The sequence below is a fragment of the Roseovarius sp. THAF9 genome (assembly GCF_009363715.1).
Lineage (GTDB): Bacteria > Pseudomonadota > Alphaproteobacteria > Rhodobacterales > Rhodobacteraceae > Roseovarius.
The window spans coordinates 56,223-111,575 of record NZ_CP045404.1; the positions used below are offsets into that span (position 1 = coordinate 56,223).

Here is a 55,353-nt window from a genome sequence, read left to right on the forward strand (position 1 = left end):
GTGGGGTCGAGTGCGGCGCTGTCGGGCGCGGTTTGCGCAAGGCCGCCAAAGCCCAGCAAGCCAAGGGCATGGCCGCCCAGGGCGCCGCCGAGAACACCGGCGAAAGAGTTGATCATGAGGCCGAGATTGAAGCGGGGAACAAGGCCGCCGGCGACGTTGCCGCCGATGGCGCCGGCAATGAGGCTGAGCAGTAGATCCATGCCTTTGGTCTTCCCCTTCCAGGCTGCGCGGGTGGCGCGACACGGGCAAGATAGTAGCAAATGGCGCGTCAGCCGCGGAGGGCGAAAACCAAAGGCGTCACATACCGTGGCGCAAAAGCCGCTGCTTCTGGCGGTTCCAGTCGCGCTTGGCCTCGGTCTGGCGCTTGTCGGTGTTCTTCTTGCCCTTGGCGATGCCGATCTTGATCTTGGCGATACCGCGGTCGTTGAAATACATCACCAGCGGCACGAGGGTCATCCCCTTGCGCTGGGTCTCGTTCCAAAGGCGCGCCATTTCCTTGCGGGAAACCAAGAGCTTGCGGCGGCGACGGTCCTCGTGGCCGAAAGGCACGGCCTGTTCGTAGGGGGCGATGTAGCTGTTGACCAGCCACAGCTCGCCATCCTCGACCGCGGCGTAACTTTCGGCGATGTTGGAAGTCTTCTGGCGCAGGGATTTGACCTCGGAGCCTTCGAGCACCATTCCGCATTCGAGATCGTCCTCGATGGCATAGTCGTGCCGCGCCTTGCGGTTCTCGGCGACGACCTTGTAGTTCGGGTTGATCTTGGGTTTCACCATGTCGGGCCTGCCTTGGGAACGTGCAAGAAACGAAGATAGCCCCTGCAGGTCCACCTTCCAACCCCTTGTGGCCGAATCGAAAAGTTAACACTGGGAAGAAGTCGAAAACCGCGTCGGTATCGCGTCGGTATGTCCGACTGTATCGCGTTGGTGCACGGACGCGAACCCCTTTCGTAAAGACGCCGCGCGTTGCGCGCCGTGCCGGTGCGGTTGACAGAGGGCCGCCCGCGCTTATCCTGACGTCCGAGCCAGGGGCGCCTTCGGGCTGAGATGCACCCTTTGAACCTGAACCAGATCATGCTGGCGGAGGAAGGCGGGACCGGAGCCGGTCGGACCCAGCCTTTCGTCGCCTCGAAAGGAGCCGGATGACCCTCGAGACAAGGAACACAGCCAAGGGCCGGATTGCCAACATCCTGTCGGTCGCGGGCTCGGACCCGTCGGGTGGGGCGGGCGTGCAGGCCGATCTCAAGGCGATCTCGGCGAACGGAGCCTACGGCATGGCGGTGCTGACGGCGTTGACGGCGCAGAACACCCAAGGCGTGCAGGGCGTGCACATGGTGCCGCCGGACTTCGTGGCGGATCAGATCCGGGTGGTGGCCGAGGATGTGCGGATCGACGCGGTGAAGATCGGAATGATCGCCACGGCAGAGATCGCGCGGGCGGTGGCGGACGCCTTGCCGGACGTGCCGGTGGTGCTGGACCCGGTGATGGTGGCCAAGGGGGGCGCGTCGCTTTTGGCCGAGGACGCGGTGGTGGCGCTGCGCGAAGCGCTGGTGCCGAAGGCGGCGGTGATCACGCCGAACGTGCCGGAGGCGGCGGCGTTGCTGGGCTGCGACGAGGCGGTGACGCGGGAGGCGATGGCCGAACAGGCGGAGGCGTTGCGGGCGCTGGGCTGTGGCGCGGTGCTGCTGAAAGGCGGGCACCTTGAGGGCGAGAGCAGCCCGGACGTGCTGGCTGATGCGGGTGGCGTGCATTGGTTCGAGGGCGCGCGGGTGGCGACGCGGAACACCCACGGCACGGGATGCACCCTGTCGGCGGCGCTGGCGGCCCGGATCGGGCGGGGAGACCCTTTGCCCGAGGCGGTGGCCGAGGCCAAGGCCTATGTCGCGCGGGCGATTGCCGGGGCCGGAGCGCTGGATGTCGGGTCGGGCCATGGGCCGACGCATCATTTTGCGGGGATATGGGCGTGACGTTCGTATCAGAGCGCACCCCGCCCCGGACCTGATCCGGGACCTCTGACCCGATGGAAACAAGATTGCCTTTGGCGGATCCGGATCGGCCGGTTCCCGCTCTCGGGAATCGCGGCGGGACGTGGTAGGCTCTGGCAACCCAAGCGGAGCCCCGTGCCATGCCTTCTCCCAGCGTCAGCCTTCTTGTCGGGACCACCAAGGGTGCCTTTATCCTGTCCGCAGGCGCGGGCCGCGACAGTTGGGACGTGACCGGCCCGCATTGCGACGGTTGGTGCATCAACCACATGGCGGGCGATCCCGACACCGGCACGATCTGGGCCGGGGGTGGCGGTGCGTTTTTCGGGGCAGGCGTGTGGCGGTCAGAGGATCGGGGCCGGTCCTGGACGCTGGAGCGCCTGACGCGCGGGCAGATGGATGACTGGGCGGCGCACGATCCGGGCTTTGCCGAGATGATCGGCTGGACCGACGCGCCGCTGCCGTTCGACGACGCCTTTGAACAGGTCTGGTCGCTGGGGTTCGCGCACGGGACGCTGTATGCCGGGACGAAGCCCGCGACCCTTCTGAAGAGTACCGATCATGGCCGGACATGGGCCCAGGTGGATGCGCTGACCGCGCATCCGTCGGCGAAGGACTGGAACCCCGGGGCGGCGGGACTGGTCCTGCACACGATCGTGTTCGACCCCGGCGCGCCCGAAAAGCAATGGATCGGGATTTCCGCCGCCGGGGTCTTTGCCACCGAGGACGGCGGGGCGACTTGGGAGCGGCGCAACCGGCTGTCCAATGCCGAGGCCTGCGGCGCGCATGACCATCCCGCCGCCCCGAGCGGCGGTGAGACCGGGCATTGCGTGCATAACATCATGCGCGCCCCGGGCGACGCGGACCTGCTCTATCAGCAGAACCATCACGGCGTCTGGCGGTCCTCTGATGGCGGGCGGTCGTGGGACGACATCACGCCGGGTCTGCCGTCGACCTTCGGCTTTCCGATCCGGGTACATCCGCGCGATCCGCGCACGATCTGGACGCTGCCGCTGAATGGCGACATGGCGGGGCGGTATCCGCCCGACGCGGCCTGCGCCGTCTGGCGGTCGCGCGACGGGGGCGAGACGTGGGAGGCGCTGCGCGAGGGGCTGCCGCAAAAGAACTGTTTCTTCACCGTGCTGCGGCAGGCCATGGCGGGGGATACGCTGGATACGCCGGGGCTGTATTTCGGAACCAATTCGGGGTCTGTCTTTGCCAGCCTTGACGAGGGCGACAGCTGGCGCGAGATTGCGCGGCACATGCCCACCATCCTGTCGGTCGAGGCGTTCGCGCCTGCCGACTGAGCGCGCAGTACGGGAATTGAACAGTCGTTCATTTTCCTTTATGCACGCCGCGACCCCTTGCACGACTTCGGGAGACAGCCGATGCCCCAGCGCCCCGCCTTTGCCAAATGGCTTGACGACACCAACGACGTGACCGCCACCTTCCTGGCCGCCGGGCGTATTCCCGGGCTGGTCAACCTTGGCGGTGGCCTGCCGGGGACCGAGATCTGGCCGGTCGAGGACATGACGAAGCTGGCGACGTCCGCCGTGGCCGATCATGCGGATGAGACGCTGGCCTATGCCCCTGTCGCGGGCCTGCCCAAGCTGCGCGACCTGATCGCGGCACGGTATTCCGAAGGGGACCTGACGCTGACGCGCGACAACGTGCTGATCACAGCGGGCGGGGCGCAGGCGCTGAACCTCATTGGCACGGTGTTGCTGGAGGAGGGCAGCACCGTTGCGTCGCAGACGCCGGCCTATCTGGGGGCGTTGGACAACTGGCGGCCGCGCCAGCCGGTCTATCGCCCGATGCGGCTGGAGGCGAATGACCTTGACCCGGTGGCGGCGATGACCGGCGCGCAGTTTGCCTATACCGTGCCGAATTTCTCGAACCCGACGGGCAAGCTGGTGAATGCGGCGACGCGTCGGCGGCTGGTGGATGCGGCGCACGCGACCGGCACGTGGCTGATCGAGGATGATCCTTACGGCACGCTTTATTATGACGACGCGCCGATGCCGCGGATGCTGACGCTGTCGGCCGAGGAGGCCGGGGCGCCATATGACGGGCCGGTGATCTATCTTGGCACGGTGTCCAAGGAGCTGGCGCCGGGTTTGCGGATCGGCTGGATCATCGCGGCGCCCGAGATGATCGAAGTGCTGAAAGCCGCCAAGCAGAGCGCCGACATGTGCACCAGCGGCCTGTGCCAGCAGATCACCCATGACGCGTTCGCCACCGGGCTGGCCGATGACATGCTGCCGGGTATCCTCGACCTTTACCGCACGCGGCGCGATGCGCTGTGTGCGGCGATGGACGAACATCTGCCCGACCTGTTCACATGGGAGCGGCCCACGGGGGGCATGTTCGTCTGGGCCACGGCGAAGGACCCCGCGCTGGATACCAACCGGCTGATGGAGGTGGGGCTGGAGCATGGGGTGTGCATCTCGCCGTCGTCGGTGTTCGACCCGGAGGGGCGCGACCACAGTTCGATCCGCATCAACTTTACCTACAATACCGAGGACAAGCTGGCGACCGGCATCGAGCGGCTGGCCACCGCCACCCGCGCCGCGCTTGCGGAGACCTGACCCTTTTGCTCTAACGGGCGGCAACATGACTACCCGGAGGCCGCCATGGTCGACATCGCAACCCGTGTCTGGAACCACAAGTGGAAGATCGACCCGATCGTCCGGTCGCTGATCGATACCGATTTCTACAAGCTGCTGATGTGCCAGTCGGTGTTTCGCAACCGTCCGCACACCTCCGTCACCTTCTCGCTGATCAACCGCAGCAAGGATATCCGACTGGCCGAACTGGTGGACGAGGGCGAACTGCGCGAACAGCTGGACCACATCCGCTCGCTGTCGCTGTCGCGCGGCGAGTCGACATGGATGCGGGGCAACACGTTCTATGGCAAGCGGCAGATGTTCACGCCCGAATTCATGGATTGGTTCGAGAAGCTGCGTTTGCCGCCCTACCACCTGGAAAAACGGGACGGGCAGTACGAGCTTACGTTCGAGGGCACCTGGCCGCAGGTCATGCTGTGGGAGATCCCGGCGCTGGCGGTGTTGATGGAACTTCGTTCGCGCGCGGTGCTGCACGACATGGCCCGGTTCGAGCTTCAGGTGCTTTATGCCCGCGCCATGACCCGCCTGTGGGAAAAGACCGAGGTGCTGCGCGACACGCCGGGCCTGCGCATCGCCGATTTCGGCACGCGGCGGCGGCATTCGTTCCTGTGGCAGGACTGGTGCGTGCAGGCGATGACCGAACGGCTGGGCGAGAATTTCGTCGGCACCTCGAACTGCCTGATCGCCAAGAACCGCGACCTGGAGGCGATCGGCACCAACGCTCATGAAATGCCGATGGTCTATGCCGCGCTGGCCGAGAATGACGCGGAGCTGGCCCGGGCGCCTTACGAGGTCCTGTCCGACTGGCACGACGAACACGACGGCAACCTGCGGATCATCCTGCCCGACACATACGGTACCGAAGGGTTTCTGGACAAAGCGCCCGACTGGCTTGCCGGGTGGACGGGCATCCGCGTGGACAGCGGTGACCCCGCCCGCGGCGCCGAGACCGCCATCCAGTGGTGGAAGGACCGTGGCGAGGATCCGACGCAGAAGCTGGTCATCTTTTCCGACGGGCTGGACGAGGAGAGGATCCTCGCGCTGCACAAGCAATTCGCGGGCCGCGTGCGCGTCTCCTTCGGCTGGGGCACGCTGCTGACCAACGACTTCCGCGGCCTTACGCCCGGCGACGCGCTCGCGCCCTTCTCGCTCGTCTGCAAGGCGGTGGCCGCCAACGGCCGCCCCACCGTCAAGCTGTCGGACAACCCCCGCAAGGCCATGGGGCCCGAAGACCAGATCGACCGCTACAAGCGGGTGTTCGGGGTGGGGGACCAGGAGGAGATGGAGGTGGTGGTTTGACCACCGCCATGCTCACCGGCATCCGCATCATCGAGTTCGAGGGCCTTGGTCCCGCGCCTTTTGCGGCCATGATGCTGGCCGATCTGGGTGCGGAGGTGACGGCTGTCCAGCGCCCCGGTTCTGCCAATCCCACGATGGGCGAGCACAACATGCTCGACCGGGGCAAGCGGGCCGTGGTGCTGGACCTCAAGGACCCCGGCGACATGGCGGCGGCGAAGGCGCTGGTGAATGAAGCCGATGCGCTGATCGAAGGGTTGCGGCCCGGGGTGATGGAGCGGCTTGGACTGGGGCCGGAAGCGTTTGCGGAGAGTAACCCGACACTTGTGTATGGACGGATGACGGGCTGGGGGCAGGACGGGCCGCGGGCGCATCTGGCGGGGCATGATTATAATTACATCGCCACGGCGGGGGCGCTTTACTATGCTTCGACCCCGGGCGATGTGCCACTGACGCCGCCGACGATCGTGGGAGATATCGGGGGCGGGGCGCTGTACCTTGTGGCCGGTATTCTGAGCGGTCTGCTGAACGCGCAGCGAACAGGACAGGGCACGGTGGTGGATGCTGCGATCACCGACGGGTCGGCGCATATGATGGCGCTGTTCATGGCGATGGCGGGCGGTGGGAACCTGTCGCAGACGCGCGGTGAGAGCCTGCTGGATGCGCCGCCCTGGGGGCGGACATACGTTTGTGCCGACGGGCGGTACCTGTCGGTGCAATGCCTTGAGCCGCAGTTCTATGCGCTATTTCTGGATCTTCTTGGGCTGGATGACGATCCACTCTTCGGGGCGCAGTACGATCGGGCACAGTGGCCGGAGCAGACGGCGCGGCTGGCGGCGTTGTTTGCGGCGCAGCCGGTTGGTCATTGGGCCGCACTGTTCGAGGGGTCGGACGCCTGTGTCGCGCCTGTGCTGAGCCCGTGGGAGGCGGCGGAGGATCCGCATATCGCCGCGCGCGCGATCTGGCACGCGGGCGAGGGCGGGTTGCAACCGGCTCCGGCGCCGCGGTTTGATGGGCAGCCGCTGGCGCCGAACCCGGTACCGGCGCGGGGGCAGGATACCGAAGCCGTGCTGGACGGTCTGCGGGCGCGCGGGCTGATCTGACGGCGCCGGACATACGCATTCGTATGGTATTCCGAGCTTGATCCAGGGGGCTTGCCGCGCGAGGTCCCGGGTCAGGCCCGGGACGGGGCGTGCGGTCTCATCCGCCGTGGACTTGCTTGCTGTCGTCTGGCGCCTCGTCGCGCTCGAACATGCCGTAGTCGCGGATGACCGACACGACGCGCAGGCGGTAATCGTCGAACATGATCTCGCGGCCTGCGCGCTGGGCGCCGCGGTGGGCCTCAAGCCGGCGCCATTCGTCCAGAGCGGCCTCGTCGCGCCAAAAGCTGAGGGACAGCAGCTTTTCCGGGTTCACCAGGCTTTGAAAGCGTTCCACCGAGATGAAGCCGTCGATGCCTTCCGCAAGCGGTTTCATCTTGGCGGCCATGTCGAGATAGGCGTCTTTTTGATCCGGGTGCGGCATGACCTCGAAGATGACGGCGATCATTTGGTGTCTCCTTGCTGCGGTGTCGAGACACATTTCAGGAAGGTGCGGTCCTCGCGCAAGAGGAACTTCTCGGATTGTGCGAAGGCGTAATTATCGCGACCCAATGGATCTGCGGCGAGGCAGGCGCGGTAGGCTTCGTATTCAGCCAGGCTGGGGATGTTGTAGATGCCGAAGGCCAGCGTAGAGGAGCCTTCGTGCGGGGCGAAATAGCCGATGAGGTCGGCGCCACAGCGCGGGATGGCGGTGCCCCAGTTGCGCGCGTAATGAGCGAACTGGGCGTGTTTCGTGGGATCGATGTGGTAGCGGATGATGCAGGTCAGCATGGGTGTCTCCTTTGGGATCGCCCCTGTTGTAGCGGATGGACGGGGCGTAATGGTTCGGCTAGTGTCGAACTATGAAGGACGGTCCTGATATTTCCCGCGTTGCCGCGCTGATCGGAGATCCGGCGCGGGCCAACATGCTGACCGCGCTGATCAGCGGGATGGCTTTGACCGCGAGCGAGCTGGCGGCGGAGGCGGGGGTGACGTTGCAGACGGCCTCGGCGCATCTGTCGAAGCTCGAGGCGGGCGGGCTGATCTCGCTGCGGCGCGAAGGGCGGCACAAGTATTTCCGGCTGGCCGGTGACGAGGTGGCGCATGTGCTGGAGGCGCTGATGGGGCTGGCCGCGGGGACCGGCGCGTTGCGGACGCGGCCCGGGCCACGAGACCCTGAGATGCGCAAGGCGCGGGTCTGTTACAACCATCTGGCCGGAGACATGGGAACGCAGATGTATGATGCGCTGCTGGCGCGGGGGGTTCTGTGGCAGAGTGGCGAGGCGCTTGAACTGACGGACGCGGGACGAGGTTTCGTGACAGGGTTCGGGATCGACCTGGACGGGTTGCCGAAATCACGGGCGCCGCTGTGCCGCGATTGCCTGGACTGGTCGGAGCGACGCTCGCATCTGGCGGGGCAACTTGGACGGGCGATGTTGAGCCGGATCGAGGCATTGGGCTGGGCCACCCGTGTGAAAGGAACGCGGGTGGTGCGTTTTTCGCCGGACGGCGCGGCGGCGTTTGCGGAGGTGTTTGGCGGGGGCCTGCACCATCGGTGAGGGGCGCGTGGGTTTTCACCCACCCTACCCGCTCGGACCGGTTGCGCGTAGGTGCGGATGAGGCCGTGCCGGTCGGGTTCTGGGGTGCCTCCGGCGGGAGTATTTGGGGAACAGTGAAAGCCGTGGGCATCGGTCCAGATTGCGGAGCCGATGAGGCCAGTGTAGAGTTTTCTGATGGCCATATCGGTGGAAAGCTTTTTCCTGTCGCCCGAGGCGGAGGGGACGTTGCAGGCGCAGATCCAGCAGATGATCGCGCAGGGCATCCTGTCGGGGCGGTTCCGCAAGGGCGAGAAGCTGCCCTCTTCGCGCAGGATGGCCGAGCATCTGGGGGTGAGCCGGATCACGGTGACGCTGGCCTATACCGAGTTGCAGGCCAACGACTATCTGGAGAGCCGGGACCGCTCGGGGTATTTCGTGTCGCAGAACGCGCCTGAGCCGCCTGCGTTCACGCCCAGTGCGGCGAAGGGCGACGTGATCGACTGGGGGCGGGCGATCGGGCGGCGGTACACGGGCGGAGCGACGCCGGAAAAGCCGAGGGATTGGTCGGAGTATCCTTATCCATTCATTTTCGGGCAGACCGATCCGAGCCTGTTCGATCACGCGAGCTGGCGCCATTGTGCGCTGCGCGCGCTGGGGCAGAAAGAGTTCCAGGCGCTGGCGGCGGATGCCTATGACCAGGACGATCCGAAGCTGATCGAGTTCATTGCGCGGCACACCCTGCCGCGGCGGGGGATTTTGGCAGAGCCGGGGGAGATCCTGCTGACGATGGGGGCGCAGAATGCGCTTTGGCTGACGGCACAGGTGCTGTTGACACAGCGGCGGACGGCGGCGGTGGAGGAGCCTTGTTACCACGCGCTGCGTGATATCCTGACCCAGTCGCGCTGTCACATGGCGCCGGTGCCGGTGGATCGTGACGGGCTGCGGCCGCAGGATTTGCCGGAGCGGGCGGACGTGATTTTCACCACGCCGAGCCACCAGGCGCCGACCAATGCGACGATGCCGCTGGACCGGCGGCAGGACCTGCTGGCCCGCGCGCGGGAGATGGAGGCGCTGATCGTCGAGGACGATTACGAGTTCGAGATCAGCTTTCTGCGCGCCCCGCTGCCGTCGCTGAAATCGCTCGATACGGATGGGCGGGTGATTTACGTCGGCAGCTTTTCCAAGTCGATCTTTCCGGGGCTGCGGCTGGGGTATCTTGTCGGGCCGCAGGCGTTCATCCGCGAGGCGCGGGCGCTGCGGGCCAGCGTGCTGCGGCATCCGCCGGGGCATGTTCAGCGGACCACGGCCTATTTTCTGAGCCTGGGGCATTACGACAGCCTGATCCGGCGGATCGGCAAGGCTTATGCGCGGCGGCGGCAGGTGATGGAAGCGGCCCTGGAAGATCACGGGCTGGGCGTGGAAGGGCGCGGGGCGTTCGGCGGAAGCTCGATCTGGATGCGGGCGGCGGAGGGGGTGGATACCGAGGATCTTGCGCGCCGGTTGCAAGCCCGGGGCGTTCTGATCGAGCCGGGACGGCCGTTTTTCGAGGCCGCGCGGGCGCCGCGCAACTTCTATCGATTGGCCTATTCCTCGATTCCCTCGGAGCGGATCGCGGACGGGATCGGGATACTGGCAAATGAGCTGAGGTCTTAAGGCCAGTTGGGTCCATGGCGCAGAACCGCACGAACGCCTTGTTCAAAAGGTTGAAAAGAGGTTTGGCCAGATATGGTGTGGTTCCATATTACAAATTTCTGAGACCAAAAGTCTCAATAAAAATGACCTCTGGCTATAGTATGCAGCAGGATCTGGCCCTAGAATGGGGCTGACTGCGAGGGTAGCTTCCCTTCAAACCGCGCCGGGGGAGGACCGGCCTTTTCCATTGTTCAGGAGCACTGTCATGAAGATGACCACCGAAGAAGCCTTTGTCAAAACGCTGCAACGCCACGGAATCCAGCATGCGTTCGGGATCATCGGGTCTGCGATGATGCCGATTTCGGACCTCTTTCCGAAGGCCGGGATCACGTTCTGGGACTGTGCGCACGAAGGCAGCGCGGGGATGATGGCCGATGGCTATACCCGGGCGACCGGCAAGATGAGCATGATGATCGCGCAGAATGGGCCGGGCATCACCAACTTCGTCACCGCCGTGAAGACCGCCTACTGGAACCACACGCCGCTGCTGTTGGTGACGCCGCAGGCGGCGAACAAGACGATTGGCCAGGGCGGGTTCCAGGAAGTCGAGCAGATGAAGCTGTTCGAAGATATGGTGGCCTATCAGGAAGAGGTGCGCGACCCGACGCGCGTGGCCGAGGTGCTGGCGCGGGTGATTTCCCAAGCCAAGCGCCTGTGCGGGCCGGCGCAGATCAACATCCCGCGCGATTTCTGGACGCAGGTAGTGGATATCGAGATTCCCAGTGCGATCGAGTTCGAGGTGAGCCCGGGTGGCAGCAACTCGGTGGCCGAGGCGGCCGCGCTGCTGAGCGAGGCCAAGAACCCGGTGATCCTGAACGGTGCGGGCGTCGTCTTGTCGAAAGGCGGGATCGCGGCGTCGATGGAACTGGCCGAGCGGCTGACCGCGCCGGTCTGCGTGGGCTATCAGCACAACGATGCCTTCCCCGGTTCGCACCCGCTGTTCGCCGGACCGCTCGGGTATAACGGCAGCAAGGCGGGGATGGAGCTGATCAAGGACGCAGACGTGGTGCTGTGCCTTGGGACGCGGTTGAACCCGTTTTCGACCCTGCCGGGCTATGGCATGGAATACTGGCCTGCCGACGCCAAGATCATCCAGGTGGATATCAACCCCAACCGGATCGGCCTGACCAAGAAGGTGACCGTGGGGATCGTGGGCGATGCGGCCAAGGTGGCGCAGGGCATCCTGAAGAATCTGGGCGAGACCGCCGGGGATGAGGGGCGCGACGCGCGCAAGGCGAAGATTGCCGAGACCAAGAGCAAATGGGCGCAGCAGCTTGCCAGCATGGACCACGAGGATGACGACCCCGGCACCACCTGGAACGAACGGGCGCGCAAGGACAAGCCCGACTGGATGAGCCCGCGCATGGCGTGGCGGGCCATCCAAGGCGCGCTGCCGCGGAATGCGATCATCTCTTCGGACATCGGCAACAACTGTGCCATCGGGAACGCGTACCCTGATTTCGACGAGGGGCGGAAATACCTGGCGCCGGGGCTTTTTGGCCCCTGTGGCTATGGCCTGCCCGCCATTGTCGGCGCCAAGATCGGGTGTCCGGATGTGCCCGTGGTGGGATTTGCCGGGGACGGCGCGTTCGGCATTGCGGTCAACGAGCTGACGGCCATTGGCCGGAGCGAGTGGCCGGGGATCACGCAGATCGTGTTCCGCAACTACCAGTGGGGGGCGGAGAAGCGGAACTCGACCCTGTGGTTCGACGACAATTTCGTGGGCACCGAGCTGGATGACGATGTCAGCTATGCCGGGATCGCCAATGCCTGCGGGCTGAAAGGTGTCGTGGCGCGGACCATGGACGAGCTGACCGATGCGCTGAACACCGCGATCAAGGAGCAGATGGAGAACGGGACGACCACGCTGATCGAGGCGATGATCAACCAGGAACTGGGCGAACCGTTCCGCCGGGACGCCATGAAGAAGCCGGTGGAAGTGGCCGGGATCAGCGCCGACGACATGGTCGAGCAGGCGGTCTGAGACGTCGCAAACCTGTCGCCTCGCGGGCATAACGTGCCACGCGGGGCCGATCAGGGCCCTGGACAGAGTGACAGGACAAGACATGACAGACCGATATCCCTTTCTCGCCGCGAGTGAGCCCAAGTGCCCGCCTTCATTGTTGACGCGGGCGCAGGCGTTGCCGCGGCCGCGCGTGGCACTGGTGAATGCCGGGGCGCCGAACCCGTTGCAGGGCATCCGCGAGGCGGCCGAGGCCGGGCTGGCCGATCCGGTGCTGATCGGGGACAACGACAAGATCAAGGCCACGGCGGCGGAGATCGGGTGGGATATCGCGGGCTTGCCGCTCATTCACGCGCCGAAGGAGACCGCCGCGCCGGTGGCCGCCGAGATGGCGCGCGCGGGCGAGGTGGGCGCGATCATGAAAGGGCAGATTCACACGTCGACCTTCCTGAAAGGGTTGCTGCCGTCGGCGGCTGGGCTGCGCGAAAAGGGGACGCGGTGTGGGCATGTATTTCACATCACGATGCCGGGGTCGGAGCGGCCCTTGCTGTTAACCGATGCGGCGCTGAACGTGGACCCGGACGTGGAGACGCGGCAGGCGTGCCTGAGCCATGCGGTGATGCTGGCCTACAAGCTGGGGATCGAGCGGCCCAAGGCGGGGATTCTCGCCCCGACAGAGGACCCGATCCCGACCGTGCCGAACACGGTTGAAGCGGTCGAGATCGCGGAGTGGGCCAAGGGCGCGCTGCCGGGTGCGGTGGTGCAGGGGCCGATGGCGATGGACTTGATCCTGTCGAAGGCGGCAGCGGAGGCGAAGAACTACGAGTCCGAGGTGTCGGGCGATGCCGACATCATGCTGACGCCAAACATCACCACGGGCAACGCGCTGTTCAAGCTGATGTCGTTCGGCATGGGGTGCTGCTGTGCTGGCGTGGTGTTGGGCGCGAAGGTGCCGATATTGCTGACCAGCCGGGCGCAGGGCGCGGAGGAACGCATCGCCTCGGCGGCGCTGGGCGTGATCGGGGGGGCGGCATGATACTGGTCGTCAATGCCGGGTCGTCCTCGATCAAGGTGGAGCTGTTCACGCCTGCGCTGGAATCGGTTCTGTCGGGATCGTTGACCGAGATCGGCGGACAGGGGCGGCTGAGCCTTGGGGGTGAGACGCAGGGCGTTTCGGTTGCAGACCATACGGCAGCGTTGGGTTTGATTCTCGAGCGGCTGGAAGCGGCGGGGCATCCGGTGTCGTCGCTGATCGCGGCGGGGCACCGCGTGGTGCATGGCGGGGCGCATCTGACGGCGCCGGAACGGCTGACCGAGGAAGTGATCGCAAAGATCGAGGCGGTGGTGCCGCTGGCGCCGCTGCACAATCCGCATAACCTGTCGGGGGTGCGGGCCTTGGCTAAGCTGGCGCCGGACCTGCCGCAATTCGCCAGTTTCGATACGGCATTTCATGCGACGAACCCGCAGGTCGCCGTCACCTATGCCCTGCCGCAGGCGGAGCGGGACAAGGGCATAAGGCGCTACGGATTTCACGGGCTTTCCTATGCCGGGATGGTGGCGCAGTTCGGGGATGACCTGCCCCGGCGTCTGCTGGGGCTGCATCTTGGCAACGGGGCCAGCCTGTGCGCCATGGTCGAGGGCAAGTCGGTGGCGAACTCGATGGGGTATTCGCCACTGGATGGGTTGGTAATGGGCACGCGGACGGGATGTATCGACGGGATGGCGGTGCTGCGTCTGGCCGAAGATCATGGGATCGAGAAAGCCGGCACGATCCTGAACAAGGAAAGCGGGCTGAAGGGGCTGGCCGGCACGAATGACATGGCCACGCTTCTGAGCCGCGAGGATGAGGATGCGCGGTTCGCGGTGGAGCATTTCTGCTACTGGGCGGCGCGGCAGGCCGGGTCGGCAATTGCCGCGATGCATGGCGTGGATGCCGTGGCCTTTACAGGGGGGATCGGCGAGAATGCCGGAACCATACGCGACCGTATCATGGATCATCTGACCTGGCTGGGAGAGATCCCGGTGCACGTGGTGCCCGCTGATGAGGAACGGCAGATTGCGCGGGATGTGGTCGGGCTTTTGCCCGGCTGAGCGCATGGAATTTTCAGCTTTCCCGGCAATCGGCTTCGGGAAAGCGAACGAACCGAGAGAAGCGGTCGCGGGGCGGTGTGAACTGGCCTAGCGTGACCGGGACAAGCCAAGGGAGGCGACGACATGCTGGATCAGCCCAAACTGGATACCTCGCCCAAGGTGTCCGACGAGGTGCGCAAGACCACCTGTTACATGTGCGCCTGCCGCTGCGGGATCAACGTGCATATGAAGGACGGTAAGGTCGCCTATATCGAGGGCAACCGCGACCACCCGGTGAACAAAGGCGTTCTGTGCGCCAAGGGCAGCGCGGGGATCATGCAGCACAATGCGCCAAGCCGTCTGCGCGCGCCGCTGAAACGGGTCGGGCCGCGCGGGTCGGGCGAGTTCGAGGAGATCAGCTGGGACGAGGCGCTGGAGATCGCCACCGGCTGGCTGGAGCCGCTGCGGCAGGAGGCGCCGGAGAAGCTGGCGTTTTTCACCGGGCGCGACCAGAGCCAGAGCTTCACCAGCTTCTGGGCGCAGAATTTCGGGACGCCGAACTATGCCGCGCATGGCGGGTTCTGTTCCGTCAACATGGCGGCGGCGGGCATCTATACGATGGGCGGCGCGTTCTGGGAGTTCGGGCAGCCGGATTGGGAGAACACCAAGCTGTTCATGATCTTTGGGGTGGCGGAGGACCATGACAGCAACCCGATCAAGATGGGCATCGGGCGCGTGAAGGAACGCGGCGCCAAGGTGATCGGGGTGAATCCGATCCGGTCGGGGTATAACGCCGTCGCGGACGAATGGGTCGGGATCACGCCGGGGACCGATGGGCTGTTTATCCTCGCGCTGGTGCATGAATTGCTGCGCGCCGGGAAGATCGACCTGCGCTACCTGGCGGAGTACACCAACGCGCCGGTACTGGTGAATTGCGATGCCAGCTCGCCTGAGCATGGGCTGCTCATGCGGGACGCCGATGGCAAGCTTCTGGTGATCGATCGGGCGACTGGACAGCCTGCGCCGTTCGACAAGAACGGTGTGAAGCCGGACCTGTCGGCCAGCTATGAAAAGGATGGCGTGACGCACAGGCCGGTGATGCACCTGTTGGCGGAGCGGTACATGGGCAAGGACTACGCGCCCGAGGCGGTGGCGGAGCGGTGCGGCGTGAGTGCGCGGCGTATCCGGGCGATTGCGGCGGAGCTGGCGCGCGTGGCATTTGAGGAAGAGATTGTGCTGGACCGCGAGTGGACGGACTTCCGGGGGCAGACACACAAGAAGATGGTGGGCCGTCCGGTCAGTTTCCACGCGATGCGCGGGATTTCGGCGCATTCCAACGGGTTTCAGACCTGCCGGAGCCTGCACCTGTTGCAGATCCTGCTGGGCTCGGTCGAGGTGCCGGGGGGCTTTCGGTTCAAGCCGCCGTATCCCAAGCCCGTGAGCATCCACCCGACGCCGCATTGCAAGGTGACGCCGGGCAAGCCGCTGGACGGCCCGCACCTTGGGTTCGTGCGCGGGCCGGAAGATCTGGCGCTGAAGGATGACGGGACACCTGCGCGGATCGACAAGGCGTTCACCTGGGACAACCCGATGAGCGCGCATGGCATGATGCACATGGTCATCAGCAATGCGCATGCGGGGGATCCGTACAAGATCGACACGCTGTTCATGTACATGGCGAACATGGCGTGGAATTCGACGATGAACACGCGCGGCGTGATCGACATGCTGACGGACACCGACGAGGACGGCGAGTACGTCATTCCGCATATCATCTATTCGGATGCGTATAGTTCCGAGATGGTCGCCTATTCCGACCTGATCCTGCCCGACACGACCTATCTGGAGCGGCATGATTGCATCAGCCTGCTGGACCGCCCGATCTGCGAGGCGGATGCCGCCGCCGACGCGATCCGCTGGCCGGTGGTGGAGCCGGACCGGGACGTGAAGGGGTTTCAGACGGCGCTGGTGTTGCTGGCCAACAAGATGGGCCTGCCGGGGTTCACCAACGAGGATGGCAGCGCCAAGTGGGCGGACTATGCCGATTACATCGTCAACCACGAGCGCAAGCCGGGCATCGGCCCGCTGGCCGGGTGGCGCAAGGGCGAGGACGGACTGACCCACGGGCGCGGGGCGCCGAACGAGGACCAGCTGGAGAAATATATCGAGAATGGCGGGTTCTTCGTGAACCATATCGCCGAGGAACACGCCTATATGAAGCCGTGGAACATGGGCTATCAGAACTGGGCGGTGGGCATGGGGCTCTATGACAGTCCGCAGCCATTTATCTTTGACCTCTATGCCGAGACGATGCGCAAATTCCAATTGGCCGCCGAGGGGCATGGCGAGCGGCAGCCGCCCGAGCACCTGCGCGAGCGGATCAAGGCGACGCTGGACCCGCTGCCGGTGTGGTACCCACCGTTCGAGGACGGGCATGTGGACCCGGTGGAATATCCCGTTCACGCGCTGACGCAGCGGCCGATGGCGATGTACCATTCCTGGGGGTCGCAGAACGCGTGGCTGCGGCAGATCCACGGGCGCAATCCGCTGTACCTGCCGACCAAAATCTGGGAGGCGAACGGGTTTGCCGAGGGAGATTGGGCCAAGGTCACGTCGGCGCATGGAGAGATCACGGTGCCGGTGGCTCACATGGCCGCCCTTAACGAGAATACCGTCTGGACGTGGAACGCGATCGGCAAGCGCAAGGGCGCCTGGGCGCTGGAAAAGGATGCGCCGGAGGCCACGAAAGGCTTTCTGCTCAATCACCTCATTCATGAATTGCTGCCGCCCAAGGGCGACGGGCTGCGCTGGGCGAACAGTGACCCGGTGACGGGGCAGGCGGCGTGGTTCGACCTGCGCGTCAAGATCGAAAAGACGGTGGCGCCCGAAGAGGCGCACCCGACATTCGCGCCGATCACGTCGCCGGTGGGGACCGGGCCGGACGAGTTGCGCTGGAAGGTGGGCAAATGAGCGGCAAGACCCTGACATTGATCGTTATATTGGCGTTCGTGATCTTTGTGGTCGGAACCTTCGTGTGGTTCATCGGCAATTGGAATACGAGCGGGGATGCGGCCGTTAGCAGCGCCGTCCCAGCCAAGATAGAGGAGCGGCAAGCATGACGACGCTTCCCGAGACGACGCAGCGCAAGATGGGGCTGGTGATCGACCTCGACACTTGCGTCGGCTGTCACGCCTGCGTGGTGAGCTGCAAGGGGTGGAACACCGAGAATTACGGCGCGCCGCTGAGCGACCAGGATCCGTATGGCAGCGATCCCAGCGGGACGTTCCTGAACCGGGTGCATTCCTACGAAGTGCAGCCTCTGGCCGAGAGCGGGATGCCGCATCCGGCGGCGCAGCTGATCCATTTCCCCAAGTCGTGCCTGCATTGCGAGGATGCGCCATGCGTTACCGTATGTCCGACCGGCGCGAGCTATAAACGGGTCGAGGACGGGATCGTGCTGGTGAACGAGAGCGATTGCATCGGCTGCGGGCTGTGTGCTTGGGCTTGTCCATATGGCGCGCGCGAGATGGACGCGGCGGAGGGCGTGATGAAGAAGTGCACGCTGTGCGTCGACCGGATCTATAACGACAACCTGCCCGAGGAGGACCGGGTGCCGGTCTGCGTGCGGACCTGTCCGGCGGGGGCGCGGCATTTCGGGGATCTGGGCGATCCGGACAGCGATGTGTCGAAACTGGTCGAGGAACGCGGTGGCATGGACCTGATGCCCGAGCAGGGCACGAAGCCTGTGAACCAGTACCTGCCGCCCCGGCCCAAGGACCGGGTGATGGCCGCCCCTGAAGAGCAGATCGACGTTTTGGCGCCGCTGCTGGCACCCGTGGCGGAGGAGCCGAAAGGGTTCATCGGCTGGCTCGACAAAGCGCTGGAGAAGATCTGATGCATCCTGCCCCGTCCGTTATCGTATTCACCACGTTGTCGGGCCTTGGGTTCGGCCTGCTCTTCTGGCTGGGGCTGGGGGTCATCGTGCCGACCGGCTGGGTCGCGTTCCCCTTTTTCGTGATTGCCTACCTGCTGGCCGTGGGCGGGCTGATGGCCTCGACATTTCACTTGGGCCACCCGGAACGGGCGTTGAAGGCGTTCACGCAATGGCGGTCTTCGTGGCTGAGCCGGGAAGGCGTGTCCTCGATCGCGGCGCTGATCGTGATGGCGATTTATGGCGCGGGGCTGGTATTTTTCGACACGCAATGGATGCTGGTGGGGGTGATCGGGGCGGTGCTGTCGGCGGTGACGGTGTTTACCACCTCGATGATCTACACGCAGATGAAGACCGTGCCGCGCTGGAACACGACGCTGACGCCGCTTTTGTTCATGGCGATTGCGCTGGCCGGCGGGGCGTTGCTGGCGGGGCAAGTTGAGATTGCGCTGATCCTGATGCCCGTCGCGGCCGCCGTGCAGGTCATCTGGTGGCTGCGCGGCGACAAGGCGTTGGCACAGTGCGGCACGGATATGGCCACGGCGACGGGGCTGGGCAATATCGGCACTGTGCGGGCGTTCGAGCCGCCGCATACGGGCAACAATTACTTGCTGCGGGAGTTCGTCTACGTGGTGGGGCGCAAGCACGCGCAGAAGCTGCGGATGATCGCGCTTTTGTTCGGCTACACGGTGCCTTTCGTGCTTCTGCTTGTGCCGTTTTCGCACATCGCGGCGCTTGTGGCCGTTCTGGCGCATCTGGGCGGGATCGCGGCGTCGCGCTGGCTGTTCTTTGCAGAGGCCGAGCACGTGGTGGGCCTGTATTACGGGAAGCGCTAGGCGCCTTGTCCGCCTTTACAGGCGGTCTTGGCCCGGTTGCGGATCGGTCAGGCCCCACTCGTCCGTGACAGGGTCGATCCGGCGTTCGCGGAAGCGGATCCAGCGGACGCGGATGGCCCAGGCCAGGGCTGCAAGCAACGTCAGGAAGATAATGTTGAACCACGGGATGATGGTGACATTCGGACCCTCGACCGGTTCGACCGATATGGCGTTCGGGAAGATCGACAGGAACTCGTTGCGCCAGCCGTAATGGGTGATCGACACCCATTTGGGGGTCTCGGAGGTGGAGCGCAGGTCGGCGGCCTCGGCCTGAAGGTTTGAGGTATCGAACTTGAAATAGGGCGGCCAGCCCCAGCCGGTATCCTCGTTGCGGTAGACCATGACACCGCCATCTGCGAGCCGGGTCTGGATGAAGAAGATATCGCGGTTGGGCGTGCCTTCGGCGTCGCCGGTGCCCACGTTGGACCAGAAGATCGAGTTTTCGCCGAAATCAATGCGCTTTTCGTAGGTGTCGGTGACGCGCGCGATGTCGTGCTGCGGCAGGGTGTAGTGCAGGAAGCCCGCGACCAGCAGCCAGAAGGCGGCGACGAAAATCCATTTGATGTAGTGCATGACGGCCCCTTGCAATTGAGTGGTCCCTGTCGGTTCGGCACCAACGCGCCGGCTGTTTTACACGATATAGTGTGACATCGACCCGGGGGACAGGGCAAACCGGGATCTGGTTTGCGGTGTCGGTTCGGGGTTGGCTTTTGCGTCGTGTTGTATACTCCTGAACAAAGTTCAAGTTTGGAGGCAGCATGGCGGGCAAGGTTGAGGCGCGGCGGGACGCGCTGCGAAAGACGTTGATCGACCTGGCCGAGGCGAAAGTGACGCAAGGCGGTCTGGCCGCAGTCAAGGCGCGGGAACTGGCACGAGAGGCGGGGTGCGCGCTGGGCGCGATTTACAACGTGTTCGGCGATTTGCACGACATTGTCATCGCGGTGAACGGGCGGACCTTCGGGCGGCTTGGGCAGGCCGTCGAGGCCAGCTTGGAAGATCGCGCGCAGAGGAGCCCGACCGCGCGCATGATCGCGATGTCAGAGGCCTATCTTGATTTTGCGGAAGGCAATCGCAACGCCTGGCGCACCCTTTTCGAGGTGCAGACAGTGGCCGGGGTCGAGGCGCCGGATTGGTACCACGACCAGATGAAACGCCTGTTCGGCCTGATCGAGGCCCCGGTGCGTGACTGCTTTCCGAAGATGCCGGAGGACGATGTGGTGCTGATGGCGCGGGCGCTGTTTTCGTCGGTGCATGGGATCGTCGCACTGGGACTGGACAACCAGGTGTCAGAGGTGTCGCGCGCCGATATGACCCGGATGATCGTGCTGGTGATCGGGAATGTCACCGGAAACAGATAGTTTCTAAACATCGTTCAAAATAATTCTTGAACGGCGTTCAAAGCACTATATATCTCTATTCATGAACATTGTTCAAGAAAGGGATTGGAATATGTTCACGACACTGAAGACATTGATCGCCGGGGCGAATGCGCGGGCGGAGGAGCAGGTCAAGGACGCCTTTGCGAGCGAGTTGATCGATCAGAAGATCCGCGACTCGGATACGCAGTTGAGGGCGGCAAAAGCGACCTTGGCCTCGCTCATTCAGCGGCAGAGGTCGGAAAAGCGGATCCTGGACGCGCTGCAAGGGCGGATCGATACCATGATGCGGCGGGCGGAAGATGCCCTGGCCTCGGACCGCAAGGACCTGGCGCGGCAGGCGGCGGATGCCGTCGCGACGATGGAGAACGAGGCGCAGCTTCGGCAGGGCACGGTCGACCGGCTGGAGGCCAAGGTAATCCGGCTGCGCGGGAGCGTGGAAGTGGCGCATCGGCGGCTGATTGACCTCAAGCAGGGTGCTGTGACGGCCCGGGCCATCCGGCGCGAGCAGCAGGTGCAGGGATCCTTGCGGACCACGATCGGCAACACGTCTGCCGCAGATGAGGCCGAAGAATTGATCGCGCGGGTGGTGGGGCGGGATGACCCGTTCGAGCAATCGCAAATCCTTCAGGGGATCGAGGCGGACCTGAACCACGAAAGCCTGGATGCTCGCATGGAGGCGCAGGGCTTTGGCCCGGTGACGAAAGTGACGGCGGACCAGGTGCTGGACCGGCTGAAGCGCAAGTAACTGAACGTTATTTTCTACTGAACGAGGAGACGACCAATGCAATTCAATGACAAACCCGACAACACCGTGATCATGGCGTTCAACGCGATAGGCGTCGCGGCGGCCTATGTGCTGCTGGGCATGTCGCTGTGGCTTTCGACCGAAGTGCCGCTGTCGACCAAGGGCTTCTGGGGGATCGCGGTGCTGCTGCTGACGCTGAGCCTGGTGAATTTCGTGAAGTATCGTTTCGAGAACCAGGCGCGGATCGACCGGATCAACCGGATCGAGGAAGCCAGGAACGAAAAGCTGTTGGAGGATTACGTGGGCGAGAGCTATGGGCCCGAGCGCAAGGATGCGGCCTAAAGCCTGTGCGATAAGTTAGGGATGAGATGCCCCCCGGGAAGGTTTCCGGGGGGTGTTTTCCGCGTCAGCCGACCACGTTGAAGTCCGGCCCGTAGGGATAGCCGGTGATGTTTTCGTGCCCGTCCTCCGTGATGACCAGCACGTCGTGTTCGCGGTAGCCGCCGGCGCCGGGCTGGCCCTCGGGAATGGTCAGCATCGGCTCCATCGAGATGACCATGCCGGGTTGCAGCACGGTGTCGATATCCTCGCGCAGTTCCAGCCCGGCCTCGCGGCCGTAGTAGTGCGACAGGATGCCGAAGCTGTGGCCATAACCGAACGTGCGGTATTGCAGCAGGTCCCGCTCGGCCAGGAAGGCGTTGATCTTGTGCGTGACCTCGGCGCAGGAGATGCCGGGCTTCAGCAGGGACATGCCGTATTCGTGGGCAGCGACGTTGGCCTGCCAGATGGCGAGCGAGGCGGCGTCGACCTCGCCCGCGAACATGGTGCGTTCGAGGGCAACGTAATAGGCCGAGACCATCGGGAAGGTGTTAAGCGACAGGATATCGCCGCGTTGGAGTTGCCGGGCCGTGACGGGGTTGTGGGCGCCGTCGGTGTTGAGGCCGGACTGGAACCAGACCCAGCTGTCGCGGTATTCGGCATCGGGGAAACGCTTGGCGATTTCCAATTCCATCGCGTCGCGCCCGGCCATGGCCACGTCGATCTCGCGCGTGCCGATGCGGACCGCGTCGCGGATGGCATGGCCGCCGACATCGGCTATGGCGGTGCATTGACGGATGAGGGCGATCTCGGCGGGGGACTTGGCCATGCGCTGGTTCATGGTGTGAGGTGACAGGTCGACCGTTTTCCTTGGCGAAAGGAAGTGATCCAGCTTGCCACGTTGCTGCACCGTGAGGTGGTCGGATTCGTAGCCGATCACGCCGCCGGTGCCGGTGACGGAGGCGATTGCGCGCCAGTAATTGTCGCGCTGCCAGTCGGTGTAGGTGATGTTGTCGCCATGGCTGCGGCGCCATGGCTGGCCTGCGTCGATGCCCGCCGAGATGGTGACGCTATCGGTGGCGGTGACGACAAGGCTGTAGGGCCGCCCGAAGGCGCAGTAGAGGAAGCCCGAGTAGTAGGCGATGTTGTGCATCGACGTGAAGACGGCGGCGGTGACGCCGGTTTCGGCCATGATGCGGCGCAGGTCGGCGAGGCGCTGATCGTACTCGGACGGTGCGAAGGGCAGCGGGGCCTTTTCGCCATTGTGGAAGCGATAGAAGTCGGGGCGCTTGGCCGCGAAGTCGGTCTGGTTTTGAGGTGCAGTCATAGTGTGACCCTCCTAATCAAAGAAAGGTCCCGGCGTTCAGGACTGTTGGGATGTGAGACCCGAGGTTTGGGCGACGCCATCGCCCGCGGGTCTGATGCTGTTCTTGCAGAGCGGGATGTGTCTGGCAAGATGGTCCGCGACAAAAAGAGGACGGAAACGGACCATGACGGCAAGACCGGGAGAGCGGAACCTGATCACGGATGTGCCGGGGATACTGGTGGGACAGGCCGAAGATGCGGCGGTGAAAACGGGTGTGAGCGTTGTGGTGGGGGACGCGCCTTTTACCGCTGGTGTGCACGTCATGGGCGGGGCGCCGGGGACGCGGGAGACGGATTTGCTGGCGCCGGACAAGGTGGTGGAGGAGGTCGATGCGCTGGTGCTGTCGGGCGGATCGGCGTTTGGTTTGGATGCGGCATCGGGCGTGGTGGACGGGTTGCGCGCCGAGGGGCGCGGCTTTGCCGTGGGAGATCAGCGCGTGCCGATCGTGCCGGGGGCGATCCTGTTCGATCTACTGAATGGCGGAGACAAGGACTGGGTGGAGAATCCGTACAAGCGGCTGGGGCGGGAGGCGCTGGCCGGACGGGGTGAGGCGTTCGATCTTGGGAGTTCCGGGTCCGGAGCGGGCGCGGTGACGGCGGATTTCAAGGGAGGCTTGGGCTCGGCCTCGGTCGTACTGGCGTCGGGTGTGACGGTGGGCGCGCTAGTAGCAGTGAACGCGTTGGGGTCGGCCGTGGCCGGCGCGCGCGGCGAGTTCTGGGCGGCGCCGTTCGAGATGGGTGACGAGTTTGGCGGGCTGGGCGTGGCGCGGAACTTCGGAGATGTGCACGCGCCGCGCACGAAGCTGGGACAGCACGCGGCGACGACGATCGGAGTGGTTGCGACGGATGTGACGCTGACACAGGCGCAGTGCACGCGGATGGCGGTGGCGGCGCATGATGGGTATGCGCGTGCCTTGGTGCCCTCGCATACGCCGATGGACGGGGATTTGATCTTTGCCGCCGCCACGGGGCGTGGTGCTGCGCCGGACGTTGCGGGGCAGTTGGCGCTGGGCCATGCGGCGGCCACCTGCGTGGCGCGGGCGATTGCCCGGGCGGTTTATGCGGCGCGGCCCGCCGAGGGGGATGGGGTGCCGTGTTGGGCGGAGCGGTTCGGACAGGTATGAGACGCAGGGGCGCGTGGGTTTTCACCCACCATATGCAGGGCCTTTGCGGTGGGCGCGTGGCGTGCGGCGGGATTTGAGTATTTTCGGCAAGAAAAAGCCGGCGTGGGTCAGACGAGGATATCGCGCATCAGGGGGCTTTCGGGGTCCTTGAGGGCGTCGATGATGTCGAAGTGGTGACGGCCCTTGTCGATGCGCAAAGGGCAGGACCAGGCGTCGGCCTGCCAGCGGGCTTGATCGAGGAAGACGGGGCGTTCGTCGGCGCCGACCCAGATGTGAGTGGGGATGGCGAGGCGGTCGGCCATCAACGCGGGGCTTGCGGCGGCGGCGGTGGCTTCGGTCAGTTGGAACTGGGCGTTCATCGCGGTGTGCAGGAGCGGGCGCAGGTCGGAGACCGGGGAGATCGGGGTAATTGTGTTGATGCGGTCGGTGATGTCGGTGGGCAGGAGGCCGGGCTGGGCCATGCGCGAGACGAGGTGACCGCCGGCGGAGTGGCCGGCGAGGGCGAGGGAGCCGGGCTCGACCTTGGCGATGGTCTGAATGGCGCGGGCGATCTGCCGGGTGATGTCGGCGATGCGCACGTCCGGGCAGAGGTCGTAGGAGGGCATGGCGACGGACCAGCCGCGGGCAAGCGCGCCCATGGCGAAGTGGGACCAGAAGGAGCGGTCGAAGCGGAGCCAGTAGCCGCCGTGGACGAAGACGAGCGTGCCTTTCGGCGCGGTTTTGGGGCGGAGGAGGTCGTAGGCCTGGCGCGGGGTATCGCCGTAAGGAACGCCGAGATCGTCGCAGCCAGGTGCGCGTGCCTGGCGGAAGGCTGCCGCCTCGGAGGCCCAGCGGGGTGGGTAGCTTTCGCCGTCCGGAATGTGGGGGACGTTGGCGTAGGCGTCGTCGTAATCCATGATCTGCTCCTTCGGGCTGGCCCTAGACATTTTCTGCCCCAGATGCTTTGCCAAGACGAGACGTTTTTGCCGGAGGATGCGCCATGCTCGATACTGCCACCAACCTGAAATCGCTTTTGAAGGACCCCGATCTGCTGGCCGAGAAGGCCTATGCCGGGGGTAAGTGGGTCGACGGTGCGGACGGCGCGACGTTCGAAGTGGTGAACCCGGCGCGGGGTGACGTGATCGCCAAAGTGGCGGACCTGGATCGGAGCCAAGTGGCCGACGTGATCGCGGGCGCGGCGAAGGCACAGAAGGAATGGGCCAAGTGGACCGGCAAGGAGCGGGCGGCGGTGCTGCGCAAGTGGTTCGACCTCATGATGGAGCACCAGGATGACCTGGGCACGATCCTGACCGCCGAGCAGGGCAAACCGCTGACCGAGGCCAAGGGCGAGATCGCCTATGGCGCGTCATTCATCGAGTTCTTCGGGGAAGAGGCCAAGCGGGTTTACGGCGAGATGATCCCCGGTCATCAGCGCGACAAGCGGATCATGGTGCTGAAGCAGCCGATCGGGGTGGCCGCATCCATTACGCCGTGGAATTTCCCGAACGCGATGATCACGCGTAAGGCCGGGCCCGCGCTGGCGGCGGGCTGTGCGTTCGTGGGTCGTCCGGCGGCGGAGACGCCGTTGTCGGCCACGGCGATGGGTGTGCTGGCCGAGCGGGCGGGCATTCCGGCGGGGGTGTTCAACATCGTGACCTCGTCGCGGTCGAGCGACATCGGCAAGGAGTTCTGCGAGAACCCGAACGTGCGCAAGCTGACCTTTACTGGGTCGACCGAGGTGGGGCGCATCCTGTTGCGGCAAGCCGCCGACCAGGTGATGAAATGCTCGATGGAGCTGGGGGGCAATGCGCCGTTCATCGTGTTCGACGATGCCGACGTGGATGCCGCCGTGGAAGGCGCGATCATGTGCAAGTTCCGCAACAACGGGCAGACCTGTGTCTGTGCCAACCGAATCTATGTGCAGGCGGGGGTTTATGACGCCTTTGCCGAGAAGCTGAAGGACCGGGTGAGCCAGATGAAGGTCGGCGACGGTCTGGAGGACGGCACCGAGCTGGGGCCGTTGATCAACCCGGAGGCATCCGAGAAGGTAGTCGAGCATATCGAGGATGCGAAATCCAAAGGGGGCAAAGTGATCCTTGGTGGCGCGGATGGCGAGATGGACGGCAATTTCTTCAAGCCGACGATCCTGACGGGTGTGACGCAGGATATGAAGGTGAGCCAGGAAGAGACGTTCGGGCCGCTGGCGCCGCTCTTCAAGTTCGAGGACGAGGATGACGTGATCGCCATGGCGAACGACACGATATTTGGCTTGGCCAGCTATTTCTACGCCAAGGATCTGAGCCGGGTCTACAAGGTGGCCGAGGCGCTGGAATACGGGATCGTGGGGGTGAATACCGGCATCATTTCGACGGAGGTCGCACCGTTCGGTGGCGTCAAGCAGTCGGGGCTGGGCCGGGAAGGCAGCCATCACGGGATCGAGGATTTCCTGGAGATGAAATACGTCTGCATGAGCGTGTGAGACACGGCATGGGAGTTGGATTTCACGGGGTCTTTCCTTACCTGGTGTCGCCGATGGATGGCAAGGGCCGCGTCAATCGCGCGGTGCTGACCCGGCTATGTGACGACCTGATCGACGCGGGCGTGCATGGGCTGACGCCACTAGGCTCGACGGGGGAGTTTGCGTATCTGAGCTGGCAGCAGAAGCGCGATATCGTCGAGACGGTCGTGGCGGCCGCCAAGGGCCGGGTGCCGGTGGTGGTGGGTGTCGCGGCGACGACGACCCACGAGGCCGTGCGGCAGGCGCGGGAGTTCGCGGCCATGGGCTGTGACGGGATCCTCGCGGTGCTGGAGGCGTATTTCCCGGTGAGTGACCGGGGCATCAAGGACTACTTCACGGCGGTCGCGGCGGCGGTGGAGTTACCGATCGTGATCTACACCAACCCGAATTTCCAGCGCAGTGACCTGAGCGTGCCATTGGTCGCGGAGCTGGCGGAGGTCGAGAACATCCGCTGTCTGAAGGATGCGTCGAGCAATACCGGGCGGCTGTTGTCGATCATGGACCGGGCGGGCGACAAGCTGGATATCTTTGCCGCTTCGGCGCATATCCCGGCCTGCGTGATGCTGATCGGGGGCAAGGGCTGGATGGCGGGGCCCGCGTGCATCGTGCCGAAGCAGAGTGTGAAACTGTACGAGCTGTGCAAGGTCGGGCAGTACCAAGCGGCGATGGAGTTGCAGCGCGATCTGTGGGCGTTGAACCAGGCGTTTGCGAAGTACAATCTTGCGGCTTGCGTCAAGGGCGGGCTGGAATTGCAGGGCTATGAGGTCGGCGCGCCGCTGCCGCCGCAGGATGGGCTGAGCGACGAAGGCCGGGCCGAGTTGAAGGCGGTGCTGGAGCGGGTCGGGGCTCTGTAGGGGGCGCGACGGGCGGGATGAGATCCCGTCACGGTGGGATGAAATCCCAGCCTACGCTTGCATTGTTGGCGTGAAATTTATTTCGCGCATCGCCAAGGATTGACGACCGGGCGGCGTCCTACAATCGTGATGCGCATGACTGTCAGTGACGAAACCCTGGCCATAGCCGCAGCCGATGGCGATGCGGCGGCTTTCTCGGCTTTGGTCGAGCGGCACTACGATGCCGTGTTCCGGCTGGCGTTTCGGCTGACCGGGGCAAGGGCGGAGGCGGAGGATCTGACGCAGGATGTGTGCGCGGCGCTGCCGGGGAAGCTGTCGGGCTTTCGCGGGGCGTCGAAGTTTACCACGTGGCTGTGGCGGGTGGTGGTGAACGCGGCCCATGACCGGCGGCGCAGGGCGGCTGTGCGGGCGAAATACGCGGAAGGCTGGGGCGACTGGGAAGTGGACCGGCGGGCGGCGGATGCGGAGGTGGCCGAGGCGGTGGACTGGCTGACGCAAGCGATGCGCGCCCTGCCGGAGGAATTGCGGGACACGCTGGCACTGGTGCTGGATGACATGAGCCATGCCGAGGCGGGCGAGGTGCTGGGCATCTCGGGCGGCACGGTGGGGTGGCGCGTGTCGGAGGCCAAGAAACATCTGCGCGCGATGCGCGCGCGAGAGGAGGACGCATGAGCGACGACCTCGACGATCTGAAGGCCATGATGCAGGCCGCGACACCGAAGCCGGATGCCGGGAAGAAGGCGGCGGACATCGCCCTGGCGCGGAAAAATTTTGCCGATCTCCAAGAGGCGCGGGATGGCGCGCGTCAAACCTCTGATCGCCCGAAAGCGGGCCTTGTCAGAGGAGTGACGGACATGTTGATGCGGATGAATACGCGCGGGGCGCTGACGGCGACGACGGCGCTGGTGGCGCTGGGAATGGTCGTGGTGGTGCCGGATTGGCACAATGCGCCGGCGCTGCGGGGGGCGCAGCCGGCGGTGACGGAGGCGGAGGACGGTTTGGCGGACGCGGGCGCGCGCAGGGAAGCGCCGGTGCCCGAGCCCGCAGAGGAACTGACGCTAGATGTCGCCCCGGCGGAGCCTGCGTCGGACGCCGAAGCACCGAGGCCTGCGCCGGAGCCGCAGGTGGCAAGACCCGAGTTGGGCGCAGAGAAGCGGCGGCAGGCGGCACCTTCTGCGGTGCAGTCCATAGCGCCGCGCGACCTTGAGGGGTATGCCGACGGGGCGGCCAACACCACAACGGTCGGACGGATCGCGCAGCCGGATGCGGATGGCGTGGCGACCTTGCCGGAAAGCGATACCGAAGCGTTTCCAAGGGCGGAGCCGAACGCGCTGAAGATCACGGCGGAAGAGCCGGTTTCGACATTCTCGATCGACGTGGATACGGCATCGTATGGTGTGGTGCGGTCGTCCTTGCGAGCGGGGGTCCTGCCGCCAGAGGAGGCGGTGCGGATCGAGGAGATGGTAAACTACTTCCCCTACGACTATGCCGCGCCGGATGGCGATGCGCCGTTTGCACCGACGGTCAGCGTGACGGACACGCCGTGGAACCCGGACACGCAGCTGGTGCATATCGCGATCCAGGGCGAGATGCCGCCCGTAGAGGATCGCCCGCCGCTGAACCTTGTGTTTCTGATCGACACGAGCGGGTCGATGCAGGCGGCGAACAAGCTGCCGCTGTTGAAGCAATCGCTGACGCTGATGCTGCCGCAGTTGAGTGAGCGGGACAGCGTGGCGATCGTGACCTATGCAGGCAGTGCGGGGCAGGCGTTGGCGCCGACCGCGGCGACGGAGCGGGAGATGATTCTGGGCGCGTTGGACCGGTTGGAGGCCGGAGGCTCAACCGCGGGGCAGGCGGGGTTGCAGCAGGCTTACGCGCTGGCCGGGGAGATGAGCGGCGAGGGCGAGGTATCGCGGGTGATCCTGGCGACGGACGGGGATTTCAATGTCGGGATCAGCGACCCGGAGGCGTTGAAAGACTATATCGCCGAACAGCGCCAGAGCGGCACCTACCTGTCGGTCATGGGGTTTGGGCGCGGCAACCTGGATGATGCGACAATGCAGGCGCTGGCGCAGAACGGGAACGGGCAGGCGGCCTATATCGACACGCTGTCTGAGGCACAGAAAGTGATGGTCGATCAGGTGAGCGGGGCGCTTTACCCGATTGCCGATGATGTGAAGATCCAGGTGGAGTTCAATCCGGCGGAAGTCGTCGAGTATCGGCTGATCGGGTACGAAACGCGTGCGTTGCGGCGCGAGGATTTCAACAACGATCGGGTGGATGCGGGCGATATCGGGGCCGGGCACCAGGTGACGGCGCTTTACGAGATCACGCCGGTGGGCTCGCCCGCGCAGATGAGTGACCCGCTGCGCTATGGCGAGGCGGAGGCGGTGAGCGGAGAGGCCGATGAGCTTGGGTATTTCAAGCTGCGGTACAAGGCGCCGGGCGAAGATGAGAGCCAGCTGATCGAACAACCCATTGTCGAAGGGGGCGAGGCCGGGGCCGAAGCGCGATTCGCAGCGGCGATTGCCGGGTTCGGGCAGTTGTTACGCGGGGAGACGTATCTTGGGGATTGGGGCTATACGGAGGCGATTGCGCTGGCGAATGGGGCCAAGGAGGAAGACCCGTTCGGCTATCGTGCCGAGGCGGTGCAGCTGATGCGGTTGGCGGAAAGCCTGTCGCGATGAACAGTGCTGCGCGGAATCAAGGTGCAGCTTGCTGCACCGCCGCGCATCGCCGGGCCGCCCCGTCACGCCAGAGGCGTGCCGACTACAATTGGCGCACCTTTGGTGCGACGGCACGGCGATTGGGCTAGACTGGGTGCGCCGTTCATTTCTTTTGCGGATTTGGCCGGGATAAAGCGCTCTAGAACAACGGTTGGATCGCCGTACCGCGGCCCGGAGATGCGCGACCCCAAACGAAAAACGCCCCGTGGCTGCCACGGAGCGTTTCGCATGGAAGGATGCGTCGCTTAACGCGTTTCCGGGCCATATTGGATCGCTTTACACTGCCTCTTCGAACGCAAAAAGCGATGCATGTTTCAGGGTGACCCGGAAACGCTCTAGTTCACGGTTTCCGCGTCGACGACGTCTTTCTGCGTGGTCGTGCCGCTGGCGATCTCGATCTGGCGGGGCTTGAGCCGCTCGGGCACTTCGCGCACCAGCTCGATATGCAGCATGCCGTCTGTATGCGTCGCGCCAGTGACCTTGACGTGGTCGGCCAGCTGGAACTTGCGCTCGAACGCGCGGGTGGCGATGCCACGGTGCAGGTAAGTGCGGTCGCCTTCCTCTTCGGCCTTGCGAGCCGAGACGATCAGGGCGCCTTCGCGCAGCTCGACGGATAGCTCGTCATCGCTGAACCCTGCGACGGCGATGGAGATGCGGTAGGCATCATCGGCCGTCTTTTCAATGTTGTAAGGGGGGTAGGTCGGTTGATTGACGTCACCGGCAAGGACGCGGTCCATCATGTCGGCAATCTGGTCAAACCCGATAGATGCCCGGTAAAGCGGGGCAAGATCAAAGTTTCGCATTGGAATCCTCCGTTGAGCGATACCTATGTGGATGCCTTCCCGACAGGGACAGGCGGTTGCGACCGACCCGCGATGCGGCGTCGGACAGCATTTATTTGGGGAGAGGAAAAGCCGGTTTCAAGACCCCGGTAAAGGCTGGAATCACTGGATTTTCTCGAACCGGGCGCCCGAGGCGTTACCGCCGCGGGTGACGTCGACCTTGCGAAAGCCGGTATTGGCTGTCGAGGGCGCCGAGGTGGCGCTGGCGCGCAGCTTGCGCTTGAGGGCGTCGACCGTGTCGGGCAGTTCCATGCCATAGGCGACGGTGGTGCCGTGCTTGGTCTTGTGGCCGCCGACGACGAGGCTGACGATGCGGGCGCGGTAGCCGCCATCGGAGAAGACGGGCGCGCCGGAGGAGCCGAAGGTGACGTTGCAACCGAAGGAAATCAGGCCCTGGCCCCGGCCCAGCACGTCGCACTGACGTTCCCAGGACAAGGCATCGTCGCGCTTGCGGCCGTAGGAGACCACGCTGACATTATCGCCCCGCGTGGGATTGTGGTGCAGGGCGAAGGGGCTGGCGGTGGCGGTAGGGATGGGCGTGCTGAGTTCAAGCAAGGCCACGTCGCGGCGGACATTGTCGGCAGACATACCATCGGACGGCGCGTAGCCGTCGGCCACCACGAAGCGGCGGATGTTCCGCGCGGCAATGGCCGCCCCGTCGCGCAGGCCGGCGCGAAACACGATGCGTTCGGGCAAAAGCGGTGCTCCGCGCTTGTCAAAGACGCAATGCGCCGCCGTCAGCACGAGGTTGTCGGCAATCAAAGTGCCGGTGCAGTAGCTGTCCTGGCCGAGGTCGATGCGGCCCACGGCCTCCCACCCCAGAAGGTCATCGCGGTTGGTCAGGCGGATCAGATCGCTCGGGGTGGCCAGCGTCGGCAGGGTGAGGCCCGCGAGAAGCGCGCAGAGAGATATCAGGCGGCGCATCATGTCAGTCCAGATCCGGCGAGGCGAATTTCGCGCCGGTGTCACGGTTCTGGCCGGTCGAGAACAGGTCGACGCGCGCCTGCTCCCGAAGGCTGCCGCCGTTGTCCAAAGCGTCCCGCATCAGGGCAAGGGGACGGTCCAGCGAGGCGCCGAGCGCGACCTTCTTGCCGTGGATCTCGGCCATTGCGGAGACAACCGAGACGATGCGCGGGGCGCCGTCCTCGAAGGTGAAGACCGGTGCGCCGGAGGCGCCGTAATCCACGTCGCAGGACATCACGAGCACGCCGCTGCGCTTTTCCAGCACCTGGCACATGTCCTGAAGCGAGGGCGCTTCGGAGCGTTCGCGGGCATAGCTGACCAGTCCGATACGTTCGTGCTTGCGTGGCTGGGTGTCGGTCTGGAACGGGACTACTCCGGACTTGGCGATGGGGTGGTGCAGTTCCAGAAGGGCGATGTCGTTGCGCACGCGGACGGCGTCGATCCGGTTGGAGTAATCGTAGTCGGGATGCACCACGGCGCGGCGGACCCAGCGATAGGCGGTGGCGCGGCCATTGCGCCAGCCTGCGAGGAATTCGATCTGTTGCGTGTCGACCGCCTTGCCCGTGGTGGCATCGAACAGGCAGTGCGCGGCGGTCAGTACGAGGTCGGGCGCGATCAGGGCGCCGGTGCAAAACCCGTTGCCGCCGATGTCGATACGCCCCACGGCCTGCCATTGGCGGCCGTCATCTGTGGTATCCAGACGTTGAAGCACCGCATCCTGCGCGGATACGGGCGTGACCCAACAGAACAGGGCCGCAACAAGCCCTGTGAAACGCATGCTCTTGAACAAACCGGGTGCCTCGCTTGATTTACCAAGCTCGTACCGGCGCAATTTGTCGAAAATAGGGCCGGGCCGGATTATTCTCGCAGCGCGGGCGGTTTCGGCCCGCCAGTGGCCCAGTCGAGCAGTTCGACGGTGTGCACGACAGGCACACCGGTGCCCGAGCCGATCTGCATCATGCAGCCGATGTTGCCGGTGGCGATGATGTCGGGCGACTTGGCCTCGAGCGTCTGAACCTTACGCGTTTTCAACTGCTTGGAGATGGCGGGCTGCATCAGGTTGTAGGTGCCCGCGGAGCCGCAGCACAGATGTGCATCGGCCGGTTCGACCACCTCGAACCCGGCGTTTTTCAGCAGGGTCTTGGGGTGGGTCTTGATCTGCTGGCCATGTTGCAGGGAACAGGCGGCGTGGTAGGCCACGCGGGTGTCGCGCGGCGTGCCCTCGGGCAGGTCAAGCTGCATCAGCAGTTCCGAGACATCCATGGCGATATCCGAGACGCGGGCGGCATCCTCGGCCAATGCCTCGGTGCGGAACATGTGGCCGTAATCCTTGACCGTCGTGCCGCAGCCGGAGGTGTTGATCACGATGGCATCGAGGCCGTCCTCGTCCATCTCGGCGGTCCAGGCGCGGATGTTGTGGGCCGCCGTGGCGTGGCTCTCGGACGTTTTGCCCATGTGGTGCGTCAGCGCCCCGCAGCAGCCTGCGCCCTTGGCCACGACAACTTCGCAGCCCAGACGGGTAAGCAGGCGGATGGTGGCATCGTTGATGTCGGTGTTCAGCGCCTTTTGGGCGCAACCAGTCATCAGGGCGACGCGTTTCACGGGCTTGTCCTTGGCTGGGAAGGTTTGTGGATCGTCATTGCGGCTGACGGGCGGGACATTCTTGGGGGCCATCTCGACCATCGCGCGCAGGCGGGCGTCGGGCAGGGCCCATTTGAACGGTTTGGCAATCTTGGCGCCGAGCATCGCGACGCGGAAACGGTTCGGATAAGGCAGGATGCGCGCTAGCGTCCAGCGCAGGACACGTTCGAACATGGGTCGCTGGTAGCGGTCCTCGATGTATTCGCGGGCGTGATCGACGAGGTGCATGTAGTGCACGCCCGAGGGACAAGTCGTCATGCAGGCGAGGCACGACAGGCAGCGGTCGATATGCTTTACCGTCTCGCGATCCGGGTCGCGGTCGTTTTCCAGCATATCCTTGATCAGGTAGATGCGGCCCCGGGGGCTGTCGAGCTCGTCGCCCAGCACTTGGTAGGTGGGGCAGGTGGCGGTGCAGAACCCGCAATGCACGCAGGAGCGCAGGATCTCGTTCGAGCGCTGGATGGCAGGGGATTTGAGCTGTTCGGCGGTGAAGTCTGTTTTCATTCAGTCGGCAATCATCTGAGCGGTGTAGAGCCCGAACCAGGGCAGGGTGGTGGCGGCGGCGGTCGCGCCATAGGCGATGCGGCGGGTGCGCGGCGGCAGCGTACGGGTCCGTATTGCCAGCATCACCAGCGACAACACGGTGATCCAGGCCAGCCAGACCAGCAGCACGACGGCCAGCGCGCCATACGCGCCAAGCTCTCCGCCCCATTGGCGCAGCGCGAAGGCGGCGAAGATGAGGGCGACGGAGACCGCCCAGAGGGCGGTGACATAGGCCCGTGTCGGCGTCTGCTTGGCCAGCACCCAGAAGATGACCGGCCCGGCCAGAAACCCGATGGCGAAGAGCAGCGCGTCGATCATGCCGCGCGGCCCATCAGGCCGGGGTTGAGGATGCCGCGCGGGTCGAACCGGGCGCGCAGCCCGTCCTGAAGCGCGGCGATTGGCGGCGAGAGCGGTTGAAAGACACCGCCCGCGCGGTTGCCGCGGATGAGTGTGGCGTGGCCACCGGCGGCGTTGACGGTGGCGCGGATGGTGTCGGCTTGTGTGTCCTGCGGCACGCGCAGCCACACGAGGCCGCCGCCCCAATCGTAAAGCGCCTCGGCCCCGTCGACCTGTGCTTTGATCCCGGGCGCGTCGGAGGGTTTGACGGACAGCCGCCAGACATCCCCCGGCCCGTCATGGAAGCAGGCGACATCGCGGATGTCTTGCCAGAGGGTGGCGTTGGCGTCGGGGTCGGTTTCGATTTCGGCGGTGCCAAGATCGGCCAGAAGGGTTTGGAGTTGACCCGCGCGGTAGGCGACGGATTTTTCGAAACCCTCGATGCGCAGGCAGGTCTGCGGGCCGTCCTCGGTCTGGCGATGCGCCGCGCCGGTGATCTCGAACGGCGAGCCGAGCGCGCGGGAAAGAGCGGCGACGGCGGTGGTGTCGTCGAGACCCGAGAGCGTGATCGTGGCCGTTTGGTGCGATGCGGGCAAGACCTTGAGCGCCAGTTCGGTCATCACCCCAAGGGTGCCGAAGCTGCCTGCCATCAGCTTGACGAGGTCGTAGCCGGTTACGTTCTTCATCACGCGCCCGCCGTTGCGGGTGACCTGTCCCTGCCCGTCGACAAAGCGCACGCCCAGCAGGAAGTCGCGCGCGGCCCCGGCCTGGATACGGCGGGGGCCCGAGACATTGGCGGCGAAGACGCCGCCGATGGTCGGCTCGCCGGTCGTGCCCAGCAGGCCGCGATGGTCCATCGGCTCGAATGCCAGGCGCTGGCCCTCCTTGGCCAGGGTCTTGCGCACGTCTTCCACCGGGGTTCCGGACTGCACCACCAGCGTCAGTGCGCCGGGTTCATAGAGGTTTACGCCGGAGAGGCCCGAGGTCGTCAGCGGCTGGCCGTTCACGGGCACGCCGATGGGGCGCGTGCCGCTGCCCATGACGCGCAGGGGCTCGGACGCGGAGGCGACCATCTCGGCGAGTTCGGCCTCGGAGGTGGGGGCAAGGGCTTTCATTGTTCCAAAAATACTCCGGGGTCCGGGGCAGCGCCCCGGGACGATTATTCAGCGGCGATCCGGCGGGTGTCGGATGACGCGAGCGGGAACACCTTGGCCGGGTTCAGCAGCCACTTGGGGTCGAAAACGTCCTTGACGGCCATCTGGATTTCAAGGTCAGGAGGGTCGTACTGATGCAGCATCAGGTCGCGCTTTTCGATGCCGACGCCGTGCTCGCCCGTGAGGCAGCCGCCGACCTCGACGCAGAGCCTCAGGATATCGGCGCCCAGATCCTCGCAGAGTTCAAGGTCGCCTTCTTTGTTGGCGTCGAACAGGATCAGCGGATGCATGTTGCCGTCGCCCGCGTGAAAGACATTGGCGACGTCGAGGCCGTATTCCTTGGACATCTCGCCGATGCGTTTTAGCACATAGGGCAGTTCGTTGACCGGGATCGTGCCGTCGAGGCACATGTAGTCGTTGATCTTGCCCATGGCGCCGAAGGCGGATTTGCGGCCGAGCCAGATGCGCTTGCTTTCGTCGTCGGACGAGGATTGGCGCAGTTCCACGGGGTCGTGCTTGCGGGCGATGTCCATGATGGTCTCGAGCTGTTCGTCGATCTCGGCGTCGGAGCCTTCGACCTCGACGATCAGGAGCGCCTCGCAATCGGGATAACCTGCACCGGCAAAGGCCTCGGTCGCGCGGATGCAGGGGCGGTCCATGAATTCGATCGCCACGGGCAGGACGCCGGCCTTGATGATGTCCGAAACGCACTGGCCCGCGACTTCGGAGGAGTCATATCCGATCAGTACCGGACGCGCGCCTTCGGGTTTGTGCAGGATGCGCAGGGTCGCCTCGGTGACGATGCCAAGCTGGCCTTCGGAGCCGCAGATGAGGCCCAGCAGGTCGAGCCCCTCGGCATCGAGATGCGCGCCGCCGATTTCGGTCACGGTGCCGTCCATCAGCACCATGGTGACGCCCATCAGGTTGTTGGTTGTCACGCCGTATTTCAGGCAATGCGCGCCGCCCGAGTTCATCGCGATATTGCCCGAGATGGCGCAGGCCAGTTGGCTGGAGGGGTCGGGGGCGTAGAAAAAGCCTTCTTCCTCGACCGCGCCGGTGACCGAGAGGTTGGTGCGCCCGGTTTGCACGCGGATGAAGCGGTTGTCGTAATCTGTCTCGAGTACCTCGTTCATGCGGGCGACACCGATGATGACACTATCCTCTGTCGGGAGCGCGCCGCCGGCGAGCGATGTGCCCGCGCCACGCGGTACCACGGGCACGCCCATGTCGTTGCAGATCTTGAGGGTCTCGGACACTTCGGCCGTGGAGGCGGGCAGGACCACGGCCAGTGGCGGACACTTGTAGGCCGTCAGCCCGTCGCATTCATAGGCGCGGGTCTCGGCGGGGTCGTGGATGAGCGCCTCGCGAGGCAGGAAAGACGCCAGCCGGTCGAGCAATTGCGACTTGCGTGCAAGGATGGTCGGGTTCGGCTTTGGCATGTCCATGGCGGTCCTCCCAGGATTGGTAAGATAATATAACCAATTTGCATCGGTCGCAAGTGCGGCATCCGCGACGCAATGACAACAACAATTCTGTCAGCACGCGGTTGTGAGTGCATGTGTCGTGGCGCTCACCTATATTAGCAGACATGAAAAGACTCGCTGCATTTTTCGCGGCCGCGCTGCTGGCCGCACCTGCTTTCGGCGACGAGCCGCAGGTATTGGACGTGACCGTCGAAAAGGCGGGCATGGTGTGGAATATCCACGTGACGATTCGCCATCCGGACACCGGGTGGGACCATTATGCCGACGGCTGGGAAGTGCTGGACGCGGCGGGCAACCGGCTGGGGTATCGCGAGCTGATGCACCCGCACGTAAACGAGCAGCCTTTCACCCGCTCGCTGAGCGGTGTGGTGATCCCGGACGGGACGCGCGAGATCTTCGTGCGGCCGCGCTGTTCGGTCGATGGCTGGTCCGGATCGCAGAAACGCGTGGCGTTGCAACCCTGACAAAAGGAACGCGCCCTCGGGCGCGTGCAGGTTTGTCTCGGCGTCGGACTTGCGTCTGACGCCTCGGTGGCGTGTGCCAGCGTGACGCGGTTATCCGGGGGTGGCACGCGTGGCCTGTGTGGGAGCCTCCGGCGGGGATATTTCGGGCCAGAGGAAGCGGGGCGAGGTTACTGGCGACCTTCGCGGAGCCAGCCGCCGACGATGAGGCCCGCGGCCAGCAGGAGGACCAGCCAGGCTGGCAGGAGCGGTGTCTGCGTTACCGAACGGGTCTGGTAGGCGTTGCGATCCAGAAGGCCGATCCAGCCGCGGCCCGACATGGCGCGGCCTTCGCGTACGGTGCGCACGCGGGGCGGGCCGTCGGCCAGCGGGTGGATGCCGCCGCCGGTCCCGGTAATGTAGGGGGCCAGTGTTTCGGTGTCCGCGATGGTATTCTCGAATTCTACCGGCGAGGCGGGGCCGAGGCCGATGACGGCTGTGTGCTCGCCGTTTTCCAGCCGGTACAGGCCGATGGTGGGGCCATCGAAGATCGCCTCGAACCGGCCTGGGGAGACTTCTTCCAGCTCCATCTCGATCTGTTCGTCTGTGGGGGTGGTAATGGTGACCGGACCGACGGTATCTTCGAGCGAGCGGCGGATGATGCGCATCTGCTGGCCGGTGGCCTCGGCCCAGAGCGCCTCTTCCTCCAGTTCCGGTTCCTTCATCATCCAGTGGGCGAGGCGGCGCAGCAGTTCCAGTTGCGGCCCGCCGCCCTCGAAGCCGCGGTTCCAGAGCCAGGCGTGGTCGGACGCCAGCAGCGCCACGCGGCCTTCGCCGACGCGGTCGAGGGTCAGCAGGGGGCGGTCGCCGACGCCGGTCATGACGGTGTCGCCGGAAGTTTCCTCGACCTCGATCTGGCGCATCCAGCGGCCCCATTCGCCGCCGAACTCCTGCTCCAACCCCGAGGTGACCGGGTGGCGCTGGCCCAGATCGGTGATCGAGGGGCTGTAGCGTTCCTCGAGCACGCGGGCGGTGGGGCGGCCGGGCAGGATGGCTTCGAGCGGGGTGCGGTAGAGGCTGTCGGCGGCGGCGTAATCGGGGCCTGCCGCGATCAGGACCGCGCCGCCGCCTTCGACGTAACTGCGCACGTTGTCGAGATAGAGCGAGGGCAGGATGCCGCGACGCTTGTAGCGGTCGAAGATGATGAGGTCGAAATCCTCGATCTTTTCTAGGAAGAGCTCGCGGGTGGGGAAGGCGATGAGGGACAGCTCGCGGATTGGTACGCCGTCCTGTTTTTCCGGAGGACGCAGGATGGTGAAGTGGACGAGGTCGACCGAGCTGTCGGATTTCAGAAGGTTGCGCCAGGTGCGCCCCCCGGCGTGGGGCTCGCCCGAGACGAGCAGCACGCTGAGCCGGTCGCGCACGCCGTTGATCTGGACGAGCGCGGTGTTGTTTCGGTCGGTCAGTTCGCCGTCCACCGGCGGGGTGGAGAATTGCAGCACGTTGCGGCCGCCATGGGGCAGGCGCAGGGGCAGGTCGATATCCTCACCCAGGGGAACGTTGAAGCGCTGCGGTTCCTCGCCGTCGACCGAGACGTCGACTGGGACTGTCGTGGTGCCTTCGGGCGCGGCACCGTCATCGGTGATGCGCAGGGTCATCTGGATTTCCTCGCCCAGGATGGCGAAGGCGGGGGCGTTTTCGACCACCAGTTTACGGTCCCAATCGTCTTCGCGCCCGGTGTGCAACAGGTGGATGGGCGCGGGCATGTCGGGGGCGCGGTCGAGGTCGTGCAGGCGGCCGTCGGACATGAGGATCGCGCCGGCGATGCGGGCGCGGGGTTCTTCGGCCAGCGCCTCTGACAAGGCGGTCATAAGCTGGGTGCCGGTATTGTCGGCGCCGTCGGGGACGGTGATGCGGCGCAACTCGGTGTTGTCGCGCGCGGTGATGCGGGCGGCGAGGTCGTCGGCGGTGGTTTCCGTGAGGGACGCGCGGTCGCCAAGGGTCTGGCTGGCGCTTTCATCCTCGATCATCAGGACGATGTCGGAGAGCGGTTCACGGTCTTCCGCCTGGTAGACAGGACCGAGGAGCGCGGCGAGAACCACCAGACCGGCAAGCGCGCGGAACGGCCACCCGGAGAGGCCGCGCCAGATGGCGAGCGCAGTGCCGGCCATCATCATGCCGGCGAGTGCCGCGATGAGCCACGGATTGAGGAGAGGTTCGAAGACGATGCTGCCGGTCATTGGCCAAGCCTGTCGAGAAGAGCGGGCACGTGCACCTGGTCGGATTTGTAGTTTCCGGTCAATACGTGCATCACAAGGTTGACGCCGAAGCGGTAGGCCAGCTCGCGCTGGCGTTCGCCGGCAAAGCCGCGGCCCACCGGGAACATCGGATTGCCGCGGTCGTCCATGGCCCAGGCGGCGGACCAGTCATTGCCGCCGATGACCACAGGCGTGACGTTGTCGTTGAGGTTGCGGAAGGGCATGCCCTCGACCTGTTCGGCGTCGGGGGGCGCGGATTCGACCCAGACGGAGCGGCCGGTGTGGCGGCCCGGGAAGTCCTGCAGCAGGTAGAAGGTGCGCGTGAGCACGTGGTCCTCGGGGATGGGCTCCAGCGGGGGGATGTCGAGCGGGCGTGCGAGGCGTTGCAGCTTGCGGCCCGCCGGAGAGGAGGCGCCGAAGCCCGCAACATTGGCGTCGCGCGTGTCGAAGAGGATCATTCCGCCGGTGCGCAGGTATTCGTTGAGCTTGACGTAGGCTTCCCCGGACGGGATTGGCTGATCGGGGGATATGGGCCAGTAGAGAAACGGATAGACCGAAAGGTCGTCGGTTTCGAGGTTCACGGCGACGGGGTCTGCCGGTTCTACGGACGTGCGGAAGAACAGGGTTTCGCCCAAGCCGCGCAGGCCCGCCTGGGCGGCATTGTCGAGGCTGCGGTCGCCGGTGATGACGTGGCCAAGCACGACCTCGGACGCGGCCATGAGGGCCTTCTCGTCGGCCTCGGTCATGCTGCTGTCCTGAGCGTCGGCCATTTGGGGGCTGAGCAGAAGCGCCAGAAGAAGCGCGGACATCGTGGCGCGGGCGGGCATCAGTCGGCCCGAGAGGCCCAGCGAGGCCAGGATGTCGGCCATCAGGATCAAGAGCGCCCCGGCGAGGAACCAGCCGCCGAGCGCGGCCTCGGGCAGGCGGTCGAGGCCCAGGACGGGCAGGTCGGCGGGCCAGCTGACTGGGGTGAGCGTGGTGTCCGAGGGCAGGACGTTGAGCGCGAGCCGCCGGTCCGGGCCATCGTAAAGGCCGGGGCGGAAATCGGGGCCGGGAACATCCTCGACAAAGCGGGTGCCGTCGACGCCGGGCAGGGTGCCGGCATCTTCCAGGATGCCGGAGCCGGAAAGGACCTGCACGGGCTGCCAGGTGGTGCCTTCAAGTTCGGCCAGGTCGGGCAAGGCGAGGCTGGAGGATATCGCCAGCCGTTCGAGCATCTGCACGAAGAGGCCCGACAGCGGCAGGGTGGACCACTCGGCGTTGGCGGTGACGTGAAAGAGGACGACCTGCCCCTGTCCGATGCGTTTGCGGGTGACAAGCGGCGTGCCGTCGCTGAGCTGGGCGATGACGCGGTCGGCCAGCGTGGGGTCGGGCTGGGCCATCACCTGGGCGGTGACGGTGACGTCGGATGGCACGTCGAGTCCGAAAAACGGGCTCGATTCGGGGAAGGGGGCGAGTTCCTTGGGTTCGCCCCAACTCATGGCGCCGCCGACGGAGCGGCCCCCGGCGCGCAGGCGGACGGGCATCAGCGGGGCCTCGTCACTGCGCGAGACGTCCGAGGCGGCGAGACGCGGCCCGGCGAACCGCAGAAGCATGCCGCCGCGATCGGTCCAGTCGAGCAGATCGGCCTGTTCAGCGCCCGAGAGCGTGGCAACATCGGCCAGCACGACCACATCGGGGTTGGCGGGCAGCACGTCGCTGAGGCTGCCGTCGAGCAGGTCGGCGGTGGGTTCGAGCGCCTGTTCGAGATAGTGGAGCGGCGACAGGAGTTCGAGGCCCTCGCGGTCTTCGCGGCCTGCGATGAGCGCGACCTCGCGGCGCTTGAGGCTGTCGTCGGTCAGGGTGACGGCGCCGGCATGGGACTGGCCTGCGATTTCGAACCGGGTGAGGCGGGCGCGGAGTTCGGCGGGCAGGGAGAGAAGCGTCGTGGCCTCTTTTGCGCTGGCCTCGAACGTCATGTCCTGCGTCGCCAGAAGACGCTGGGCGCCGGCAGGGTCGCGGCCATGCGCCTCGACCGTGATGTCGCGGGCGGGGCCGGGATTGGCGCGTAGGGCGGTGAGGCGCAGGGCGTCGTCCTCGACCACAGCAGGGGTCAGCGCGTAGATTGGCACGGCGCTTTCGTGGATGGTGACGCGGCCCCGATCCTGAAGCGCGTCGAGCAGGGTTTGCCGCCCGTCGCGGGCGAGACCGTCGGAGAACCAGCGGGTTTCGAAATCCTCTTCGCCGAGCAGGGTGGCGGCGTCCTCGTAGTCGGAGGGCTGCGGGGACCACGCCGCGGGGGCGAGGCCGGTCAGGCGGGTGCGCCACGTCTCGGCGGACTGGAAGACCGGCGCCTGGGGGTCCGAAAGTTGCAGGATGCCGACTGGGCGGGCGTTGCGCCCGGCCTCGGCCAGCAGGGAATCGAGCAGGTCTTCCTGCGCGGGCCAGTCGCGGGCGCTGGCCCAGCTGGAATCGAGCACGATCAACATGGGGCCGGTGCGGTTGGCCTGGGTCTGGTCCTGCGGGTTGAGGATGGGACCGGCGAGGCCGATGATGACGGCGGCGACGGCCAGCATCCGCAAGAGCAGCAGCCACCAGGGCGTGCGGTCCGACACGCTGTCGTCATCGCGCAGACCCAAGAGAAGCGCCACGCCGGGAAAGCGGCGGCGGATGGGCGCGGGCGGCACGGCGCGCAGGATCAGCCACAGGATGGGCAACGCGGCCAGCGCCACTAGAAGCCAGGGCGCGGCGAAACCGATGGGGCCGATGGTCATCGTCCGTGCCCCCCGTCGAACGCGTTATAGAGCCACAGGAGCGCGGATTGCGCGGAGTCCGATGTGTGATGCGTGCCGTAGAGCCAGCCGGTGGTTGCGCAGAGCTGGCGCAGGTCATCCTTGCGGGCGGCGAGGCGTTCAAGATAGCGGTCGCGCAGTTCCGACGCCTTAAGGGTTTCGTGCACCATCGTGCCGCCGACCGACTCAAAGATGGTCCTGCCGCGATAGGGAAAGCTCTCCTCGGCCGGGTCGAGGATCTGGTAGAGGACGCCGCGCACTCCGCGGTCGGCGGCGGCGGTCAGCGCATTGCGCACCGGGTCGAGGTCGCCAAGGAAGTCTGACAGGAACAGCGCGCGCCCGTGCGATAGCATGCCGGTGGTCTGGGGCGCGCCGTAATCGTCGGGACCGTCCTGGCCGAGCGCCATGGCAAGGCGCTCGATCTGGGCGTCGCCGCGACGGGGGGGCAGGTCGGCGCCGGAAAGCCCGACACGCTCGCCCGCGCGATTGAGCAGAATGGCGATGGCCAGTGATAGAAGGCGGGCGCGGTCGGCCTTTTGCGGCAGGGTATCGTCGGAGGCAAAGCGCATGGAGGCGGCGCCGTCGACCCAGAGCGTGACGCTTTGGGCAATTTGCCATTCGCGCTGCCGCAGGAATTGCGTGTCCGAGCGGGCCGAGCGGCGCCAGTCGATGTGGCGCAGTTCATCCCCGGCCTGCACCGGGCGGTATTGCCAGAAATCGTCGCCCATGCCCGCGCGGCGGCGGCCATGCTCGCCCAGCAGGACAGTCCCCGCCAAATGCTCTGCCCGGGCCAGAAGCGCGGGAAAGCGGGCGGCCTCGGCTTCGGACCGGGCGCGGAGAGGGGCGATTTGGGTCAAGCGGCGGCCTCGGTCCTCGTCACTTGGGCGACGGTGGCGGCGATGAGATCGTCGAGGTTTTCACCGCGGGCGCGTGCGGCGAAGTTGAGCGCCATGCGGTGGGTCAGGACAGGCTGCGCCATGGCGGCGATATCGTCGGAATCGGGGGCCAGCCGGCCCTGGATCATGGCGCGGGCGCGGACGGTCAGCATCAGCGCCTGCGCGGCACGCGGGCCGGGACCCCAGGCGACGTTTTCGCGCACCGTTTCAGAAGAGGTGGCGTCGTCGGGGCGGAAGGCGCGCACGAGATCGATGATCTGTTCCATCACGGCCTCGCCAACCGGCATCCGGCGCAGGAGGGTCTGCGCAGCGATGAGGTCCTCGGCGGTGAAGACCTGGTGCGCTTCTTCCTCGGCCACGCCGGTGGTGGCGAGCAGGATCGCACGCTCGGTGTCGCGGTCGGGATGGGGCACGTCGATCTGCACGAGGAAGCGGTCAAGCTGGGCCTCGGGCAGAGGGTAGGTGCCTTCCTGTTCAATCGGGTTCTGGGTGGCCAGCACGTGGAACGGCGGGGTCAGCGGGCGGTCTTCGCCGGCGACTGAGACCTGCCGTTCCTGCATGGCCTGCAGAAGCGCAGATTGCGTCCGGGGGCTGGCGCGGTTGATCTCATCGGCCATCAAAAGTTGGCAGAAGATCGGGCCGGGAATGAACTTGAACGCGCGGGTGCCGTCAGCACCGGTTTCCAGAACCTCGGAGCCCAGAATGTCGGCGGGCATCAGGTCGGGCGTGAACTGAACCCGGTTCGATTCGAGCCCCATGACGATGCTGAGTGTTTCGACCAGCCGGGTCTTGCCCAGACCGGGCAGACCCACCAACAATCCGTGGCCACCACAGAGCAGCGCCGAGAGCGACAGGTCGACGACCCGTTCCTGCCCGATGAAGCGGCGGGTGATCGAGGCGCGGGCCTGGGCCAGCTTGTCTTCGAGGGCTTCGATCCCGGCCAGCAGGTCGGCGTCGTCGGTCATGGCAAAACTCCGGTTTGGGCTATATCGCTTGGGTAGAGTGTATCGCGCACAAGCAAAATGGCAAAAGCAATGAGCAATAAATCGGTCACAACCCCGTCAGCGGAAAGCCTTGCCGAAACGGCACGCAGGGAAAGCGGCAAGGGCCTACCGCCTGTGCATTTGTGGGACCCGGAGTTTACTGGCGAGATCGACATGCGGATCGCGAGGGACGGCACGTGGTACCACGAAGGCACGGTCATCGAGCGCAAGGGGCTGGTGCGGCTGTTCTCGACCATTCTGAAGAAGGAAGGCGACCGCCACTATCTTGTCACGCCGGTGGAAAAGGTCGGCATCGTGGTGGAGGACGCGCCTTTTGTCGCGGTGGATTTCGAGGCGGAAGGCGAGGGCGCGGCGCAGATGCTGGTCTTCGTGACCAACGTGGGCGATCACGTTTTGGCAGGGGCGGACCATGCGATCCGGGTGGAGCGTGACCCCGAGACGGGCGAGCCGTCGCCCTACCTGCATGTGCGGGCAGGGCTGGAGGCTCTGATCGATCGCAAGTCGTTTTACCGGCTGGTGGATCTGGGTGAGAACGAGGATGGATGGTTCGGCGTCCGGTCGGACGGCGCGTTTTTCCCGATGATCCCGTCAAGCGAGTTGCCGACCGGATAAGCGTAGCCGCTATTCTGAGCGCCGGAACGGTGTGGGGCGCCGGTTTGAAGCGGCGCTGTCTACCACATCCTGGATACGCTTTTCACGGGTTGGCGCGGTTTTTGCAGTCTTGATCCATTCGAGCGTGCCGCGTTGGACGCTGCGCGGCCAGTCATCCCATACCGCGACCAGATCGCCCAAGGCGCGGGTCAGGTCGTCCGGGCGTTCGAGACGGTCGACGTCGTCGAGGAAGGTCCACATGCCTGTCTCTTTCGCGGCGGTAACGAGCGCCTCTCCGGCGGGTTGAAGACGGCCGGCGGCGCGCAAGGCCCTGATCTTGGCCTTGTTCACGGCGGACCAGGCAGAACGAGGGTTGCGCGGTGCGATCAGGAGGCTCGTGCGGTCGTCATCGATCTTGCGCGGCTGGCTGTCGATCCAGCCCCAGCAGAGCAGTTCGGAGACAATATCGTCATAGGCCAGGTAATGCGCGGTGTGCTTGCGAAAGGTGACGAGCCAGACCGACGGCGAACCGTCGTGATTGGCCGCGAGCCAGCCGTGCAGGTCGTCGAGTGACCTGACCTCGACCCGTTTTGCGGTGTCTGCTGCGCGTTTGGCCATGATGCAGTCTGATACGTTGCACGGACGGGAACGGATGATTGCAGGCACAAAAAAACCCGATGCGTAGGGCATCAGGCGGATCGGCCATCGCGGCCGGGTACGAAGTACCCCGGGTCGAAGCGAGCACTCGAAAGCGCCGTGCCCCGACCCGGGAAAACGTCGAAGATTAGTACTTCGTCGTTACGGGCTCAGGCTCAACCGGAACCACGACTTCTTCTTGTTGTTGCTGTGCACAGGCGGCCAGGCCGACGGTTGCGATGAGAGCAGCAATCATTGCAGTTTTGTTTTTCATGTGAACAAATTCCTTCCATGTCACGCGCCCGATACTGTGTTTGAACGCGATTTGTTGTCAACACAAGAGCTTGCGTAAAAACGCGAATCTCCGGCTGCTATGGCTTCTATGGCAGCATTTTTGTCACGTAAATGCCTTTTTCAGCGGGATTCCGCGATTTTCATAGGGTTTTGCGCTGTTGCAACTGTGCTACTTTTGCACTTCGTCTGGGAAAAGTCGCTTTTCCGACACGTCAATCAGCCTATCGCGCGGGCGCTCGATTCCGCCCGCCCGGCGTTGGTTCCGCGCCTTTGGTGGGCGCTCAGTGCGCTTGGGCCCAATTGTCGCCTTGTCCCGCGTCGACCACGAGCGGCACGTCAAGATGCAGGGCGGGGCGGGCCGCGTGTTCCATAACATCGCGGGCTGTGTCGATGACCTTTTCCTCGGCGCCGCCCGAGACCTCGAAAAGAAGTTCGTCGTGGACCTGCAGCAGCAGCTTGCAGGGCAGGTCGGCAATGGCCTCGGGCATGCGAATCATGGCGCGGCGGATGATGTCGGCGGCGGTGCCCTGGATCGGCGCGTTGATCGCCGCCCGGCGGGCAAAGCCGGCGCGAGGGCCCTTGGCGCCGATCTCGGGCGTGTGGATCTTGCGGCCAAAGAGGGTCTGGACGAAGCCGTGGTCCTTGGCGAAGGCGACGGTGTCATCCATGTAGGTGCGGATGCCCGGGAAGCGTTCGAAATAGCGGTCGATGAAGGCCTGCGCGTCGGCGCGGGGGATACGCAGGTTGCGCGCGAGACCATAGCCCGAGATGCCGTAGATCACGCCGAAATTGATCGCCTTGGCGCGGCGGCGGATCTCGGGTGTCATGTCGTCCATCGAGACGTCGAACATCTCGGATGCCGTCATGGCGTGAATGTCCTGACCGTCGCGGAACGCCTCCTTGAGCGCTGGGATATCGGCAATATGGGCGAGGATCCGCAGCTCGATCTGGCTGTAATCCAGCGCGACGAGGGTATTGCCATCCTCGGCCACGAAGGCCTCGCGGATGCGGCGGCCTTCCTCGGTGCGGATGGGGATGTTCTGCAGGTTGGGGTCGGTTGAGGCGAGACGCCCGGTGCTGGCGCCGGTCTGGACATAGGAGGTGTGGACGCGGCCCGTGTCGGGGTCGATATGGTCCTGCAGGGCATCGGTATAGGTCGATTTCAGCTTGCTGACCTGTCGCCAGTCCATCACGCGGGCAGGCAGGTCGTGCTCGGTGGCGAGGTCTTCGAGCACGTCGGCAGGTGTGGAATACTTGCCGTTCTTGCCGCGCTTGCCACCCTCCAGCCCCATTTTGTCGAAAAGGATATCGCCCAGCTGCGCCGGGGAGCCGACGTTGAACTTCTCGCCCGCAAGCTCGTGAATCTCGGCCTCGAGTCCGGCCATCTTCTGGGCGAAGGCGGCGGACATGCGGGAGAGCGTGTCCTTGTCGACCTTGATGCCGTTACGCTCCATCTGCGCCAGCACGGGCACCAGCGGGCGTTCGAGCGTCTCGTAGACGGTGGTGACCTTCGCACGGTGCAGCTGCGGCTTGAACGTGTGCCAGAGGCGCAGGGTGATGTCGGCGTCCTCGGCGGCGTATTTCACCGCCTCGTCGATGGGCACGCGGTCGAAGGTGATGGCGGATTTGCCTGTGCCCAGCAGGTCCTTGATGGGGATTGGCGTGTGCGACAGGTAGCGTTCGGCGAGCGTGTCCATGCCGTGGCCGTGCATCCCGGAGTAGAGCGCGTAGGACATCAGCATCGTGTCGTCGATCGGCGCCATGGCGATGTCGTAATTGGCCATGATCTTGGTGTCGTATTTCATGTTCTGCCCGATCTTGAGGATCGACGGATCCTCGAGCATGGGTTTCAGGGCATCGAGCGCCTCCTGCATCGGGATTTGGCCGTCGAGCAGGGCGTCGGAGCCGAAGAGGTCGTCCGCGTTGCCGTCCTTGTGGCCGAGCGGGATGTAGCACGCCTCGCCCGGGTCGATAGAGAGGCAGATGCCCACAAGGTCGGCCTGCATCTCGTTGAGTGAGGTTGTTTCGGTATCGACGGCGACGTAGCCGCGGGCGGTTATGCGGTCGATCCAGCTTTGCAGCGCGTCCATGTCCGAGACGCGCTCGTATTTCGCGGGGTCGATGGCGGGCCAGTCGGGGGCGCTGGCCTCGCTCGCCTCCGGCGCTGTGGGCTCGGGGATCGCAGGCGCCTCGACATCCAGCGCGTCGGCGATGCGCTTGGTGAGGGTGCGGAACTCCATCTCGGTCAGGAAGGCCAGCAGGGTGTCGGGATCGGGGTCGCGCACCTCGAGGTCGTCGAGGGTGAAATCGAGAGGCGTCTCGCAGTCGAGTTGCACAAGCTTTTTCGACAGCTCGATCTGTTCGCGTTTCTCGATCAAGGTCTCGCGGCGCTTGGGTTGCTTGATCTCCTCGGCGCGGTCGAGAAGTTCTTCGAGGCTGCCGTATTCGTTGATCAGGAGCGCGGCGGTCTTGATGCCGATGCCGGGGGCACCGGGGACGTTGTCGACGCTGTCGCCCGCGAGGGCCTGCACGTCCACGACGCGCTCGGGGCCGACGCCGAATTTCTCCTCGACGCCTTCGCGGTCGATGCGGCGGTTCTTCATGGCGTCCAGCATTTCGACGCCACCGCCCACCAGCTGCATCAGGTCCTTGTCCGAGCTGATTATGGTGACGCGCCCGCCCGCGTCGCGGGCTTGGACGGCGAGAGTGGCGATCATGTCGTCGGCCTCGTACCCTTCCATCTCCTTGCAGGCGATGTTGAACGCCTCGGTCGCGCGGCGGGTCAGCGGGATCTGCGGGCGCAGGTCCTCGGGCATCTCGTCTCGGTTGGCCTTGTATTCGGGATACATGTCGTTGCGGAAGGTGTGGCTGCCCTTGTCGAAGATCACGGCGACATGGGTGGGGGCGTCGGCGCCGGTGCTATCCTCGACATATTTTTGCAGCATGTTGCAAAAGCCCGAGACGGCGCCGATGGGCAGACCATCGGATTTGCGGGTCAGCGGGGGCAGCGCGTGGTAGGCACGAAAGATAAAGGCCGACCCGTCGATCAGGTGCAGGTGATGTCCCTTGCCGAATGCCATGTGCCGCGCCTTTCCTTGCTGTCGCGTTACGTATCTCATGCCCGTCATGGCAGTTCCAGCCTGACTTTTCATGGCAGGATGTGCGCGCGGCAGAGCGAGTCGGGCATGGTAAATGCTCTCGTGCCTCAGCAGCCTGGCGTCCGTCGAAAAGCAAAGGCGGGGCGGGTGTATTGCGAGGGGTGGATCAGTTTTGTGACGTAAGGAAACTTTTCGATTTAACAGTGCCTTGGGGGATTTTGCCCTGATTGGAGACACTGATTTTCTGCCGTGGGACTGGACGGATCGGCGCGGGTCGGGCACAATGAGAGTTGTAGGAAGGCTGATTTTTTTAAGCGATTTCATGATGTGACGACTGCATTTCGGTCGGCCTTTCTGCACGAAACTTGACACCTGCGGCGCCGGTCGAGCGCGCCTTGGCCGAACCGCCGCTTCAAGCGGAGAAGGAAAATGGCCAAGACAAACACCAAACCCCCCGATGCGACACGTGACAAGCCCGGTGAGCCCGTCAAGCGCGGGGACACCGAAAAACCGATCGTCGTTTCAAGACAGGTCTTCAACGATTTCGCGATGATCTGACGCACAGAGCCGATTTAGACACACATTTCAGAACCGGCCAGGTCGTTACCGCGCCATATGCGACGGGCGACATTTCAAGGGCCAGAGGTCAGCCGCCTAATTACACTTTTCGGGCAGGCTGGCGATGTTCAGAAACCGACCCCCGATGCGACTTGCACAGGCATGGCGCCGGAAGGGAAGGGCTGCGGGTTGCTATCCGGGGTGGAAGCGGCGGTGCGAGAGCGTCACGGCATAGGGTGTCGGGGTCCATGCGCCGAAAGGGATGCCTGCGCTGCGCAGCGTGCGCGAGATCCAGGTATTGCACGTGCGGAAAATGTGGAAGCGGCCCGTCGCCTCGAAAAATATATCAGTGTCGGTGAAACCGAGGGCGGAGAGCGGGGTGGCGTCGTCGTCGGCGTTCGGTGCCAGTTGTTGCAGGATCGCGGTCATGAGACCGGAATATTGAGCGGGTGTGAGCATCAGTCGTGGGCTGTCGTATCCGCGGGGGAGCGGGCCGATCACGTCGGCGCGCAGGACTGCATCGTCGCCGGTCATGGCACGCCAGAGGGTGGCGGCGGGCACATCGGAATAAGAACCTTCGTGGGTGTAGAACGCGCGGCTGCCCCAGCCGATCACCAGCCACTCGGCCTTTGGGTCCGAAAGGAGTAGACCTGCCTTTTCCAGATGAAAGAAGCGCGCCTGTGTGCGGGGTGTCAGTGGCAGGAGAAGATCGTAGTGGATCGGGCCCGCGACCATACGGATTTCGATTGGTGGGCCGCCGTCGGCGGACGGGTTTGGAGAGAGCGGGCCGGGGACAAGAGCGCCCGCAACTGCGGACACCAGGTAGAGGCAGATCAGCGCAAGGATGGCCAGCAAGCCGAGGACCAGGCGCCTGGCGGTGGCCCGCAGTGTGTGCCTCAGACCTTGCCCTCGAAATCGCGGTGCACCAGCTTGGCGTCGCAATAGGGGCATTCGACGAAGCCGATGTCTTGCGGGATGGTCAGCCATACGCGCGGATGGCCCAGCGCCGCTTCGCCGCCATCACAGGCCACGCGGTAGCTGTCGACGATCCGGGTCTCGGGGGCTTCGGTCACCATTGACGGCGTTCCTTTTGGCTGCAAGTAGGTCGGGGCAGACTATATCCGACAGACACCCGGGGACAAGAGCCGCCATGCCGACAAATGCAATCGAAGTGAGAGGCCTGGAAAAGGTCTATGGCGGCGGCAAGCACGGCATGTCCAAGCCGGCGCTGACAGGGGTGGACCTCGATGTGCCAAAGGGCTCTGTCTTTGGCCTTTTGGGGCCCAATGGCGCGGGCAAGTCGACGCTGATCAACATCCTGGCCGGGCTGGTGACCAAGACCAAGGGACAGGTCAAGATCTGGGGGTTCGACCAGGATGTGAACCCGCGGCAAAGCCGGGCGTCGATCGGGGTCATGCCGCAGGAATTGAACCTGGATCCGTTCTTTGCGCCGCGCGCGGCGCTGGAGGTTCAGGCGGGGCTTTACGGTGTGCCCAAAAAGGACAGGCGCAGCGACGAGATATTGGAACTGGTTGGGCTGAGCGACAAGGCCGAGGCCTATGCGCGGACGCTGTCGGGCGGCATGCGTCGGCGGCTGCTCTTGGCCAAGGCGTTGGTGCATCATCCGCATATCCTGGTGCTGGACGAGCCGACGGCGGGCGTGGATATCGAGCTGCGCCAGACATTGTGGCAGAACGTGCGCAAGCTGAACGAGCAGGGGATGACGATCATCTTGACGACGCATTACCTGGAGGAAGCCGAGGAGATGTGCGACGAGATCGCGATCATCAACGAAGGGTCGGTCGTGGCGCGGGACACTACGGCGCATCTGCTGGGGCAGATGGATCGGCGCACGATGGTGATCGAGCCCGAGGCCGACCCGGTGGCCCTGCCCGAGGGCGAGGGGATGACGGTGGAGACACGGCCCGGCGGGCAGGTGGCGATCAGCTATCGCTCGACCAGGATGTCTGCGGAAGCGGTGCTGGAAGCGGTGCGGGCCTCGGGGATGCGCATCCGGGACGTGCGGACCGAACAAGCAGACCTGGAAGAGGTGTTCCTGGAGCTGACCCGTTCGCGCTGAGGGCTCTTACTTGTCCTTCAGCGTGTCCTCGATGGATTTCAGCCGTTGCAGCACCTCGTCGCGGTAGGTGTCGGTGCGTTCCTCGGCCTCGAGGTTATGGGCGTCCTGCATCGAGTTCACGATAAGGCCCACGACGAGGTTCACCACGGCGAAGGTGGTCACCAGGATGAACGGCACGAAGAAGGCCCAGGCGAAGGGGTAGACTTCCATCACCGGGCGGACGATGCCCATGGACCACGATTCCAGCGTCATGATCTGGAAAAGGGAATAGCCGGAGCGTCCGATGGTGCCGAACCATTGGTCGAACAGTACGGCCTGTTCGGGGGTGCAGGCGGGGCATCCGCCACCGAAGAGCTTTGTCGCCATGACCGAGCCGATGTAGAAGATGATGCCCATCAGCAAAAAGACCGAGCCCATGCCGGGCAGGGCGTTCATCAACCCTTCGACCACGCGGCGCAAGGACGGCGTGACCGACAGAACCCGCAACAGACGCAGGATGCGCAGGGCGCGTAGCACCGACAGGCCCTGGGTGGAGGGGATGAGCGAGATGCCGACGATCACGAAGTCGAAGACGTTCCAGCCGTTGCGGAAGAACGCCGTGCCGCGGGCGAAGAGCTTCAGCGCGATTTCGACCACGAAGATCGCTAGACAGATCTTGTCGAGCAAGACGATCAGTGGACCCGCCGCCGCCATCGCTGTTTGAGATGTCTCCAAGCCAAGCACCACGGCGTTGAAGAGAATCACCGCGAGGATGAAATTCTGAAAGCTCGTCCGGCTGACGAGCGCCTCGACGCGGGCGCGCAGGCTTTTGGGGCTGGCTTGGGTTGTCTGGCTCATGGCGCTGGATATGGGGCAGGGCGCGCAGGGGCGCAAGGCACGGTTTGGATCAGCTGTCGGCCTTGGCCAGCATCCGCCCGAGGCCGCGCCCGCCGAGGATGTGAAGGTGGTAATGCGGCACTTCCTGCACGCCGGCCTCGCCCGCGTTGGAGATGGTGCGATAGCCCGGATTGCCATCGCCCGGCGAGACGCTGGTCATGGCACAGACCTGTGCGGTGACGCGCATGAAGTCGACCAGCTCGGCCTCGGACGCCTCGGCGGCGAAGTGATCGTGGCAGACATACGGCCCCTTGGGGATCACCAGGACATGCACCGGCGCCTGGGGTTCTATGTCATTGAAGGCGAGCGTGTGCTCGGTTTCCAGCACGGTGTCATTGGGGATCTCGCCGCGCAGGATCTTGGCGAAGATATTCTGATCGTCATAGGAAAACGACATGATGTGCGGCCTCAGTCGGCATAAAGGTGATCGGTTTGCGCAACCTCTAGCGCCTTGTCGGGCGCGATATCAAGGAATTGGGCGATGAGGCCCGCGTTTTCCTCGGGGTCGTTGGATTGCTTCATGATGCTGTGGTTTTCGAACTCGGCGTCGCGGATGCGATCGGATTCGAAGTTGATGTCGCCGCGGATCGTGGGCAGCAGACGTTCCAGCGTTTCCTTGGGCGTCTGGGTGCCGGCCAGCCCGACGCGGCGAGCATGGCCCACAAGGTAGGCGTCGGAGAACTCGCACTGGATTTCCAGAAGTTTGGTGGTGGAGCGGTCGTTGCAGAAATCCTCGAGCAGGTCGATATTGCCGGGATCCATGCAGACGATCAGGCGGTCGGTCTCGAAATAGTCGAACAGCATCCGCATGAGCGCCCGGCGGTGGCGGGTGCGCTTGCCCAGCGTGGCCTGGATGCCTCCGAGGTCGGGCAGGTGTGTGTTTTCCTCGTTGAACAGGTATTCGATGGCCGGCACGTTGGTGACCTGGCGGATCTTGTCGATCATGCGCTTGGCGACGTGCCATTTCTTGCAGATGATGATCATCAACTCGCGTTCGCGGCCAAGTGTGCTTTCGGTTTCCCAGAAGCGCAGGGCAAAGCGGCGGCCGATGCGGCCGCGCCCGGTGAGGAACTTGAACAGGCTGCGCCCCTCGTCGGAGATGTTGAAGCGAGCGTCCTCGTCGGCGTAGAGCGCGCCGAGGCGTGTCTTGAGCTCGGTCGCCTCCGCGCTGATCTTGCGCGCAAAGAGCGCGTCCTGGCTGAGCAGCAGGTCGTAGTGATCGTTGTAGAACGTGACTGGCATCCCGTAATCGGTGAACATCAGGAAGGTCAGGGTCTGGGTCCGGATCTCGTTTTCCGGCACGAGATGGCGCACGAGGGTCTGAAAGAAGGTTTCGTCGGGAATCCAGGTGGTACGGAAGAAACGCATCACGTCGCGGCGCTTGCGGGTGAAATCGAGAATCCACTCGATGGTGCGGCGGCGCAGGCACCACCACTGGCTGCCGATCTGGATTTGCAGGTCGGCCGGGATGTCGCGGGTCAGGCGCAGCTTTTTCTGGATGTTGAACGAGGCGTAGAACAGCCGCTTATGGTTCCGTTCGTTGAAGAAATGGCGGTAGATCAGCCGCTCTTCCTTCATGCCGGTCTTGATCCAGTCGGATGCAAAATAGTCGAAGCTTTCAATGTAATCGACATCGTTGGCATCAAGGAAATCGTGGGCATAGCGGGCCGATTTGATGGCCGCACAATCGCCCGAAAGCATGTAGAAATGCGTGGCGCGGGGGAACGCGTCGACCGCGGCCTCGATGGCGTGGAGCGTGGCCTGTACCAGCGACCACTCTCCCCAGCCGCACTTGATGCGCTTGCGGGCGAACGTGACATTTGGATTGTCGGCCAATGCCTCGCGGATCTTGCGGTAATGTTCGGGCTTGGCGCGGGCGTCGAAGTGGATCGACATGTAGTCGCCTGCCGCGGTCAGCATGTTCGCCTGTCCGATGATTGCATCGGGGTCCTTGTGGCACAGCAGAATGAAGGCGATCCTGGCCATGGGCGAAACAATTGACCTGCTCTTTTGTCGATTGTCTATAGTGATAGAGATGAACAGCCGTTGAATAAACAGGCTTTCGTTGGTTTTTTTAACGGGTTAAATACGAATTGACCCGAGAAGAACCAGGGCAACGGGGTTGGAGGCAGGCAAATGGGCTTTCCCGGTACATGGATGACGGAAAGCGAGAGCATGGTCTATCGCGTGGTGCCGAAATGCGCCTGCTCGACGATCGGTCAGATCATGTACTACTCGGACCATGGCGAATTCTTTGACGGTGATATCCACGATGCGACAAACGGGTTGCACAAGTGGGCCCGCGACGAAAGCCAGCCCTTGATCAAGGCGAACGTGAAGACCCATACGTCCTATGCATTTACCTGCGTGCGCAACCCCTACACGCGCATTCTGTCGTCTTTCTTCGACAAGATCTGCGGCATCCAGCGCAACGGCAAGCGCTATCGCGGTAAGCTGGTGCCGCTGTTGATCCAGAAATATGGCATCGAGGTTGGCGGCGAGGATGGCAAGCAGGAGTTCGACCAGATCAAGAGCTTCCGGCGGTTCCTGCTGTTCACGCGCGATACCATCCGGTGGAAGCGCCCGATGGAGCCGGACATTCATTGGTCATCGATGGCGGGGCACGTTTCGACCTTCATTGTGAATGGCGGCACATACGACAGGATTTTCTGGACGGAAGCGTTCAACGACGGGATGGCGGATGTCCTCAAAGCCACGAAGACGCCGAACAAGGTGGACTTGAAAAAGATCCCGCGTTTCAACGAGAGCGAGGGGCATGGGCCGAAACGGGCGCACCCGGTCGAGGATTATTTCGACGATTTGTCGATGC

At 64.8% G+C, this 55,353-nt stretch carries 53 protein-coding genes and 1 riboswitch (2 of these 54 running past the window's edge); of the genes, 27 read left to right on the top strand and 26 right to left on the bottom strand.

The window, feature by feature from the left end:
- Both FIU86_RS00255 and smpB read right to left on the bottom strand, forming a co-directional pair.
- Positions 1-200, bottom strand: the 5' portion of a protein-coding gene (locus FIU86_RS00255) for a hypothetical protein (protein ID WP_152473235.1). It extends 91 nt beyond the left edge of the window; only the first 200 of its 291 coding nucleotides appear in the window; its start codon is at positions 198-200; its stop codon lies off the left edge, out of view.
- A gap of 97 nt (positions 201-297) precedes the next feature.
- Positions 298-774, bottom strand: coding sequence for an SsrA-binding protein SmpB (smpB, locus tag FIU86_RS00260; protein WP_152473236.1), 477 nt, complete (start codon positions 772-774; stop codon positions 298-300).
- Between the two features lie 240 nt (positions 775-1,014).
- Positions 1,015-1,103, top strand: a riboswitch (TPP riboswitch).
- Positions 1,104-1,139: 36 nt separating this feature from the next.
- Between smpB and thiD the strand changes: the two genes are divergently transcribed.
- The 5 genes from thiD (at position 1,140) to FIU86_RS00285 (ending at position 7,005) form a co-directional block, all read left to right on the top strand.
- The gene (gene thiD, locus FIU86_RS00265) at positions 1,140-1,964 is read left to right on the top strand and encodes a bifunctional hydroxymethylpyrimidine kinase/phosphomethylpyrimidine kinase (RefSeq protein WP_152473237.1); all 825 of its coding nucleotides are present in this window, start codon (positions 1,140-1,142) and stop codon (positions 1,962-1,964) included.
- Between the two features lie 158 nt (positions 1,965-2,122).
- Positions 2,123-3,286, top strand: a complete 1,164-nt coding sequence (locus FIU86_RS00270; RefSeq protein WP_152473238.1) for an exo-alpha-sialidase — start codon at positions 2,123-2,125, stop codon at positions 3,284-3,286.
- 81 nt (positions 3,287-3,367) lie between these two features.
- The gene (locus tag FIU86_RS00275) at positions 3,368-4,567 is read left to right on the top strand and encodes a PLP-dependent aminotransferase family protein (RefSeq protein WP_152473239.1); all 1,200 of its coding nucleotides are present in this window, start codon (positions 3,368-3,370) and stop codon (positions 4,565-4,567) included.
- A gap of 45 nt (positions 4,568-4,612) precedes the next feature.
- Positions 4,613-5,905 (top strand): nicotinate phosphoribosyltransferase, encoded by a 1,293-nt coding sequence (gene pncB / locus FIU86_RS00280; RefSeq protein WP_152473240.1) that lies wholly within the window; start codon positions 4,613-4,615, stop codon positions 5,903-5,905.
- 8 nt (positions 5,906-5,913) lie between these two features.
- Positions 5,914-7,005, top strand: coding sequence for a CaiB/BaiF CoA-transferase family protein (locus FIU86_RS00285; RefSeq protein ID WP_152476838.1), 1,092 nt, complete (start codon positions 5,914-5,916; stop codon positions 7,003-7,005).
- Between the two features lie 97 nt (positions 7,006-7,102).
- On the opposite strand, the gene FIU86_RS00290 is transcribed toward FIU86_RS00285, so the two are convergent.
- Together FIU86_RS00290 and FIU86_RS00295 are read right to left on the bottom strand one after the other, a co-directional pair.
- Positions 7,103-7,450, bottom strand: coding sequence for an antibiotic biosynthesis monooxygenase (locus FIU86_RS00290; RefSeq protein WP_103762762.1), 348 nt, complete (start codon positions 7,448-7,450; stop codon positions 7,103-7,105).
- The gene (locus tag FIU86_RS00295) at positions 7,447-7,773 is read right to left on the bottom strand and encodes an NIPSNAP family protein (RefSeq protein ID WP_152473241.1); all 327 of its coding nucleotides are present in this window, start codon (positions 7,771-7,773) and stop codon (positions 7,447-7,449) included. Before FIU86_RS00295 ends, FIU86_RS00290 begins: the two co-directional genes overlap by 4 nt.
- 71 nt (positions 7,774-7,844) lie before the next feature.
- Here FIU86_RS00295 and FIU86_RS00300 point away from each other — a divergent pair, with 71 nt between their 5' ends.
- The 9 genes from FIU86_RS00300 (at position 7,845) to FIU86_RS00335 (ending at position 19,011) form a co-directional block, all read left to right on the top strand.
- Entirely contained in the window at positions 7,845-8,540 is a 696-nt protein-coding gene (locus tag FIU86_RS00300; protein WP_152473242.1) for a helix-turn-helix transcriptional regulator, read from the top strand.
- A 174-nt stretch (positions 8,541-8,714) separates the two neighbouring features.
- Positions 8,715-10,172 (top strand): PLP-dependent aminotransferase family protein, encoded by a 1,458-nt coding sequence (locus tag FIU86_RS00305; RefSeq protein ID WP_152473243.1) that lies wholly within the window; start codon positions 8,715-8,717, stop codon positions 10,170-10,172.
- A 244-nt stretch (positions 10,173-10,416) separates the two neighbouring features.
- On the top strand, positions 10,417-12,195 hold the full coding sequence (gene xsc, locus FIU86_RS00310; RefSeq protein WP_152473244.1) for a sulfoacetaldehyde acetyltransferase: 1,779 nt from the start codon (positions 10,417-10,419) through the stop codon (positions 12,193-12,195).
- An 82-nt stretch (positions 12,196-12,277) separates the two neighbouring features.
- Complete coding sequence (locus FIU86_RS00315) at positions 12,278-13,210, top strand: phosphate acyltransferase (protein ID WP_152473245.1); 933 nt, start codon at positions 12,278-12,280, stop codon at positions 13,208-13,210.
- Positions 13,207-14,265: an acetate/propionate family kinase gene (locus FIU86_RS00320; RefSeq protein ID WP_152473246.1), complete on the top strand. Its 1,059-nt coding sequence runs from the start codon at positions 13,207-13,209 to the stop codon at positions 14,263-14,265. The genes FIU86_RS00315 and FIU86_RS00320 overlap by 4 nt, the downstream gene beginning before the upstream one ends.
- 123 nt (positions 14,266-14,388) lie before the next feature.
- Entirely contained in the window at positions 14,389-17,214 is a 2,826-nt protein-coding gene (locus FIU86_RS00325) for a molybdopterin oxidoreductase family protein (RefSeq protein WP_152473247.1), read from the top strand.
- Complete coding sequence (locus FIU86_RS22465) at positions 17,211-17,363, top strand: hypothetical protein (protein WP_172977387.1); 153 nt, start codon at positions 17,211-17,213, stop codon at positions 17,361-17,363. Before FIU86_RS00325 ends, FIU86_RS22465 begins: the two co-directional genes overlap by 4 nt.
- On the top strand, positions 17,360-18,139 hold the full coding sequence (locus FIU86_RS00330; RefSeq protein ID WP_152473248.1) for a 4Fe-4S dicluster domain-containing protein: 780 nt from the start codon (positions 17,360-17,362) through the stop codon (positions 18,137-18,139). Before FIU86_RS22465 ends, FIU86_RS00330 begins: the two co-directional genes overlap by 4 nt.
- Positions 18,139-19,011, top strand: coding sequence for a DmsC/YnfH family molybdoenzyme membrane anchor subunit (locus FIU86_RS00335; protein ID WP_152473249.1), 873 nt, complete (start codon positions 18,139-18,141; stop codon positions 19,009-19,011). Before FIU86_RS00330 ends, FIU86_RS00335 begins: the two co-directional genes overlap by 1 nt.
- A gap of 15 nt (positions 19,012-19,026) precedes the next feature.
- On the opposite strand, the gene FIU86_RS00340 is transcribed toward FIU86_RS00335, so the two are convergent.
- Entirely contained in the window at positions 19,027-19,623 is a 597-nt protein-coding gene (locus tag FIU86_RS00340) for a DUF1523 family protein (protein WP_152473250.1), read from the bottom strand.
- 185 nt (positions 19,624-19,808) lie between these two features.
- Here FIU86_RS00340 and FIU86_RS00345 point away from each other — a divergent pair, with 185 nt between their 5' ends.
- From FIU86_RS00345 to FIU86_RS00355, 3 genes are all read left to right on the top strand, one after another.
- Entirely contained in the window at positions 19,809-20,408 is a 600-nt protein-coding gene (locus tag FIU86_RS00345; protein WP_152473251.1) for a TetR/AcrR family transcriptional regulator, read from the top strand.
- 91 nt (positions 20,409-20,499) lie between these two features.
- A complete protein-coding gene (locus tag FIU86_RS00350; RefSeq protein ID WP_152473252.1) occupies positions 20,500-21,174 on the top strand; it encodes a PspA/IM30 family protein in 675 nt (224 codons plus the stop codon).
- 36 nt (positions 21,175-21,210) lie between these two features.
- Positions 21,211-21,516 carry a hypothetical protein gene (locus FIU86_RS00355; protein ID WP_057791430.1) on the top strand — a complete coding sequence of 102 codons (306 nt, stop codon included), beginning with the start codon at positions 21,211-21,213 and terminating at the stop codon, positions 21,514-21,516.
- 64 nt (positions 21,517-21,580) lie between these two features.
- Here FIU86_RS00355 and FIU86_RS00360 read toward each other — a convergent pair whose 3' ends face one another.
- Positions 21,581-22,819, bottom strand: a complete 1,239-nt coding sequence (locus FIU86_RS00360; RefSeq protein WP_152473253.1) for an aminopeptidase P family protein — start codon at positions 22,817-22,819, stop codon at positions 21,581-21,583.
- Between the two features lie 163 nt (positions 22,820-22,982).
- Here FIU86_RS00360 and FIU86_RS00365 point away from each other — a divergent pair, with 163 nt between their 5' ends.
- The gene (locus FIU86_RS00365; RefSeq protein WP_152473254.1) at positions 22,983-23,981 is read left to right on the top strand and encodes a P1 family peptidase; all 999 of its coding nucleotides are present in this window, start codon (positions 22,983-22,985) and stop codon (positions 23,979-23,981) included.
- 107 nt (positions 23,982-24,088) lie between these two features.
- Here the strand turns inward: FIU86_RS00365 and FIU86_RS00370 are convergent, their stop codons facing one another.
- Positions 24,089-24,877 (bottom strand): alpha/beta hydrolase, encoded by a 789-nt coding sequence (locus FIU86_RS00370; protein ID WP_152473255.1) that lies wholly within the window; start codon positions 24,875-24,877, stop codon positions 24,089-24,091.
- Positions 24,878-24,960: 83 nt separating this feature from the next.
- On the opposite strand from FIU86_RS00370, the gene FIU86_RS00375 reads away from it, so the two are divergent.
- The 4 genes from FIU86_RS00375 (at position 24,961) to FIU86_RS00390 (ending at position 30,019) form a co-directional block, all read left to right on the top strand.
- Positions 24,961-26,439, top strand: coding sequence for an NAD-dependent succinate-semialdehyde dehydrogenase (locus FIU86_RS00375; protein ID WP_152473256.1), 1,479 nt, complete (start codon positions 24,961-24,963; stop codon positions 26,437-26,439).
- 8 nt (positions 26,440-26,447) lie between these two features.
- Complete coding sequence (locus tag FIU86_RS00380) at positions 26,448-27,332, top strand: dihydrodipicolinate synthase family protein (RefSeq protein WP_152473257.1); 885 nt, start codon at positions 26,448-26,450, stop codon at positions 27,330-27,332.
- Between the two features lie 135 nt (positions 27,333-27,467).
- Positions 27,468-28,004 (top strand): RNA polymerase sigma factor, encoded by a 537-nt coding sequence (locus tag FIU86_RS00385; protein ID WP_172977388.1) that lies wholly within the window; start codon positions 27,468-27,470, stop codon positions 28,002-28,004.
- Positions 28,001-30,019: a VWA domain-containing protein gene (locus FIU86_RS00390; RefSeq protein ID WP_152473259.1), complete on the top strand. Its 2,019-nt coding sequence runs from the start codon at positions 28,001-28,003 to the stop codon at positions 30,017-30,019. Before FIU86_RS00385 ends, FIU86_RS00390 begins: the two co-directional genes overlap by 4 nt.
- Positions 30,020-30,393: 374 nt before the next feature.
- Here the strand turns inward: FIU86_RS00390 and FIU86_RS00395 are convergent, their stop codons facing one another.
- The 7 genes from FIU86_RS00395 to FIU86_RS00425 form a co-directional block, all read right to left on the bottom strand.
- Positions 30,394-30,861: an Hsp20 family protein gene (locus FIU86_RS00395; protein ID WP_152473260.1), complete on the bottom strand. Its 468-nt coding sequence runs from the start codon at positions 30,859-30,861 to the stop codon at positions 30,394-30,396.
- Positions 30,862-31,002: 141 nt separating this feature from the next.
- Complete coding sequence (locus tag FIU86_RS00400) at positions 31,003-31,824, bottom strand: serine protease (protein ID WP_152473261.1); 822 nt, start codon at positions 31,822-31,824, stop codon at positions 31,003-31,005.
- Between the two features lie 4 nt (positions 31,825-31,828).
- Positions 31,829-32,641 (bottom strand): serine protease, encoded by an 813-nt coding sequence (locus FIU86_RS00405; protein WP_152473262.1) that lies wholly within the window; start codon positions 32,639-32,641, stop codon positions 31,829-31,831.
- 80 nt (positions 32,642-32,721) lie between these two features.
- Positions 32,722-34,008 (bottom strand): glycolate oxidase subunit GlcF, encoded by a 1,287-nt coding sequence (gene glcF, locus FIU86_RS00410; protein ID WP_152473263.1) that lies wholly within the window; start codon positions 34,006-34,008, stop codon positions 32,722-32,724.
- Positions 34,009-34,365, bottom strand: coding sequence for a hypothetical protein (locus FIU86_RS00415; protein ID WP_152473264.1), 357 nt, complete (start codon positions 34,363-34,365; stop codon positions 34,009-34,011).
- Complete coding sequence (gene glcE / locus FIU86_RS00420) at positions 34,362-35,498, bottom strand: glycolate oxidase subunit GlcE (protein ID WP_152473265.1); 1,137 nt, start codon at positions 35,496-35,498, stop codon at positions 34,362-34,364. The genes FIU86_RS00415 and glcE overlap by 4 nt, the downstream gene beginning before the upstream one ends.
- A 44-nt stretch (positions 35,499-35,542) precedes the next feature.
- Entirely contained in the window at positions 35,543-36,982 is a 1,440-nt protein-coding gene (locus FIU86_RS00425) for an FAD-linked oxidase C-terminal domain-containing protein (protein ID WP_152473266.1), read from the bottom strand.
- 143 nt (positions 36,983-37,125) lie between these two features.
- Between FIU86_RS00425 and FIU86_RS00430 the strand changes: the two genes are divergently transcribed.
- On the top strand, positions 37,126-37,485 hold the full coding sequence (locus FIU86_RS00430; protein WP_152473267.1) for a hypothetical protein: 360 nt from the start codon (positions 37,126-37,128) through the stop codon (positions 37,483-37,485).
- Between the two features lie 167 nt (positions 37,486-37,652).
- On the opposite strand, the gene FIU86_RS00435 is transcribed toward FIU86_RS00430, so the two are convergent.
- Genes FIU86_RS00435 through FIU86_RS00450 form a run of 4 tightly spaced genes read right to left on the bottom strand, consistent with a single transcriptional unit; the run spans position 37,653 to position 44,351 of the window.
- Positions 37,653-39,701, bottom strand: a complete 2,049-nt coding sequence (locus tag FIU86_RS00435; RefSeq protein WP_152473268.1) for a hypothetical protein — start codon at positions 39,699-39,701, stop codon at positions 37,653-37,655.
- On the bottom strand, positions 39,698-42,472 hold the full coding sequence (locus FIU86_RS00440) for a DUF4159 domain-containing protein (RefSeq protein WP_152473269.1): 2,775 nt from the start codon (positions 42,470-42,472) through the stop codon (positions 39,698-39,700). The genes FIU86_RS00435 and FIU86_RS00440 overlap by 4 nt, the downstream gene beginning before the upstream one ends.
- Complete coding sequence (locus FIU86_RS00445) at positions 42,469-43,347, bottom strand: DUF58 domain-containing protein (RefSeq protein ID WP_152473270.1); 879 nt, start codon at positions 43,345-43,347, stop codon at positions 42,469-42,471. The genes FIU86_RS00440 and FIU86_RS00445 overlap by 4 nt, the downstream gene beginning before the upstream one ends.
- On the bottom strand, positions 43,344-44,351 hold the full coding sequence (locus tag FIU86_RS00450; RefSeq protein WP_152473271.1) for a MoxR family ATPase: 1,008 nt from the start codon (positions 44,349-44,351) through the stop codon (positions 43,344-43,346). Before FIU86_RS00450 ends, FIU86_RS00445 begins: the two co-directional genes overlap by 4 nt.
- Positions 44,352-44,420: 69 nt before the next feature.
- Here FIU86_RS00450 and FIU86_RS00455 point away from each other — a divergent pair, with 69 nt between their 5' ends.
- Positions 44,421-45,002 (top strand): DUF1285 domain-containing protein, encoded by a 582-nt coding sequence (locus tag FIU86_RS00455; protein WP_152473272.1) that lies wholly within the window; start codon positions 44,421-44,423, stop codon positions 45,000-45,002.
- A gap of 9 nt (positions 45,003-45,011) precedes the next feature.
- On the opposite strand, the gene FIU86_RS00460 is transcribed toward FIU86_RS00455, so the two are convergent.
- The 3 genes from FIU86_RS00460 to polA all read right to left on the bottom strand — a co-directional run bounded on the left by FIU86_RS00460 (position 45,012) and on the right by polA (position 48,991).
- On the bottom strand, positions 45,012-45,599 hold the full coding sequence (locus tag FIU86_RS00460) for a YdeI family protein (RefSeq protein ID WP_152476840.1): 588 nt from the start codon (positions 45,597-45,599) through the stop codon (positions 45,012-45,014).
- A gap of 166 nt (positions 45,600-45,765) precedes the next feature.
- A complete protein-coding gene (locus FIU86_RS22970; RefSeq protein ID WP_268873914.1) occupies positions 45,766-45,891 on the bottom strand; it encodes a hypothetical protein in 126 nt (41 codons plus the stop codon).
- Between the two features lie 301 nt (positions 45,892-46,192).
- Positions 46,193-48,991, bottom strand: coding sequence for a DNA polymerase I (gene polA / locus FIU86_RS00465; RefSeq protein ID WP_152473273.1), 2,799 nt, complete (start codon positions 48,989-48,991; stop codon positions 46,193-46,195).
- A gap of 447 nt (positions 48,992-49,438) precedes the next feature.
- Between polA and FIU86_RS22975 the strand changes: the two genes are divergently transcribed.
- Positions 49,439-49,567 carry a hypothetical protein gene (locus FIU86_RS22975; RefSeq protein ID WP_302848755.1) on the top strand — a complete coding sequence of 43 codons (129 nt, stop codon included), beginning with the start codon at positions 49,439-49,441 and terminating at the stop codon, positions 49,565-49,567.
- Positions 49,568-49,759: 192 nt separating this feature from the next.
- Here FIU86_RS22975 and FIU86_RS00470 read toward each other — a convergent pair whose 3' ends face one another.
- Together FIU86_RS00470 and FIU86_RS00475 are read right to left on the bottom strand one after the other, a co-directional pair.
- Positions 49,760-50,422: a TIGR02117 family protein gene (locus FIU86_RS00470; RefSeq protein ID WP_172977389.1), complete on the bottom strand. Its 663-nt coding sequence runs from the start codon at positions 50,420-50,422 to the stop codon at positions 49,760-49,762.
- Between the two features lie 41 nt (positions 50,423-50,463).
- Positions 50,464-50,643, bottom strand: coding sequence for a zinc-finger domain-containing protein (locus tag FIU86_RS00475; protein ID WP_152473275.1), 180 nt, complete (start codon positions 50,641-50,643; stop codon positions 50,464-50,466).
- A 74-nt stretch (positions 50,644-50,717) separates the two neighbouring features.
- Here FIU86_RS00475 and FIU86_RS00480 point away from each other — a divergent pair, with 74 nt between their 5' ends.
- Positions 50,718-51,647 carry an ABC transporter ATP-binding protein gene (locus tag FIU86_RS00480; RefSeq protein ID WP_152473276.1) on the top strand — a complete coding sequence of 310 codons (930 nt, stop codon included), beginning with the start codon at positions 50,718-50,720 and terminating at the stop codon, positions 51,645-51,647.
- A 6-nt stretch (positions 51,648-51,653) separates the two neighbouring features.
- Here the strand turns inward: FIU86_RS00480 and FIU86_RS00485 are convergent, their stop codons facing one another.
- Genes FIU86_RS00485 through FIU86_RS00495 form a run of 3 tightly spaced genes read right to left on the bottom strand, consistent with a single transcriptional unit; the run spans position 51,654 to position 54,509 of the window.
- Positions 51,654-52,484: an ion transporter gene (locus tag FIU86_RS00485; protein ID WP_152473277.1), complete on the bottom strand. Its 831-nt coding sequence runs from the start codon at positions 52,482-52,484 to the stop codon at positions 51,654-51,656.
- A 49-nt stretch (positions 52,485-52,533) separates the two neighbouring features.
- Positions 52,534-52,920 (bottom strand): histidine triad nucleotide-binding protein, encoded by a 387-nt coding sequence (locus FIU86_RS00490; protein ID WP_152473278.1) that lies wholly within the window; start codon positions 52,918-52,920, stop codon positions 52,534-52,536.
- An 11-nt stretch (positions 52,921-52,931) separates the two neighbouring features.
- On the bottom strand, positions 52,932-54,509 hold the full coding sequence (locus FIU86_RS00495; protein WP_152473279.1) for a DUF5928 domain-containing protein: 1,578 nt from the start codon (positions 54,507-54,509) through the stop codon (positions 52,932-52,934).
- 150 nt (positions 54,510-54,659) lie between these two features.
- On the opposite strand from FIU86_RS00495, the gene FIU86_RS00500 reads away from it, so the two are divergent.
- On the top strand, positions 54,660-55,353 hold the 5' portion of the coding sequence (locus FIU86_RS00500) for a sulfotransferase family protein (RefSeq protein WP_152473280.1). It continues 125 nt past the right edge of the window; only the first 694 of its 819 coding nucleotides appear in the window; its start codon is at positions 54,660-54,662; its stop codon lies beyond the right edge, outside the window.

What these genes read in the sequence shown, in the direction of transcription:
- glcE (WP_152473265.1), bottom strand. Translation starts at nt 35,498, where the DNA reads ATGAAAGCCCTTGCCCCCACCTCCGAGGCCGAACTCGCCGAGATGGTC.
- FIU86_RS00490 (WP_152473278.1), bottom strand. Translation starts at nt 52,920, where the DNA reads ATGTCGTTTTCCTATGACGATCAGAATATCTTCGCCAAGATCCTGCGC.
- FIU86_RS00390 (WP_152473259.1), top strand. Translation starts at nt 28,001, where the DNA reads ATGAGCGACGACCTCGACGATCTGAAGGCCATGATGCAGGCCGCGACA.
- FIU86_RS00275 (WP_152473239.1), top strand. Translation starts at nt 3,368, where the DNA reads ATGCCCCAGCGCCCCGCCTTTGCCAAATGGCTTGACGACACCAACGAC.
- FIU86_RS00400 (WP_152473261.1), bottom strand. Translation starts at nt 31,824, where the DNA reads ATGCGCCGCCTGATATCTCTCTGCGCGCTTCTCGCGGGCCTCACCCTG.
- FIU86_RS00345 (WP_152473251.1), top strand. Translation starts at nt 19,809, where the DNA reads ATGGCGGGCAAGGTTGAGGCGCGGCGGGACGCGCTGCGAAAGACGTTG.
- FIU86_RS00350 (WP_152473252.1), top strand. Translation starts at nt 20,500, where the DNA reads ATGTTCACGACACTGAAGACATTGATCGCCGGGGCGAATGCGCGGGCG.
- FIU86_RS00330 (WP_152473248.1), top strand. Translation starts at nt 17,360, where the DNA reads ATGACGACGCTTCCCGAGACGACGCAGCGCAAGATGGGGCTGGTGATC.
- FIU86_RS00415 (WP_152473264.1), bottom strand. Translation starts at nt 34,365, where the DNA reads ATGATCGACGCGCTGCTCTTCGCCATCGGGTTTCTGGCCGGGCCGGTC.
- FIU86_RS00355 (WP_057791430.1), top strand. Translation starts at nt 21,211, where the DNA reads ATGCAATTCAATGACAAACCCGACAACACCGTGATCATGGCGTTCAAC.
- FIU86_RS00285 (WP_152476838.1), top strand. Translation starts at nt 5,914, where the DNA reads ATGCTCACCGGCATCCGCATCATCGAGTTCGAGGGCCTTGGTCCCGCG.
- FIU86_RS00435 (WP_152473268.1), bottom strand. Translation starts at nt 39,701, where the DNA reads ATGACCGGCAGCATCGTCTTCGAACCTCTCCTCAATCCGTGGCTCATC.
- FIU86_RS00475 (WP_152473275.1), bottom strand. Translation starts at nt 50,643, where the DNA reads ATGGTGACCGAAGCCCCCGAGACCCGGATCGTCGACAGCTACCGCGTG.
- FIU86_RS00460 (WP_152476840.1), bottom strand. Translation starts at nt 45,599, where the DNA reads ATGGCCAAACGCGCAGCAGACACCGCAAAACGGGTCGAGGTCAGGTCA.
- FIU86_RS00295 (WP_152473241.1), bottom strand. Translation starts at nt 7,773, where the DNA reads ATGCTGACCTGCATCATCCGCTACCACATCGATCCCACGAAACACGCC.
- glcF (WP_152473263.1), bottom strand. Translation starts at nt 34,008, where the DNA reads ATGAAAACAGACTTCACCGCCGAACAGCTCAAATCCCCTGCCATCCAG.
- FIU86_RS00425 (WP_152473266.1), bottom strand. Translation starts at nt 36,982, where the DNA reads ATGGACATGCCAAAGCCGAACCCGACCATCCTTGCACGCAAGTCGCAA.
- FIU86_RS00485 (WP_152473277.1), bottom strand. Translation starts at nt 52,484, where the DNA reads ATGAGCCAGACAACCCAAGCCAGCCCCAAAAGCCTGCGCGCCCGCGTC.
- xsc (WP_152473244.1), top strand. Translation starts at nt 10,417, where the DNA reads ATGAAGATGACCACCGAAGAAGCCTTTGTCAAAACGCTGCAACGCCAC.
- thiD (WP_152473237.1), top strand. Translation starts at nt 1,140, where the DNA reads ATGACCCTCGAGACAAGGAACACAGCCAAGGGCCGGATTGCCAACATC.
- FIU86_RS00380 (WP_152473257.1), top strand. Translation starts at nt 26,448, where the DNA reads ATGGGAGTTGGATTTCACGGGGTCTTTCCTTACCTGGTGTCGCCGATG.
- FIU86_RS00370 (WP_152473255.1), bottom strand. Translation starts at nt 24,877, where the DNA reads ATGGATTACGACGACGCCTACGCCAACGTCCCCCACATTCCGGACGGC.
- FIU86_RS00315 (WP_152473245.1), top strand. Translation starts at nt 12,278, where the DNA reads ATGACAGACCGATATCCCTTTCTCGCCGCGAGTGAGCCCAAGTGCCCG.
- FIU86_RS00365 (WP_152473254.1), top strand. Translation starts at nt 22,983, where the DNA reads ATGACGGCAAGACCGGGAGAGCGGAACCTGATCACGGATGTGCCGGGG.
- FIU86_RS00440 (WP_152473269.1), bottom strand. Translation starts at nt 42,472, where the DNA reads ATGACCATCGGCCCCATCGGTTTCGCCGCGCCCTGGCTTCTAGTGGCG.
- smpB (WP_152473236.1), bottom strand. Translation starts at nt 774, where the DNA reads ATGGTGAAACCCAAGATCAACCCGAACTACAAGGTCGTCGCCGAGAAC.
- FIU86_RS00450 (WP_152473271.1), bottom strand. Translation starts at nt 44,351, where the DNA reads ATGACCGACGACGCCGACCTGCTGGCCGGGATCGAAGCCCTCGAAGAC.
- FIU86_RS22465 (WP_172977387.1), top strand. Translation starts at nt 17,211, where the DNA reads ATGAGCGGCAAGACCCTGACATTGATCGTTATATTGGCGTTCGTGATC.
- FIU86_RS00305 (WP_152473243.1), top strand. Translation starts at nt 8,715, where the DNA reads ATGGCCATATCGGTGGAAAGCTTTTTCCTGTCGCCCGAGGCGGAGGGG.
- pncB (WP_152473240.1), top strand. Translation starts at nt 4,613, where the DNA reads ATGGTCGACATCGCAACCCGTGTCTGGAACCACAAGTGGAAGATCGAC.
- FIU86_RS00300 (WP_152473242.1), top strand. Translation starts at nt 7,845, where the DNA reads ATGAAGGACGGTCCTGATATTTCCCGCGTTGCCGCGCTGATCGGAGAT.
- FIU86_RS00290 (WP_103762762.1), bottom strand. Translation starts at nt 7,450, where the DNA reads ATGATCGCCGTCATCTTCGAGGTCATGCCGCACCCGGATCAAAAAGAC.
- FIU86_RS00270 (WP_152473238.1), top strand. Translation starts at nt 2,123, where the DNA reads ATGCCTTCTCCCAGCGTCAGCCTTCTTGTCGGGACCACCAAGGGTGCC.
- FIU86_RS00480 (WP_152473276.1), top strand. Translation starts at nt 50,718, where the DNA reads ATGCCGACAAATGCAATCGAAGTGAGAGGCCTGGAAAAGGTCTATGGC.
- FIU86_RS00375 (WP_152473256.1), top strand. Translation starts at nt 24,961, where the DNA reads ATGCTCGATACTGCCACCAACCTGAAATCGCTTTTGAAGGACCCCGAT.
- FIU86_RS00360 (WP_152473253.1), bottom strand. Translation starts at nt 22,819, where the DNA reads ATGACTGCACCTCAAAACCAGACCGACTTCGCGGCCAAGCGCCCCGAC.
- FIU86_RS00325 (WP_152473247.1), top strand. Translation starts at nt 14,389, where the DNA reads ATGCTGGATCAGCCCAAACTGGATACCTCGCCCAAGGTGTCCGACGAG.
- FIU86_RS22975 (WP_302848755.1), top strand. Translation starts at nt 49,439, where the DNA reads ATGGCCAAGACAAACACCAAACCCCCCGATGCGACACGTGACAAGCCC.
- FIU86_RS00495 (WP_152473279.1), bottom strand. Translation starts at nt 54,509, where the DNA reads ATGGCCAGGATCGCCTTCATTCTGCTGTGCCACAAGGACCCCGATGCA.
- FIU86_RS00335 (WP_152473249.1), top strand. Translation starts at nt 18,139, where the DNA reads ATGCATCCTGCCCCGTCCGTTATCGTATTCACCACGTTGTCGGGCCTT.
- FIU86_RS00320 (WP_152473246.1), top strand. Translation starts at nt 13,207, where the DNA reads ATGATACTGGTCGTCAATGCCGGGTCGTCCTCGATCAAGGTGGAGCTG.
- FIU86_RS22970 (WP_268873914.1), bottom strand. Translation starts at nt 45,891, where the DNA reads ATGAAAAACAAAACTGCAATGATTGCTGCTCTCATCGCAACCGTCGGC.
- FIU86_RS00430 (WP_152473267.1), top strand. Translation starts at nt 37,126, where the DNA reads ATGAAAAGACTCGCTGCATTTTTCGCGGCCGCGCTGCTGGCCGCACCT.
- FIU86_RS00385 (WP_172977388.1), top strand. Translation starts at nt 27,468, where the DNA reads ATGACTGTCAGTGACGAAACCCTGGCCATAGCCGCAGCCGATGGCGAT.
- FIU86_RS00340 (WP_152473250.1), bottom strand. Translation starts at nt 19,623, where the DNA reads ATGCACTACATCAAATGGATTTTCGTCGCCGCCTTCTGGCTGCTGGTC.
- polA (WP_152473273.1), bottom strand. Translation starts at nt 48,991, where the DNA reads ATGGCATTCGGCAAGGGACATCACCTGCACCTGATCGACGGGTCGGCC.
- FIU86_RS00405 (WP_152473262.1), bottom strand. Translation starts at nt 32,641, where the DNA reads ATGCGTTTCACAGGGCTTGTTGCGGCCCTGTTCTGTTGGGTCACGCCC.
- FIU86_RS00395 (WP_152473260.1), bottom strand. Translation starts at nt 30,861, where the DNA reads ATGCGAAACTTTGATCTTGCCCCGCTTTACCGGGCATCTATCGGGTTT.
- FIU86_RS00455 (WP_152473272.1), top strand. Translation starts at nt 44,421, where the DNA reads ATGAGCAATAAATCGGTCACAACCCCGTCAGCGGAAAGCCTTGCCGAA.